The sequence below is a fragment of the Mycobacterium sp. SMC-19 genome (assembly GCF_045310815.1).
In the GTDB taxonomy this organism is placed as follows: Bacteria; Actinomycetota; Actinomycetes; order Mycobacteriales; family Mycobacteriaceae; genus Mycobacterium.
Window position 1 is genome coordinate 115,344 of sequence record NZ_JBJIAM010000009.1, and the last position, 57,671, is coordinate 173,014.

Annotated in this window: 53 protein-coding genes (2 of these 53 cut by a window edge); 33 read left to right on the forward strand and 20 right to left on the reverse strand. The window is 68.0% G+C overall.

Translation table 11 applies throughout. The features are described from left to right. The 14 genes from ftsH to clpC1 all read left to right on the forward strand — a co-directional run. Positions 1-448, forward strand: partial view of an ATP-dependent zinc metalloprotease FtsH gene (gene ftsH / locus ACJH5R_RS18805; protein ID WP_406759680.1) — the 3' end only. The gene continues 1,937 nt to the left of window position 1, outside the view; only the last 448 of its 2,385 coding nucleotides appear in the window; its start codon lies beyond the left edge, outside the window; the stop codon is at positions 446-448. A gap of 16 nt (positions 449-464) precedes the next feature. Further along, complete coding sequence (folE, locus tag ACJH5R_RS18810; protein ID WP_406759782.1) at positions 465-1,043, forward strand: GTP cyclohydrolase I FolE; 579 nt, start codon at positions 465-467, stop codon at positions 1,041-1,043. Beyond that, entirely contained in the window at positions 1,040-1,876 is an 837-nt protein-coding gene (gene folP, locus ACJH5R_RS18815; protein ID WP_406782574.1) for a dihydropteroate synthase, read from the forward strand. The genes folE and folP overlap by 4 nt, the downstream gene beginning before the upstream one ends. Then, a complete protein-coding gene (gene folB / locus ACJH5R_RS18820) occupies positions 1,869-2,258 on the forward strand; it encodes a dihydroneopterin aldolase (RefSeq protein WP_406759682.1) in 390 nt (129 codons plus the stop codon). The genes folP and folB overlap by 8 nt, the downstream gene beginning before the upstream one ends. After that, entirely contained in the window at positions 2,255-2,776 is a 522-nt protein-coding gene (gene folK / locus ACJH5R_RS18825) for a 2-amino-4-hydroxy-6-hydroxymethyldihydropteridine diphosphokinase (protein ID WP_406782575.1), read from the forward strand. Before folB ends, folK begins: the two co-directional genes overlap by 4 nt. Then, positions 2,776-3,261 carry a DUF3180 domain-containing protein gene (locus ACJH5R_RS18830; RefSeq protein ID WP_406782576.1) on the forward strand — a complete coding sequence of 162 codons (486 nt, stop codon included), beginning with the start codon at positions 2,776-2,778 and terminating at the stop codon, positions 3,259-3,261. The genes folK and ACJH5R_RS18830 overlap by 1 nt, the downstream gene beginning before the upstream one ends. Before the next feature lie 105 nt (positions 3,262-3,366). After that, positions 3,367-4,755, forward strand: coding sequence for a DUF6779 domain-containing protein (locus tag ACJH5R_RS18835; RefSeq protein ID WP_406782577.1), 1,389 nt, complete (start codon positions 3,367-3,369; stop codon positions 4,753-4,755). Positions 4,756-4,883: 128 nt separating this feature from the next. Then, the gene (locus tag ACJH5R_RS18840) at positions 4,884-5,786 is read left to right on the forward strand and encodes a Rossmann-like and DUF2520 domain-containing protein (protein WP_406759686.1); all 903 of its coding nucleotides are present in this window, start codon (positions 4,884-4,886) and stop codon (positions 5,784-5,786) included. Continuing rightward, the gene (panC, locus tag ACJH5R_RS18845) at positions 5,783-6,718 is read left to right on the forward strand and encodes a pantoate--beta-alanine ligase (protein ID WP_406759687.1); all 936 of its coding nucleotides are present in this window, start codon (positions 5,783-5,785) and stop codon (positions 6,716-6,718) included. The genes ACJH5R_RS18840 and panC overlap by 4 nt, the downstream gene beginning before the upstream one ends. After that, positions 6,718-7,134: an aspartate 1-decarboxylase gene (gene panD / locus ACJH5R_RS18850; RefSeq protein WP_406759688.1), complete on the forward strand. Its 417-nt coding sequence runs from the start codon at positions 6,718-6,720 to the stop codon at positions 7,132-7,134. The genes panC and panD overlap by 1 nt, the downstream gene beginning before the upstream one ends. Before the next feature lie 2 nt (positions 7,135-7,136). After that, positions 7,137-7,949, forward strand: coding sequence for a type III pantothenate kinase (locus ACJH5R_RS18855; RefSeq protein ID WP_406759689.1), 813 nt, complete (start codon positions 7,137-7,139; stop codon positions 7,947-7,949). Positions 7,950-7,999: 50 nt separating this feature from the next. After that, positions 8,000-9,523 (forward strand): lysine--tRNA ligase, encoded by a 1,524-nt coding sequence (gene lysS / locus ACJH5R_RS18860; protein WP_406759690.1) that lies wholly within the window; start codon positions 8,000-8,002, stop codon positions 9,521-9,523. 116 nt (positions 9,524-9,639) lie between these two features. Continuing rightward, positions 9,640-9,975, forward strand: a complete 336-nt coding sequence (lsr2, locus tag ACJH5R_RS18865) for a histone-like nucleoid-structuring protein Lsr2 (protein WP_024442366.1) — start codon at positions 9,640-9,642, stop codon at positions 9,973-9,975. A 296-nt stretch (positions 9,976-10,271) separates the two neighbouring features. Continuing rightward, positions 10,272-12,800 (forward strand): ATP-dependent protease ATP-binding subunit ClpC, encoded by a 2,529-nt coding sequence (clpC1, locus tag ACJH5R_RS18870; protein ID WP_406759691.1) that lies wholly within the window; start codon positions 10,272-10,274, stop codon positions 12,798-12,800. A 68-nt stretch (positions 12,801-12,868) separates the two neighbouring features. Here clpC1 and ACJH5R_RS18875 read toward each other — a convergent pair whose 3' ends face one another. The 3 genes from ACJH5R_RS18875 to mhuD are packed head-to-tail and all read right to left on the reverse strand — an operon-like array spanning position 12,869 to position 15,228. Then, positions 12,869-13,522: a dihydrofolate reductase family protein gene (locus ACJH5R_RS18875; protein ID WP_406782578.1), complete on the reverse strand. Its 654-nt coding sequence runs from the start codon at positions 13,520-13,522 to the stop codon at positions 12,869-12,871. Between the two features lie 37 nt (positions 13,523-13,559). After that, positions 13,560-14,906, reverse strand: a complete 1,347-nt coding sequence (locus ACJH5R_RS18880) for a serine hydrolase (protein WP_406782579.1) — start codon at positions 14,904-14,906, stop codon at positions 13,560-13,562. Positions 14,907-14,910: 4 nt separating this feature from the next. After that, the gene (gene mhuD, locus ACJH5R_RS18885) at positions 14,911-15,228 is read right to left on the reverse strand and encodes a mycobilin-forming heme oxygenase MhuD (RefSeq protein ID WP_024442369.1); all 318 of its coding nucleotides are present in this window, start codon (positions 15,226-15,228) and stop codon (positions 14,911-14,913) included. Positions 15,229-15,251: 23 nt separating this feature from the next. On the opposite strand from mhuD, the gene ACJH5R_RS18890 reads away from it, so the two are divergent. Next, on the forward strand, positions 15,252-16,013 hold the full coding sequence (locus tag ACJH5R_RS18890) for an alpha/beta fold hydrolase (RefSeq protein WP_406759694.1): 762 nt from the start codon (positions 15,252-15,254) through the stop codon (positions 16,011-16,013). On the opposite strand, the gene ACJH5R_RS18895 is transcribed toward ACJH5R_RS18890, so the two are convergent. Beyond that, on the reverse strand, positions 15,980-16,927 hold the full coding sequence (locus ACJH5R_RS18895; protein WP_406759695.1) for an A/G-specific adenine glycosylase: 948 nt from the start codon (positions 16,925-16,927) through the stop codon (positions 15,980-15,982). The genes ACJH5R_RS18890 and ACJH5R_RS18895 overlap by 34 nt on opposite strands. Between ACJH5R_RS18895 and ACJH5R_RS18900 the strand changes: the two genes are divergently transcribed. Beyond that, complete coding sequence (locus ACJH5R_RS18900) at positions 16,926-17,555, forward strand: carbonic anhydrase (protein ID WP_406759696.1); 630 nt, start codon at positions 16,926-16,928, stop codon at positions 17,553-17,555. The two genes, ACJH5R_RS18895 and ACJH5R_RS18900, sit on opposite strands and share 2 nt — an antisense overlap. A 79-nt stretch (positions 17,556-17,634) precedes the next feature. Next, positions 17,635-18,396, forward strand: coding sequence for a hypothetical protein (locus ACJH5R_RS18905; protein ID WP_406759697.1), 762 nt, complete (start codon positions 17,635-17,637; stop codon positions 18,394-18,396). 14 nt (positions 18,397-18,410) lie between these two features. On the opposite strand, the gene radA is transcribed toward ACJH5R_RS18905, so the two are convergent. Further along, the gene (gene radA, locus ACJH5R_RS18910; protein WP_406759698.1) at positions 18,411-19,817 is read right to left on the reverse strand and encodes a DNA repair protein RadA; all 1,407 of its coding nucleotides are present in this window, start codon (positions 19,815-19,817) and stop codon (positions 18,411-18,413) included. Between the two features lie 49 nt (positions 19,818-19,866). Next, positions 19,867-20,415 carry a hypothetical protein gene (locus tag ACJH5R_RS18915; protein ID WP_406759699.1) on the reverse strand — a complete coding sequence of 183 codons (549 nt, stop codon included), beginning with the start codon at positions 20,413-20,415 and terminating at the stop codon, positions 19,867-19,869. A gap of 260 nt (positions 20,416-20,675) precedes the next feature. Between ACJH5R_RS18915 and carD the strand changes: the two genes are divergently transcribed. The 3 genes from carD to ispF are packed head-to-tail and all read left to right on the forward strand — an operon-like array spanning position 20,676 to position 22,346. Beyond that, complete coding sequence (carD, locus tag ACJH5R_RS18920) at positions 20,676-21,164, forward strand: RNA polymerase-binding transcription factor CarD (protein ID WP_013830798.1); 489 nt, start codon at positions 20,676-20,678, stop codon at positions 21,162-21,164. Between the two features lie 43 nt (positions 21,165-21,207). Beyond that, on the forward strand, positions 21,208-21,873 hold the full coding sequence (gene ispD, locus ACJH5R_RS18925) for a 2-C-methyl-D-erythritol 4-phosphate cytidylyltransferase (RefSeq protein ID WP_406782580.1): 666 nt from the start codon (positions 21,208-21,210) through the stop codon (positions 21,871-21,873). Continuing rightward, positions 21,870-22,346 (forward strand): 2-C-methyl-D-erythritol 2,4-cyclodiphosphate synthase, encoded by a 477-nt coding sequence (ispF, locus tag ACJH5R_RS18930; protein WP_406782581.1) that lies wholly within the window; start codon positions 21,870-21,872, stop codon positions 22,344-22,346. The genes ispD and ispF overlap by 4 nt, the downstream gene beginning before the upstream one ends. Positions 22,347-22,360: 14 nt before the next feature. Here ispF and ACJH5R_RS18935 read toward each other — a convergent pair whose 3' ends face one another. Then, positions 22,361-23,155, reverse strand: a complete 795-nt coding sequence (locus ACJH5R_RS18935) for a hypothetical protein (RefSeq protein ID WP_406782582.1) — start codon at positions 23,153-23,155, stop codon at positions 22,361-22,363. A gap of 126 nt (positions 23,156-23,281) precedes the next feature. Between ACJH5R_RS18935 and cysS the strand changes: the two genes are divergently transcribed. Genes cysS through ACJH5R_RS18950 form a run of 3 tightly spaced genes read left to right on the forward strand, consistent with a single transcriptional unit; the run spans position 23,282 to position 26,526 of the window. Then, positions 23,282-24,691: a cysteine--tRNA ligase gene (cysS, locus tag ACJH5R_RS18940; protein ID WP_406759702.1), complete on the forward strand. Its 1,410-nt coding sequence runs from the start codon at positions 23,282-23,284 to the stop codon at positions 24,689-24,691. After that, positions 24,692-25,633, forward strand: a complete 942-nt coding sequence (gene rlmB, locus ACJH5R_RS18945) for a 23S rRNA (guanosine(2251)-2'-O)-methyltransferase RlmB (protein ID WP_406782583.1) — start codon at positions 24,692-24,694, stop codon at positions 25,631-25,633. It abuts the gene before it with no gap. A gap of 41 nt (positions 25,634-25,674) precedes the next feature. Continuing rightward, positions 25,675-26,526 (forward strand): glycerophosphodiester phosphodiesterase family protein, encoded by an 852-nt coding sequence (locus ACJH5R_RS18950; protein WP_406759704.1) that lies wholly within the window; start codon positions 25,675-25,677, stop codon positions 26,524-26,526. Here the strand turns inward: ACJH5R_RS18950 and ACJH5R_RS18955 are convergent. The 4 genes from ACJH5R_RS18955 to kstR are packed head-to-tail and all read right to left on the reverse strand — an operon-like array spanning position 26,523 to position 30,644. Beyond that, positions 26,523-27,767 (reverse strand): SLC13 family permease, encoded by a 1,245-nt coding sequence (locus ACJH5R_RS18955; RefSeq protein WP_406759783.1) that lies wholly within the window; start codon positions 27,765-27,767, stop codon positions 26,523-26,525. The genes ACJH5R_RS18950 and ACJH5R_RS18955 overlap by 4 nt on opposite strands. Further along, complete coding sequence (locus tag ACJH5R_RS18960) at positions 27,764-28,684, reverse strand: MBL fold metallo-hydrolase (RefSeq protein WP_406759705.1); 921 nt, start codon at positions 28,682-28,684, stop codon at positions 27,764-27,766. The genes ACJH5R_RS18955 and ACJH5R_RS18960 overlap by 4 nt, the downstream gene beginning before the upstream one ends. 4 nt (positions 28,685-28,688) lie before the next feature. Further along, positions 28,689-29,924, reverse strand: a complete 1,236-nt coding sequence (locus tag ACJH5R_RS18965; protein ID WP_406782584.1) for an MFS transporter — start codon at positions 29,922-29,924, stop codon at positions 28,689-28,691. A gap of 48 nt (positions 29,925-29,972) precedes the next feature. Continuing rightward, positions 29,973-30,644: a cholesterol catabolism transcriptional regulator KstR gene (gene kstR, locus ACJH5R_RS18970; RefSeq protein WP_406759707.1), complete on the reverse strand. Its 672-nt coding sequence runs from the start codon at positions 30,642-30,644 to the stop codon at positions 29,973-29,975. A 217-nt stretch (positions 30,645-30,861) separates the two neighbouring features. On the opposite strand from kstR, the gene ACJH5R_RS18975 reads away from it, so the two are divergent. Continuing rightward, complete coding sequence (locus tag ACJH5R_RS18975; protein ID WP_406759708.1) at positions 30,862-32,991, forward strand: acyl-CoA dehydrogenase; 2,130 nt, start codon at positions 30,862-30,864, stop codon at positions 32,989-32,991. Positions 32,992-33,072: 81 nt separating this feature from the next. Further along, positions 33,073-35,271, forward strand: coding sequence for a 1,4-alpha-glucan branching protein GlgB (gene glgB / locus ACJH5R_RS18980; protein ID WP_406759709.1), 2,199 nt, complete (start codon positions 33,073-33,075; stop codon positions 35,269-35,271). Here glgB and ACJH5R_RS18985 read toward each other — a convergent pair. Genes ACJH5R_RS18985 through malQ form a run of 3 tightly spaced genes read right to left on the reverse strand, consistent with a single transcriptional unit; the run spans position 35,255 to position 40,452 of the window. Beyond that, positions 35,255-36,616 carry a maltokinase N-terminal cap-like domain-containing protein gene (locus tag ACJH5R_RS18985; protein WP_406759710.1) on the reverse strand — a complete coding sequence of 454 codons (1,362 nt, stop codon included), beginning with the start codon at positions 36,614-36,616 and terminating at the stop codon, positions 35,255-35,257. The two genes, glgB and ACJH5R_RS18985, sit on opposite strands and share 17 nt — an antisense overlap. Then, positions 36,613-38,424 (reverse strand): maltose alpha-D-glucosyltransferase, encoded by a 1,812-nt coding sequence (gene treS, locus ACJH5R_RS18990; protein ID WP_406759711.1) that lies wholly within the window; start codon positions 38,422-38,424, stop codon positions 36,613-36,615. The genes ACJH5R_RS18985 and treS overlap by 4 nt, the downstream gene beginning before the upstream one ends. A gap of 30 nt (positions 38,425-38,454) precedes the next feature. Then, entirely contained in the window at positions 38,455-40,452 is a 1,998-nt protein-coding gene (malQ, locus tag ACJH5R_RS18995) for a 4-alpha-glucanotransferase (protein ID WP_406759712.1), read from the reverse strand. Positions 40,453-40,575: 123 nt separating this feature from the next. Here malQ and ACJH5R_RS19000 point away from each other — a divergent pair, with 123 nt between their 5' ends. The 4 genes from ACJH5R_RS19000 to ACJH5R_RS19015 all read left to right on the forward strand — a co-directional run bounded on the left by ACJH5R_RS19000 (position 40,576) and on the right by ACJH5R_RS19015 (position 49,161). Then, a complete protein-coding gene (locus ACJH5R_RS19000) occupies positions 40,576-40,827 on the forward strand; it encodes a hypothetical protein (RefSeq protein WP_406759713.1) in 252 nt (83 codons plus the stop codon). Positions 40,828-40,830: 3 nt separating this feature from the next. After that, on the forward strand, positions 40,831-43,131 hold the full coding sequence (gene treY, locus ACJH5R_RS19005) for a malto-oligosyltrehalose synthase (RefSeq protein ID WP_406759714.1): 2,301 nt from the start codon (positions 40,831-40,833) through the stop codon (positions 43,129-43,131). Continuing rightward, the gene (gene treZ, locus ACJH5R_RS19010; protein WP_406759715.1) at positions 43,124-44,866 is read left to right on the forward strand and encodes a malto-oligosyltrehalose trehalohydrolase; all 1,743 of its coding nucleotides are present in this window, start codon (positions 43,124-43,126) and stop codon (positions 44,864-44,866) included. The genes treY and treZ overlap by 8 nt, the downstream gene beginning before the upstream one ends. Positions 44,867-45,021: 155 nt before the next feature. Next, positions 45,022-49,161 (forward strand): molybdopterin-dependent oxidoreductase, encoded by a 4,140-nt coding sequence (locus ACJH5R_RS19015; protein ID WP_406759716.1) that lies wholly within the window; start codon positions 45,022-45,024, stop codon positions 49,159-49,161. 8 nt (positions 49,162-49,169) lie between these two features. Here ACJH5R_RS19015 and ACJH5R_RS19020 read toward each other — a convergent pair whose 3' ends face one another. Then, positions 49,170-49,727, reverse strand: a complete 558-nt coding sequence (locus tag ACJH5R_RS19020) for a hypothetical protein (protein ID WP_406759717.1) — start codon at positions 49,725-49,727, stop codon at positions 49,170-49,172. Positions 49,728-49,750: 23 nt separating this feature from the next. After that, positions 49,751-50,839 carry a 2Fe-2S iron-sulfur cluster-binding protein gene (locus ACJH5R_RS19025; protein WP_406759784.1) on the reverse strand — a complete coding sequence of 363 codons (1,089 nt, stop codon included), beginning with the start codon at positions 50,837-50,839 and terminating at the stop codon, positions 49,751-49,753. A 173-nt stretch (positions 50,840-51,012) separates the two neighbouring features. On the opposite strand from ACJH5R_RS19025, the gene hsaA reads away from it, so the two are divergent. The 4 genes from hsaA to ACJH5R_RS19045 all read left to right on the forward strand — a co-directional run bounded on the left by hsaA (position 51,013) and on the right by ACJH5R_RS19045 (position 54,292). Beyond that, on the forward strand, positions 51,013-52,203 hold the full coding sequence (hsaA, locus tag ACJH5R_RS19030) for a 3-hydroxy-9,10-secoandrosta-1,3,5(10)-triene-9,17-dione monooxygenase oxygenase subunit (RefSeq protein WP_406759718.1): 1,191 nt from the start codon (positions 51,013-51,015) through the stop codon (positions 52,201-52,203). Positions 52,204-52,253: 50 nt separating this feature from the next. Further along, positions 52,254-53,153: an iron-dependent extradiol dioxygenase HsaC gene (hsaC, locus tag ACJH5R_RS19035; protein WP_406759719.1), complete on the forward strand. Its 900-nt coding sequence runs from the start codon at positions 52,254-52,256 to the stop codon at positions 53,151-53,153. A 20-nt stretch (positions 53,154-53,173) separates the two neighbouring features. After that, on the forward strand, positions 53,174-53,725 hold the full coding sequence (hsaB, locus tag ACJH5R_RS19040; RefSeq protein WP_406759785.1) for a 3-hydroxy-9,10-secoandrosta-1,3,5(10)-triene-9,17-dione monooxygenase reductase subunit: 552 nt from the start codon (positions 53,174-53,176) through the stop codon (positions 53,723-53,725). A 96-nt stretch (positions 53,726-53,821) separates the two neighbouring features. Beyond that, the gene (locus ACJH5R_RS19045) at positions 53,822-54,292 is read left to right on the forward strand and encodes a hypothetical protein (protein ID WP_406759720.1); all 471 of its coding nucleotides are present in this window, start codon (positions 53,822-53,824) and stop codon (positions 54,290-54,292) included. Here ACJH5R_RS19045 and ACJH5R_RS19050 read toward each other — a convergent pair. The 4 genes from ACJH5R_RS19050 to ACJH5R_RS19065 all read right to left on the reverse strand — a co-directional run. Then, a complete protein-coding gene (locus tag ACJH5R_RS19050; protein WP_406759721.1) occupies positions 54,287-55,561 on the reverse strand; it encodes a hypothetical protein in 1,275 nt (424 codons plus the stop codon). The genes ACJH5R_RS19045 and ACJH5R_RS19050 overlap by 6 nt on opposite strands. A 9-nt stretch (positions 55,562-55,570) precedes the next feature. After that, a complete protein-coding gene (locus ACJH5R_RS19055) occupies positions 55,571-55,903 on the reverse strand; it encodes a heme-binding protein (RefSeq protein ID WP_406782585.1) in 333 nt (110 codons plus the stop codon). A gap of 165 nt (positions 55,904-56,068) precedes the next feature. Beyond that, positions 56,069-57,244, reverse strand: a complete 1,176-nt coding sequence (locus ACJH5R_RS19060) for a pyridoxal phosphate-dependent aminotransferase (protein ID WP_406782586.1) — start codon at positions 57,242-57,244, stop codon at positions 56,069-56,071. Between the two features lie 5 nt (positions 57,245-57,249). Continuing rightward, positions 57,250-57,671, reverse strand: the 3' portion of a protein-coding gene (locus tag ACJH5R_RS19065; RefSeq protein ID WP_406782587.1) for an alpha/beta hydrolase family protein. It continues 748 nt past the right edge of the window; only the last 422 of its 1,170 coding nucleotides appear in the window; its start codon lies beyond the right edge, outside the window; it ends in the stop codon at positions 57,250-57,252.

Here is a 57,671-nt window from a genome sequence, read left to right on the forward strand (position 1 = left end):
CAAGACCCCCGGTGAGCTGGCCATCGAGCGGGGCGAGCCGTGGCCGCAGCCGAAGCCGGAACCCGCGTTCAAGGCCGCCATCGCTCAGGCGTCCCGGGAGGCGGCCGCGCGGGCGGGTGAATCCGGCCCCAACGGCAGTAACGGTGTGCCCGCCGGCGGTGAGGCGGGCACCCAACCGGACTATGGGGCCCCGGCCGGCTGGCACGCACCGGGCTGGCCGCCCTCCCCGCAGTCGCAGCCCCAGCAGCAGGGCGGCTACTGGTATCCCCCGCAGCACTGGCCGCCCAGCGGTTACCCGCCCGCCCAGCACTACCCGCCCTATCAGCACCGGCCCCAGCCGTACCCCGGTGCCGGCCAGCCGCCGCCACCGCCGGCATCGTCCGGTGAGGCCGACGGCGGTGGTCGTGGCACGGAGAACAACCGGTCCGAGCAGCCGTCCGGTGACTGAGAAAGCGGGGTCGACGATGACGTCGGCAATTTTCGATCAGGCGCGGGCCGAGGCCGCCGTGCGCGAGCTGCTGCTCGCGGTGGGCGAAGACCCCGACCGGGCGGGCCTGCTCGACACCCCGGCGCGGGTCGCGCGGGCTTATCAGGAGATGTTCGCCGGGCTCTACACCGACCCGGACGCGGTGCTGGAGACCACCTTCGACGAGCAGCACGAAGAGCTGGTGATCGTCAAGGAGATCCCGCTCTACTCGACCTGCGAGCACCACTTGGTGTCCTTTCACGGTGTCGCGCACGTCGGGTACATCCCCGGCTACGACGGCCGGATCACCGGTCTGTCCAAGCTGGCCCGGGTGGTGGATCTCTACGCGAAGCGGCCGCAGGTGCAGGAGCGGTTGACCGCGCAGGTCGCCGACGCCCTGATGCGCAAACTCAATCCGCGCGGAGTCATCGTGGTGGTCGAGGCCGAGCACCTCTGCATGGCGATGCGCGGAGTGCGCAAGCCCGGCGCGATCACCACTACCTCGGCGGTCCGCGGACAGTTCAAATCCGACAGCACGTCGCGCGCTGAGGCCCTGGAACTCATTCGGCGCAAGTGAGCACGACACGCGTGCAGGTCGTCGGGGTGGTCAACGTCACCGCCGATTCGTTCTCCGACGGCGGGCGCTACCTCAACGTCGATCGCGCCGTTGCGCACGGCCGCCGGCTGGCGAGCCAGGGTGCGGCGATCATCGACGTGGGGGGCGAATCGACCCGGCCTGGTGCGCTGCGCGCCGATCCGCGGGCGGAGGCTCAGCGGGTCGTTCCGGTCGTGAAACAACTTGCTGAGCAAGGTATTACCGTCAGCATCGATACGATGAACGCCGCCGTCGCCGATGCCGCGCTGGACGCCGGCGCCACGATCGTCAACGACGTGTCCGGGGGAGCCGCGGACTCGGCCATGGCACCGCTGTTGGCTTCCTCGGGTGCCCGATGGGTGCTGATGCATTGGCGGCCGGTCGATCCGGACAATCCACATCGGGTGCCGTGCTACCGCGACGTGGCCGCCGAGGTCCGTGAGGATCTGCTCGCCGCCGTCGACGCGGCCGTGGCCGCCGGCGTGGATCCCTCGCAGTTGATCGTCGATCCCGGCCTGGGCTTCGCCAAGACCGCCCAACACAATTGGGCCCTGCTGCATGGGCTGCCGCAATTGGTCGATCTCGGCATGCCGGTTCTCGTTGGCGCGTCACGCAAGCGGTTTCTCGGTACGCTGCTGGCCAGCGAGGACGGTACGCCGCGGCCGCCCGACGAGCGCGAAACGGCCACTGCGGTGATATCGGTGTTGTCCGGGCTGCACGGCGCCTGGGGCGTGCGGGTGCACGACGTGCGAGCCTCGGTCGACGCGCTACGTGTCCTGGGAGCCTGGAGCCAAGGAGGTGCGAGCGGTGACTGATCGGATCGAGCTGCGCGGCTTGAAGGTTCGCGGCAACCACGGTGTGTTCGAGCACGAGCGGGCCGACGGTCAGGACTTCATCGTCGACATCACGGTCTGGATGGATCTCGCCGTCGCCGCGGCCAGTGACAACTTGGCCGACACCTACGACTACGGACTGCTCGCGCAGCGCGCCGCGAATATCATCGCCGGCCCGGCTCGCGATCTCATCGAGACCGTCGCCGCCGAGATCGCCGAGGAGGTGATGGGCGACGCGCGAGTGCAGGCCGTGGAGGTGACGCTGCACAAGCCGCACGCCCCGATCCCGCTCACCTTCGCCGACGTCGCGGTGGTGGCACGGCGCTCACGCAGCGACCGGCGCGGCAAGGTGGTTCCGGCATGAGTCGCGCCGTGCTCTCGGTGGGATCCAACCTGGGGGACCGGTTGGCCCTGCTGCAGTCGGCGGTCGACGGCCTGGGCCGCGCGGTGCGCGCGGTGTCGGGGGTGTACGAGACGCAGGCGTGGGGCGGCGTCGAACAGGGGCCCTTCCTCAACGCGGTGCTGATCGTTGACGACCCGGCCGCCGATGCGCACGGCTGGTTGCGCCGCGCGCACGAACTGGAGCAGGCGGCCGAGCGGGTGCGCACCCAGCGGTGGGGGCCGCGGACCCTGGATGTCGACGTGATCAGCTGCCACGACGGCACCGGGGGCACGGAGGTGCTGTCCGACGACGAACAGCTGACCTTGCCCCATCCCCGGGCCCATCTGCGTGCGTTCGTGCTGGTGCCCTGGCTGTCGGTGGAGCCGCAGGCCCGGCTCACGGTGGGCGGCCGGCCGCGTGCGGTGACGGAGCTGCTCGACGAGCTGGAACCGGCGGAGCGCGCCGGGGTGTCGCTGACCGACTTGGGTCTGCGGCTCTGATGGGCCCGACTCGCAAGCGTGACGTGGCCGCCGCGGCCGCCGTGGTCGCGATCATCAGCTACCTGGCGGTCCCGCTGCTGTACCGATGGTTCCCGCCGATCACCGTGTGGACCGGGATATCGCTGCTGGCGGTCGCGATCGCCGAGCTGGCCTGGGGCCGCTACGTCGGCGCGAAGATCGACGACGGTCAGATCGGCGCCGGAGCCGGCCGGCTGCATCCGCTTGCGGTGGCCCGCACCGTGGTGGTCGCCAAGGCGTCGGCCTGGATGGGGGCGCTGGTACTGGGCTTCTGGCTGGGTGTGCTCGGCTATCTGCTGCCGCGCCGGTCCACCCTGCACGTCGCGGACCAGGACACCGGCGGGGCGGTGGTCGCGGCGGCCAGCGCGCTGGCTCTGCTCATCGCCGCGCTGTGGTTGCAGAACCGCTGCAAATCGCCGCACGATCCCGGCCCGCCCGCCGAGCTGACCGGTAATCAAGCCGGGTAAGAATCGCCGGAGCGGGGCGACACGCGGATTGACCTCGTACAGGTACAGTCGGGCAATGCGCGCCAGCAACGATACGGGACAGAGCGACGAGGTGGAGCGGCGCAGATGAATTCGGTCCTGTCCCGCGCCCCGGGTCGGCGTGGAGTTCGCAGGCCGGGCTGGACACTGATGACGGCGTTGCTGATTCTTGCGATCGCCGCGAGTTCGGCGCTGGTGTTCACCAGTCGGGTGGAGCTGCTCAAACTCGCAGTCATCATCGCGCTGTGGGCCGCGGTCGCGGCGGCATTCGTGTCGGTCATCTATCGGCGGCAAAGCGATGTCGACCAGGCGCGGGCGCGCGACCTGAAGTTGGTCTACGACCTGCAATTGGATCGCGAGATTTCCGCGCGGCGCGAGTATGAGCTGACGGTGGAGTCGCAGCTGCGCCGCGAGCTGGCCTCTGAACTGCGGGCACAGGCCGCTGACGAGGTCGCGGCCCTGCGGTCGGAGTTGGCAGCGCTGCGCACCAACCTGGAGATCCTCTTCGACGCCGACCTGAGCCACCGGCCGGCGCTCGAGCCGGAGCGCACCCCGGTCCGCGCCTACAGCGACTGGGCGCGCTCGGGCGGAGAACCCTCCACCGGCGCCACCCGAGTCGCGTCGTCGGCCACATCGATCTACCCGCCGGACTCGGTCACCCAGACCGCAGAGAACCCGATCATCGACGTCCCGGAGGTGCGGATTCCGGCGGCCGGAAACCCCACACCGCAGGCTTCGCCGACGCCGCAGGTGCCGCACGCCGAGGGCCGCCGCGGTTCGCATCGTCGGCGTGCCGACGAGTCACCCCGGCGCAGCGTCGAAGAGTCACCACGGCGGGCCCCCGACGAGACGCCGCCACCGCAACCGGCCGCCGCCCGTTGGGCGCAGCCGCCGCAGCCCTTCATCGCGCCCGAACCCCGCCGTGAGCCGGAACCGCCGCAGCCTCCGCCGGCCCCCCAGCCTCCCCGGGCCGCAGCGCCGACCCCATCCTGGAAACCCGTTGGTGCCGAAGGGGAATGGCTGCCGCCGGGCGTGCCGGGTAGCAACTGGTCCGCGGATGTTCCGGCCGACACCGGGCGGCACGGGGCGCCCGACCGCAGCGCGGAAGCGCCGAGCCGACACGGTCGCCACGCAGACCCCGCCGAATCCGTCGCCGGTCCGCCGGTCAACGGCGCCGAGCCGGCACCCAACGAGGGAGGGGGGCGCCGGCGGGCGCGCTCCCGGCACGCGGCGGAGCAGGCCGGCGACCATGCCCGGCCGGCGCAGGACGACGCCACGCCCCCGGTAGCCGCCGAACCGCAGCCGGCCGAGCCGCCGGCTCCGGCCCACGCCAGTGCGCCCGCGTCGCGGCATTCCGCCGGCGCCGACGGGAGCGCCGAGGGGCCCAGCACCGGCGGCCAGTCGGTGGCCGACCTGCTGGCCCGGCTGCAGCCCACCGCGGGCGAAGGGCGCCGGCACCGCCGTCGCGAGGGGTGATCCGCGGCCAACTGCGACCAACGTCACTCGCAGCGCCGCGACCGATCGGGATAGACTCACCGGCGACCGTCCGGTACCCGCAGCGCGGGACTGGAACGAATACCAAGAGAACCTGTGAGGTCGTCTGCATGGCGCAGTTCGACGGACTGCGGCCCGCCCGGCTCAAGGTCGGCGTCATCTCGGCCGGCCGCGTCGGCACCGCGCTCGGTGTCGCGCTGGAGCGCGCCGAACATGTGGTGGTGGCCTGCAGCGCCATCTCCGAGGAATCGCGCCAGCGCGCCCGGCGCCGGCTGCCCGACAGCCTGGTGCGGTCGGCACCCGACGTCGCCGCGGACGCTGAATTGCTGCTGCTCGCCGTTCCCGACACCGAACTGGCCGGCATCGTGTCCGGCCTGGCCGCCACCGGTGCGGTGCGGGCCGGCACGATCGTGGTGCACACCTCCGGCGCCGCCGGGATCGGCGTTCTCGCGCCGCTGACGCAGCAGGGCTGCCTGCCGCTGGCCATCCATCCCGCGATGACTTTCACCGGTTCGGATGAGGACATCGACCGGTTGTCGGAGAGCTGCTTCGGCATCACCGCCGCCGACGAGATCGGCTACGCCGTCGCTGAAGCGCTGACCTGCGAGATCGGCGCCGCGCCGTTCCGGGTCGACGAGTCCGCCCGCACCCTCTATCACGCCGCGCTCTGTCACGGCGGAAACCATGTGGTGACCGTGATCGACGACGCGCTGGCGGCGTTGCGGGCGGCGTTGCCGGGGCGGATCGGCTCAGTGGCCGCCGATGACCCGGACGGGATTGCCGAGCGGGTGCTCGGACCGTTGGTGCGTGCCGCGCTGGCCAACACCCTGCGTGACGGCCGGGCCGCGCTGACCGGGCCGGTGGCCCGCGGCGACTCGGCCACCCTGGCCCGGCACCTGGGCGCGCTGGCCGATGTGGACCCGGACCTGGCCGAGGCATATCGCACCAACGCGCTGCGCACCGCGCACCGCGCCGGTGCCGCCGACGACGTATTGGAGGTGCTGGCCCGATGAGCCCGAACACGTCCCGGGGTCCGCAGCCCACCTTCACCGCCGGCGGGTTCAACGTCTACGAGCGCCCGGAGGACGTCGCCCGCGTCAGCCGCGCGCTGCGGTCGACCGGTCGCCGGGTGATGCTGGTGCCGACCATGGGCGCCCTGCACGACGGCCACCTGTCGCTGATTCGAGCGGCGCAGCGAGTGCCCGGTTCGGTGGTCGCGGTGTCGATCTTCGTCAACCCGCTGCAGTTCGGCGCCGGTGAAGACCTCGACGCCTACCCGCGCACCCTGGATGCCGATCTGATCGCGTTGCGCGCCGCGGGCGTAGACCTGGTTTTCACGCCGACCGCCGCGGCCATGTACCCGAACGGCCCGCGTACCGCGGTGCACCCGGGTCCGCTGGGCGCCGAACTCGAAGGTGCCGCGCGCCCGACCCACTTCGCCGGCATGCTCACCGTGGTCGCGAAATTGCTGTCGATCGTGAGCCCCGACCGGGTGTTCTTGGGCGAGAAGGACTATCAGCAGTTGGTGTTGGTGCGGCAGATGGTCACCGACCTCAACCTCGACGTGACCGTGGTCGGCGTACCCACCGTGCGCGAATCCGACGGCCTGGCGATGTCGTCACGCAACCGCTACCTCGACGCGGCGCAGCGCGAAGCGGCGACGGCCCTGTCGGCCGCACTGGCTGCCGGTGAGCGCGCGGCCGCGGCCGGTGCACCAGCGGCGCTGGACGCCGCCGCCGCGGTGCTGTCCGCGGTCCCCGCCGTCGACGTCGACTACCTGCAGGTTCGAGGCGTCGACCTCGGCCCGGCCCCCACCGACGGACCCGGACGGCTGCTGATCGCCGCCCGGGTGGGTTCTACCCGACTGCTCGACAACGCGGCGATCACGCTCGGACTTCCCATCGACGCCGACGTGGCGTTAGCCGCACAAACCCGGAGGAATTGATGTTTCGGACGATGCTCAAGTCGAAGATTCACCGTGCCACGGTCACCCATGCGGACCTGCACTATGTCGGCTCGGTGACCATCGACGCCGATCTGATGGACGCCGCCGACCTGCTCGAGGGTGAGCAGGTCACGATCGTCGACATCGACAACGGCGCCCGGCTGGTGACCTACGCCATCACCGGCGAGCGGGGCAGCGGTGTCATCGGGATCAACGGTGCGGCAGCGCATCTGGTGCATCCCGGTGACCTGGTCATCCTGATCGCCTACGGCACCATGGAGGACGCCGAGGCCCGCCGTTACCGGCCGCGGATCGTGTTCGTCGACGCCGAGAACAAGCAGGTGGATCTCGGCGATGACCCGGCCTTCGTGCCCGATGACGTCTCGGATCTACTCTCGCCCAGAAGCGTGCGCTAACCGTGCTGCTGGCGATCGACGTCCGCAACACCCACACCGTCATCGGCCTGATCGCCGGCTCCGGTGATCACGGCAACGTCGTGCAGCAGTGGCGGATCAGGACCGAGGCGGAGATCACTGCGGACGAGCTGGCGCTGACCCTGGACGGACTCATCGGCGATGACGGCGAACAGCTCACCGGTGCCGCCGCACTGTCCACCGTGCCGTCGGTGCTGCACGAAGTCCGGCTGATGCTCGACCAGTACTGGCCCTCGATCCCCGCCGTGTTGATCGAGCCGGGGGTGCGCACCGGGATCCCACTGCTGGTGGACAATCCCAAGGAAGTGGGGGCTGACCGGATCGTCAACGGGTTGGCCGCGTTTCACAAGTTCAAGACAGCGGCGATCGTCGTCGACTTCGGTTCTTCGATCTGCGTCGATGTGGTTTCGGCCAAGGGCGAATTCCTGGGCGGCGCCATCGCGCCCGGCGTCCAGATCTCTTCGGATGCCGCCGCGGCCCGCTCCGCCGGCCTGCGCCGGGTCGAACTCACCCGGCCGCGCTCGGTGATCGGCAAGAACACCGTCGAATGCATGCAGGCCGGCGCGGTCTACGGGTTCGCCGGTCTGGTCGACGGTCTGGTTCGCCGGGTCCGCGAGGAAGCCGCGGGAGCCGGAGACGACGTGACCGTGGTGGCCACCGGTCACTCCGCACCGCTGTTGCTGGCCGATCTGGAGACTGTCGACCATCACGACCCCAACCTCACCCTGGACGGACTGCGGCTGGTGTTCGAACGCAATCGGGACAGTCAGCGGGGCAAACTGCGCCCGGCGCGCTGAGTGTCGCGGGCTTTTCGTCCTGTCGCCGTGTTCCTCTAAGCTGGCGGGTCGTGAGCTCCGCCGATGTATCCCCTGAGACGCAGGACGAATCCGACCTCCCCGAGCAGTTCCGGATCCGACGCGACAAGCGAGCTCGGTTGCTGGCCGAAGGCCGTGATCCCTACCCGGTCGCGGTCGATCGCACCCACACACTTGCCCAGATCCGGGCCGACTACCCCGATCTGGAGGCGGACACCGCCACGGGCGACGTCGTCGGCGTCGCGGGTCGGGTGGTGTTCTCCCGCAACTCGGGCAAACTGTGCTTCGCGACCCTGCAGGAGGGCGACGGCACCCAGTTACAGGTGATGATCAGCCTGGCCAGCGTCGGGGAACAGGAGCTGGAGGCGTGGAAGACCGACGTCGACCTCGGCGACATCGTCTATGTGCACGGCGAGGTGATCAGCTCCCGCCGCGGCGAGCTGTCGGTGCTGGGCGACTCCTGGCAGATGGCGTCGAAGTCATTGCGGCCCCTTCCGGTCGCGCACAAGGAGATGAGCGAGGAGTCGCGGGTCCGGCAGCGCTACGTCGACCTGATCGTCCGGCCGGAAGCCCGTACCGTGGCGCGTCAGCGCATCGCGGTCATTCGCGCCGTGCGCAACGCGCTTGAGCGGCGCGGATTCCTTGAAGTCGAAACTCCGATGTTGCAGACATTGGCCGGCGGAGCGGCCGCCCGGCCTTTCGTCACTCATTCGAACGCGCTCGACGCGGACCTTTTCCTGAGAATCGCACCAGAACTGTTCCTGAAACGGTGCGTTGTCGGCGGCTTCGACCGGGTCTTCGAACTGAATCGGGTGTTCCGGAATGAAGGCGCCGATTCCACGCATTCGCCCGAGTTTTCGATGCTGGAGACCTACCAGGCCTACGGCACCTATGACGACTCTGCGGTGGCCACCCGCGAGATTATTCAAGAGGTCGCCGATGAGGTGATCGGGACCCGTCAACTGCCGCTGCCCGACGGCAGCATCTACGACATTGACGGTGAATGGGCGACCGTTGAAATGTATCCATCATTGTCGACCGCGCTCGGCCAAGAGATCACCCCGGCCACCTCGGTGGCCGACTTGTGGGCGATCGCGGATCGCCTCGGCGTAGAGATACCCAAAGACCGCGGCTATGGTCACGGGAAACTGGTCGAGGAACTGTGGGAACATGCCGTCGGCAACGCCTTGAACGCCCCAACTTTTGTCCGGGATTTCCCGGTCGAGACGACGCCGCTGACCCGCCAGCACCGCAGCATCGAGGGTGTCACGGAGAAGTGGGATCTCTATATGCGCGGTGTTGAACTGGCCACCGGCTATTCCGAGCTCGTCGACCCGGTGGTGCAGCGTGAGCGTTTCGCGGAACAGGCGCGCGCGGCGGCCGCCGGCGATGACGAGGCGATGGCGCTCGACGAGGACTTCCTGGCGGCCATGGAACATGCGATGCCGCCCTGCACAGGTACCGGAATGGGTATCGACCGCCTGTTGATGGTGTTGACGGGTCTATCAATTAGGGACACCGTTTTGTTTCCGATTGTTCGTCGTCAAGGCAACTGAACTGCGCCGCAGCCTGTTGTGTTGAAGCAGGCGTATTTTTATGGCAGATTAGTCGGCGAGGTCGAATACGGCTTTGCGCTCCCGTTCGCGCGCAGGAAAGCTACCTAGGGGTACCAATGGCGAAAAAAGTGACCGTCACCTTGATCGATGATTTCGATGGTGAGGGTGCCGCCGATGAAACGGTCGAATTCGGCCTGGACGGGGTGACCTACGAGATCGACCTTTCGAGCAAGAATGCTACAAAACTGCGCGCAGAACTGAAGAAGTGGGCCGACGCGGGCCGTCGGGTCGGGGGTCGCCGGCGCGGACGGTCCGGTGGTGGCCGCCGTGGAACCATCGACCGTGAGCAGAGCGCCGCGATCCGCGAATGGGCCCGCCGCAACGGACACAATGTGTCGACCCGCGGGCGTATCCCGGCCGACATCATCGACGCATTTCACGCCGCAACCTAGCCGGCGGTTCAGCGAGGCTCGACGCAGGATCGGCGAACCTGGGACCGTCGCGTGGACCCGATAGGTTTCGCTGCTGGCGAACCGGGGACCCGTCGGAAACACATTCGATGGGTTAGACGTTGCTCCCTTGCATCCGGTGCCAGGTCCTTCGGGGCCGGGCCATCGGGTGGTCGATTCAGTACGCACTGCAAGGCAGGTCACAGCGCGCTGCGCCGCCCACTAGAGTGGACAGCAGGCACGCCGGCCGAGCCGAGGCCGATCAAGTGCCGATCGCGAGGGAGAGCAGGTAGCCACCGATGTTCGAGAGATTTACCGACCGCGCCCGCAGGGTTGTCGTCCTGGCCCAAGAAGAGGCCCGGATGCTCAACCACAACTACATCGGGACCGAGCACATCCTGCTGGGCCTGATCCACGAGGGTGAAGGCGTAGCCGCCAAGTCGCTGGAGTCCCTGGGCATCTCTTTGGAAGGGGTGCGCAGCCAGGTCGAGGAGATCATCGGCCAGGGCCAGCAGGCGCCGTCCGGGCACATCCCGTTCACCCCGCGCGCCAAGAAGGTGCTCGAGCTGAGTCTGCGCGAGGCGCTGCAGCTCGGCCACAACTACATCGGCACCGAGCACATTCTGCTCGGCCTGATCCGTGAGGGTGAGGGCGTCGCCGCGCAGGTTCTGGTCAAGCTGGGTGCCGACCTCACCCGGGTGCGCCAGCAGGTGATCCAGCTGCTGAGTGGCTACCAGGGCAAGGAGACCGCGGAGGCCGGCACCGGAGGCCGGGGCGGCGAGTCCGGCTCGCCGTCCACCTCGCTGGTGCTCGACCAGTTCGGCCGCAACCTGACCGCGGCCGCCATGGAGGGCAAGCTCGACCCGGTCATCGGCCGCGAGAAGGAAATCGAGCGGGTCATGCAGGTGCTGTCCCGGCGCACCAAGAACAACCCGGTGCTGATCGGTGAGCCCGGCGTCGGCAAGACCGCCGTGGTGGAGGGCCTGGCGCAGGCCATCGTGGCCGGCGAGGTCCCCGAGACGCTGAAGGACAAGCAGCTCTACACCCTGGACCTGGGTTCGCTGGTGGCCGGCAGCCGTTACCGCGGTGACTTCGAGGAACGCCTGAAGAAGGTCCTCAAGGAGATCAACACCCGCGGCGACATCATCTTGTTCATCGACGAGCTGCACACCCTGGTGGGTGCCGGTGCGGCCGAGGGTGCGATCGACGCGGCCTCGATCCTCAAGCCGAAGCTGGCTCGCGGTGAACTCCAGACCATCGGCGCCACGACTCTCGACGAGTACCGCAAGTACATCGAGAAGGACGCCGCACTGGAGCGCCGGTTCCAGCCGGTGCAGGTCGGCGAGCCCACCGTCGAGCACACCATCGAGATCCTCAAGGGTCTGCGGGACCGCTACGAGGCCCACCACCGGGTCTCCATCAGCGACTCGGCGATCGTGGCGGCAGCCACCCTGGCGGACCGCTACATCAACGACCGGTTCTTGCCGGACAAGGCGATCGACCTGATCGACGAGGCCGGTGCCCGGATGCGTATCCGCCGGATGACCGCGCCGCCGGACCTGCGTGAGTTCGACGAGAAGATCGCCGACGCACGTCGGGAGAAGGAGTCCGCGATCGACGCGCAGGACTTCGAGAAGGCGGCCAGTCTGCGGGACCGGGAGAAGCAACTCGTCGCGCAGCGCGCCGAGCGTGAAAAGCAGTGGCGCTCGGGTGATCTGGATGTAGTGGCCGAGGTCGATGACGAGCAGATCGCCGAGGTGCTGGGCAACTGGACCGGTATCCCGGTGTTCAAGCTCACCGAGGCCGAGACCACCCGCCTGCTGCGGATGGAAGACGAGCTGCACAAGCGGATCATCGGCCAGGAGGATGCGGTCAAGGCGGTCAGCAAGGCGATCCGGCGTACCCGCGCCGGGTTGAAGGACCCCAAGCGGCCGTCTGGTTCGTTCATCTTCGCCGGCCCGTCCGGTGTCGGTAAGACCGAGCTGTCCAAGGCGCTGGCTGAGTTCCTGTTCGGCGACGACGACGCGCTCATCCAGATCGACATGGGCGAGTTCCACGACCGCTTCACCGCGTCGCGGCTGTTCGGTGCCCCTCCGGGCTACGTCGGCTACGAAGAGGGCGGTCAGCTGACCGAGAAGGTGCGGCGCAAGCCGTTCTCGGTGGTGCTGTTCGACGAGATCGAGAAGGCCCACGCCGAGATCTACAACAGCCTGTTGCAGGTTCTCGAGGACGGCCGGCTCACCGACGGGCAGGGTCGCACGGTGGACTTCAAGAACTGCGTGCTGATCTTCACCTCCAACCTGGGCACCTCCGACATCTCCAAGGCGGTCGGATTGGGCTTCACCCAGGGCGGCGGGGAGAACAACTACGAGCGGATGAAGCTCAAGGTCAACGACGAGCTCAAGAAGCACTTCCGTCCGGAGTTCCTCAACCGCATCGACGACATCATCGTCTTCCACCAGCTCACCAGGGAAGAGATCATCGAGATGGTCGACCTGATGATCGGCCGGGTGGCCAAGCAGCTGCGGGCCAAGGACATGGACATCGCGCTGACCGACAGGGCCAAGTCCTTGCTGGCCAAGCGTGGCTTCGACCCGGTGCTGGGTGCGCGTCCGCTGCGGCGCACCATCCAGCGCGAGATCGAGGACCAGCTCTCGGAGAAGATCCTGTTCGACGAGATCGGTCCCGGTCAGCTGGTCACCGTCGATGTCGACAACTGGGACGGCGAGGGTGCACACGAGAACGCGGTGTTCACCTTTGCCGGTAGCCAGAAGCCGACCGCCGAGGCGTCCGACCTGGCCAAGGCGGGCGCGCCCACTGGCGAGTAACTGCTACTGACGCGAAACGGGCGGCACCTTCACTCGAGGTGCCGCCCGTTTCGTTTCCGGCAGACTGGTCAGCTCAGGCCTCGACGCCAGAAGAAGTGATGCAACATCCCGCTGGGGCTGGGGACCTGCTCGAGATGGAAACGGTCCACGAGTTCGTCGGGGCTCGTCCACAACCGTTCCCCGCGGCCGAGCTCGACCGGTGCCACCGCGACATGCATTGTGTCGATGAGATCGGCGTCCAGGAACTCCCGCACCGTGGCAACGCCGCCGCCGATGCGCACGTCTTTGCCCTGGGCCGCAGACAATGCGCGCGCCAGTGCTTCCTCGGGGGAGGCGTCGAGGAAATGGAAGGTGGTGTCTGCCAGTGTGAAAGATGGCCGCGCATGGTGGGTGAGGACGAACACCGGTGTGCGGAACGGGGGCTCGTCGCCCCACCATCCTTGCCAGTCGTAGTTTTCCCACGGACCCCGCTGCGGGCCGAATTTGTTGCGCCCCATGATCTCTGCGCCGATGTTGTTGGCCCAGTCGCGGGTGATGTAGTCATCTAGTCCGAAGCTGCCGCCGGGATCGGTCCGGTTGACCCAGTGCGCGGTGGCACCTGCCCAGGACATGAAGTCCGCCGGGTCGGCGTGACCGAACGGACGCTCGCGGCTTTGTCCTTCCCCTGCGCCGTATCCGTCGCTGGAAATGCTGAAGTTCTGCACCCGGACCAGCTGTCGCATGGGGTCCCTTCCTGGTTGCACTGTGCGGCGGTTCGGGCTAGCGCTGGACGGGCAGCAGGCCGAACGCCTGCTTGGCGACCTGCAGCATCCAGCTACCGACGCTCTTGCCGTGGTCACGCGGCCAATTGAGCTGGAAGCTGACCACCCATGGCTGACCGCCCCGGTCAACGGCGTACCAACTGAAGGTCAGATCGCCGGGCAGGCCACCGGCTTTGGCGCCGATATAGGGCCAGTCGGTGCGTGGCAGGTCGATGCCACGCACCGCGGACAGGATCTCCCGGACCGGTGCGGCCTTGCCGACCGCAGCGGCCTGCAACGCGACGTGCACCCGGCAGATGTCCTCGGCGCTGCCGTACCACTCGGCGCCGTACGCGGACGCCGGGATGTGCGCACGGATCGGATCCGGCTCATAGGGCCGGGAATCGGCCTGCTGCAGCAGCTTTGCCCGTTCCTGCGGTGAGCCGTGCTGCCACTGCTCGCGCAGGTCTGGTTTGCCCCAGCCCACCGAGAACAGTTCGTACATGGTGGGAAACGGTGTCATGCTGGCCGGGTCGTGGTGGCCGGCCGCGGCCAGCGCGCGCTCGACCGCCCGAGTGCCCACCCGGCCGATGAGCAGGTCGGTCGCCATGTTGTCGCTGGTGGCGATCATCTTCTCGGCTGCCCTGCGCACCGAGACATGGGCGCCGTCGGGCAGCTCCTCGAGTCCGGACGAGCCGACCGCCTTGGCTCGGCCGGTGATGGTCAGCGGGTCGTCCCAGGACACCGTCCCGCCCTTCACCTCGTTGGCCACCGCCAGCAGCACGTACAACTTGAAGATCGATGCCAGCGGCAGGGGCTGGGCGGTGTTGGCACCGGCCACCGGTTTACAGGCACCGCCCTCGATCCGCGAGGCCTGGTAGGAGTACCGCGCGCCGGTCTTTTTCAGCACCGCATCGAGGTCGTGCCACGAGGCGATGGTCGGTGCCTCGGTGGTCGGCTTGAACAGGTCGACCATGCCGTTGTCGTCGGTGCGGAGCCTGATGTCCTGCCGAGCGCCGTAGGAGGTGGTCAGGTGCAGGGTGGCCGCACCGGCGCGAATGTCGACGCTGTCGAGGTGGAACGGCCGGTCCCACCACAGTGATTCCATGGTCGTGACCACCTGCTCGACCTTGTCCGGTGCGGCCAGGGTCGCCACCCCGATCGGGCCGATCGGCCAGTCGGAGTTCAGCATGTCCATGGTCTGCTTGGCGCGCAGACCCGGCGGCGTCTTGGTCGAAATCGTCACGCCGCTGTCGGCGCCGGCGTCGGCGGGAGATGCCGGTGAAGGGGCGCAGCCGGCGGCTGCCCCGGCGGCGAGGGGGACCAGGGTCAGAGCGGTCGTCCATGCCGCCAGGTGGCGCCGCACGGGACTAGGCCTGTGCGGCGGTTCCGGCGACGTCAAGCACGACCTCGAACTCCAGCAATGATGCCCCGGTCGCCACCGGCTTGGCGCGCTGCCCGGCGTGGGCTTCGACGGCGGGTCCCTGCGCCCACGCCTGGAACGCTTCGTCGGACTCCCAGTGCGTCACCACGAAGTAGCGGTCGTCGCCCTTGACGGGGCGCAGCAGCTGGAAGCCAAGAAAACCGGGCTGGTTCTCCACCGCGTGCGCGCGATTTGCAAACCGTTTCTCCAGTTCGGGCCCGGCGTCGGCGGGCACCTCGATTGCATTGATCTTCACCACTGACATGGGCCTAGGCTACCGTGCCCCGGGTGGGGATCGCGTCGACCGAGTTGCTGACCTACCGCGGCGGACGCGGGGCGCCGTTGGTGCTGGTGCACGGCCTGATGGGGCGTGGCACCACCTGGCCGCGGCAACTGCCCTGGCTGACCAGGCTCGGTGCGGTCTACACCTACGACGCCCCCTGGCATCGAGGCCGCGAGGTCGCCGACCCCCATCCCATCGCCACCGAACGCTTCGTCGCCGACCTGGCCACCGCGGTGGAGCAGTTGCCCGGCCCGGTGCGGCTGATCGGACATTCGATGGGCGGATTGCATTCGTGGTGCCTGGCGGCCCGTCGCCCCGAACTCATCTCCGCGCTGGTGGTCGAGGACATGGCGCCGGACTTCCGGGGCCGCACCACCGGCCCGTGGGAGCCGTGGGTGCATGCCCTGCCGGTGGAGTTCCCCAGCGCTGAGCAGGTGATCGCCGAATTCGGCGACATCGCCGGACGCTACTTCCTGGAAGCCTTCGACCACACCGAGACCGGCTGGCGGCTCCATGGTCGACCCGAGTGGTGGTTGCAGATCGCCGCCGAGTGGGGCACTCGGGACTACTGGGAGCAGTGGCGCGCGGTGCGTGCGCCGGCCCTGCTGATCGAGGCCGGTAACTCGGTGACCCCGCCGGGGCAGATGCGCGAAATGCACCGCATCGCCTTCGACAGCACCTACCTGCACGTCCCCGAGGCGGGACACCTGGTGCACGACGAGGCGCCGCAGGTCTACCGCGAGGCCGTCGAGTCGTTCCTGTCCTGACCTGGCAGCGCGAAGCGGCCGTCGGGCAGTAATTCCACCAGTCCGTCGCCCAGCAGGGAGCTCAGGGCGCGCTCGCGCTGCACCGCGTCGGCCGGCCAGGCGAGGTCAAGCTCGGCGCGTGTCACTGCAACGGCGTTGTCCCGCAACACATCCAGTAGCCGTCCGCGGACCTGGCGGTCGGTGCCGGCATAGCGTTGGGTGGGGCGCTTCTGACCGGTGGGCGGCGGCGAGCCGGCCAGCCGCCACTGGCAGGTAGCCCGCAGCGGGCAGGCGTCACAGCGCGGCGACCGCGCGGTGCACACGATGGCGCCCAGCTCCATCAGCGCCGCGGAGAACGTGGCGGCCCGGTCGGCTTTGGGCAGTAGGGCCAGCAGGGCGCCGACGTCGGCGTGGTCGCGTTTTGCCGACGGGGCACCGGCGTCGGCCTGCCCGTGCACGGCCCGGGCCACCACCCGGCGCACGTTGGTGTCCACCACCGGAACCGGCTGGCGGTAGGCGAAGCTGGCCACCGCCCTGGCTGTGTAGCTGCCGATCCCGGGCAGCTGCTGCAAGACATCGACGTCGTCGGGCACTACGTCGGCGAATTCCCGAGCGATCACCGTCGCGCATTCATGCAGCCGCATGGCGCGGCGGGGATAGCCGAGTTTGCCCCATGCCCGCAGGATGTCGGCCTGGCTTGCGGCCGCCGTCGCCGACGGCGTCGGCCAGCGTGCCACCCAGTCCGGCCAGATCGGCAGGACCCGTGCGACCGGCGTCTGCTGCAGCATGAACTCGCTGACCAGGATCTGCCACGGCGTGACATCGCCCGCCCGCCAAGGCAGATCGCGTTCAGCCGACGCGAACCAGTTGAACAGCTGGTGAAATTCGATGCTCGCCGCGCGCTGCGTTGGATTCACAGGCAGAATATCGGGCATGCCTAATTCCAACCCGATCTCAGCGTGGAAAGCACTCAAAGAGGGTAACGAGCGCTTCGTCGCAGGCGAGCCCAGCCATCCCAGCCAGGACGTCGCGCGCCGCGCTGCACTGGCCGCCGGTCAGAAGCCGACCGCGGTGGTGTTCGGCTGCGGTGACAGTCGGGTGGCCGCCGAGCTGATCTTCGACCAGGGTCTGGGCGACATGTTCGTGGTCCGCACCGCCGGCCACGTCGTCGACGCGGCGGTGCTGGGCTCGATCGAATTCGCGGTGGAGGTGCTCAACGTTCCGTTGATCGTCGTGCTCGGCCACGACAGCTGTGGGGCGATCTCGGCGACCCTGGGTGCGCTGGACGGCGGGGCCGTGCCGGGCGGTTATCTGCGGGACATCGTCGAGCGGGTCATGCCGTCGATCCTGCTGGGCCGCCGCGACGGGCTGAGTGCCGTCGACGAGTTCGAAGCCCGGCACGTGACCGAGACGGTGGCCCAGCTGGCAACGCGGTCCGCGGCGATCGCCGAGCGGATCGTGGCCGGTTCGTTGGCGATCGTCGGCGCCACCTATCACCTGGCCGACGGACGGGTGTCGGCGCGCAATCACCTGGGCGACATCGGCGATTACGGCGCCGAATAGTCGCCGAAGGTCACAACGCGGCTACGACACGCCGGGACGGGTCGAACAACTCTCGGTGAGGTCGTCCTACCGTGAGAACGTGCTCGATTTGGAACCGCAGGGTCCGCTGCCTTCGCAGATCTATTGGCGACGACGTGGCCTCGCGCTGGGCATTGCGCTCATCGTGATTGCAGTCGTGTCGGCCATCATCTTCGGTGTCATTCATGGCAGCGCTGGTGCCGACAACGCCGACGGGAAGAAGTCTTCCGCCGCGCAGCACGCCAAGCCACAGAACCCCTCGCCCGAAGAGGTCAAGACGCCTGTGGTGGCTCCCGCGGAGCAGGTGCCACCCCAAGCGCCGACGCCTACCGCTGCGGTGACCCCGCCCCCAGTGCTCAAGGAGGGCGACGACTGCCCCGACTCGACGCTGGCGGTCAAGGGTCTGACCGGTCCGCAGTACACGGTGGGTGAACAGCCCCAGTTCACCATGGTCGTCACCAACATCGGGTTGGTGGCCTGCAAGCGGGACGTGGGTGCCGCGGTACTGGCTGCCTACGTCTACTCGCTGGACAACCAACGGCTGTGGTCGAACCTGGACTGCGCGCCGTCGAACGAAACCCTGGTGAAGACGTTCGATCCCGGTGAGCAGGTGACCACCACGGTGACCTGGACCGGAATGGGTTCGGCGCCGCAGTGCCCACTGCCACGGCAGCCGATCGGGCCCGGTACCTACAACCTCGTCGTCCAACTGGGCAATCTGCGATCAGCGACGGTGCCGTTCATGCTTACCGAGCCTTCACCGGACCTGCCGCCGCCGGGGCAGGACGTGCCCCCGCCGGACGCTCCGCCGCCGGGCAACTGATCGTCGGGTTGGCTTTAGCTCCGGTCCAGTAGTTTCGGTGGCGCCAGCTGTCCCACACGCCGGTCGGCGATCTCGACCAGATGGTGCAGCGCCGCAACGATATTGGCGGCCGGCACCGTACGCAGGGCACCGACGCTGGCCGGGGCGCCCGGGGGAGTCAGTGCGGTGGTGAATCCGAGCCTGGCCGCCTCAGCGAGCCGGCGGTCCATCCCGCTGACAGGGCGCAGGTCACCGGCCAGACCGACTTCGCCCACCACAACGGTGGTCGCCGGTAGCGGCAGATCCGCATAGGCCGACGCCAGTGCGATGGCGACGGCCAGATCCGTGGACGGATCGGTCAACCGCATACCGCCCACCGTGGACAGGTAGATGTCGCCGGCCGCGATCGGAAGCTCGGCGTGCTTGTCCAGCACCGCGGTGATCATGGCCGCCCGGGCGTGGTCGATGCCACTGACCGCGCGGCGCGGCGACCCACCCGCAGGCTTGGCCAGCAGCGCCTGCACTTCGCCGATCAACGGTCGCTTGCCATCGAGTGCGATGGTGATCGCGGTGCCCGGCACCGGCTCGCTGCGCTGTTCCAGGAACAGGCCGGACGGGTCGGCGATTGGTTCGATGCCGTTGTCACGGAGCAGGAAACAGCCCACCTCGTCGGTGGCACCGAATCGATTCTTGACCGCTCGCACCATTCGCAGCACCGAGTTGCGGTCTCCCTCGAAGTGCAGGACCACGTCGACGAGGTGCTCCAGTGAACGTGGGCCGGCGATGGCACCGTCCTTGGTCACGTGTCCGACCAGGATCAGTGCCACATCGGCGGTCTTGGCGGCCGCGGTCAGGGCGGCCGTGACGGCCCGTACCTGGGTGACCCCGCCGGCCACGCCGTCGGTGTCGGCAGCGGCCAGCGTCTGCACCGAATCCACCACCACCAGGGTGGGCCGCACTGCCTCGATGTGGCCCAGCACGGTCTGCAGGTCGGCCTCGGAGGCCAGGTAGATCTCGTCGTGGCTACATCCGGTGCGTTCGGCGCGCAACCGGATCTGCCCCGCGGACTCCTCTCCGGAGACGTACAGCGCCCGGCGCCCGGCCAGCGCCCAGCGGTGGGCGACCTCGAGCAGCAGCGTCGACTTGCCGACCCCGGGATCGCCGGCCAACAGGGTGACCGAGCCGGGGACGACCCCGCCGCCCAACACCCGGTCGAGTTCGGTGACACCGGTGGGCGCCGGCTGTGCGCGCCCCGCCGCGATGGAGCTGATCGGGACCGCGGGCCGCGCCGGTGCCGCCGGCCGCAGCCCGCCCGCCGGTGCTGCCGCTTCGCCTACCGGGTCGATACCACCCCAGCTGCCGCAATCCGGGCAACGGCCCAGCCACTTCGCGGTGGTGTTCCCGCATTCCGAACAGCGATAGAGCGAACGCGCTTTGGCCACCCGGCGACCGTATCGGTTAGGTCCGACAGTGTCGGCGGCGACCGATGCGTCAGTGGTGCGAAACCGGGCCGGCCGAGATCGGGACGTCCACGCGCACCTCGCCGGCCTTCTTGAAGTTGAAGGTGAAGTCGTAGGTGAGCCCGTTGCGGATCGCCTTGTCCAGGGTCACCGTCGCCGTGGCGGTGTTGGCGTTGGCGACCTCGGGCAGTGCCTTGGCCGCGGGAGCCGTCGGCAGGTCGGGGCCGGCCGGCGCGCTCACGACCAGGACACCGCCGACCGGCACGGTCTTGCTACCGGTCGGTGACACCTTGCCGATCGAAGTCTTGATGTCGGTCAGCTCGTCGTCGGCGTCGGTCGACTGGTTGCTGACCACGAACACCAGGTCGACGGTCTGGCCGGGCTCCAACGCGTCGCCGGTCTGAGTCGCCTGGATCCGCACGTCGCGCAGTGCCAGGTCACCGATGGTGGCCGAGGAGCCGTTGACCGCGGATGCCTGGTCTGCGGTCTGAGAGATCTGACCGGTACCGCAGCCGGCCAGCGCCGCTGCAGCAATCAGCGCGATCGCAGCCTTGTTGAAGGCCCTGCTGAACGAGTTCACGTATGGTCTCCTGCTCGGCCGTGGCGACTTGTGACTATGCACTGTAGTAGCAACCATCTGCTGGCGGTAGCGCAGGGTTACCGGTCGTCCACCACCCCCATCGACCAGCCCCGATCAGGCTCCAATCAGGATCGACCCAGCACGCTTCCGTCGTGGTGTCAACCCCCCTTCTGGGGTCGCGGTGCCCCTGACCTGCACCGTTGGTGGTCGCGTGTTGTGGCGGCGTGTTAGCATGAGGTAGCGAAAGGGGCTCAAATCAGATGATCTTTAAGGTCGGAGACACCGTCGTATATCCACACCACGGTGCAGCGTTGATCGAGGCGATTGAAACCCGGACCATCAAAGGCGAGCAAAAGGACTATCTGGTCCTTAAGGTGGCGCAGGGCGACCTCACCGTTCGAGTTCCCGCTGAAAATGCCGAATATGTCGGTGTGCGTGACGTTGTCGGCCAGGAGGGCCTGGACAAGGTCTTCCAGGTATTGCGGGCCCCGCACACCGAAGAACCGACCAACTGGTCGCGTCGTTACAAGGCCAACCTGGAGAAGCTCGCCTCCGGCGATGTGCACAAGGTAGCCGAGGTTGTTCGTGACCTGTGGCGGCGTGACCAGGAGCGCGGTCTGTCCGCCGGTGAGAAGCGCATGCTGGCCAAGGCACGTCAGATCCTGGTTGGTGAGCTGGCCCTGGCCGAGAACACCGATGACGCCAAGGCGGAGACCATCCTCGACGAGGTGCTGGCCGCGGCGTCCTGACCGCAGTGTCCTTACCGCGTCGTTCTGAGCTTCCGAGGACTCGGTGCCAAGCACAGTAGCCGTGGTACCGGCTGCCGGTTCGGGTGTGCGGCTGGGCGCCGGCATACCGAAGGCGTTCTTTCTGCTGGGCGGCGTGACGCTTGTTGAGCGCGCGGTGGCCGGCCTGCGGGAGTCCGGGGTAGTCGACCAGGTCGTGGTCGCGGTGCCGCCGGACCGCACCGATGAGGCCAAATTGATCCTCGGTGGGGCCGCCACCATCGTCGCCGGCGGCGCCGACCGCGTCGATTCCGTCCGGTTGGCGCTGGCCAGCGCTGGAGAGCCCGATTTCGTGCTGGTCCACGACGCCGCCCGACCGTTGACTCCGCCCGCACTGGTGGCCCGGGTGGTCGAGGCCTTGCACGCCGGGCACCGCGCAGTCGTTCCGGTGCTTCCGGTGGCCGACACCATCAAGGCGGTCGACGCCAACGGCACGGTGCTGGGCACACCTGAGCGGGCCGGACTACGGGCCGTACAGACACCGCAGGGCTTCGCCGCCGAGCTGCTGTTGCGGGCTTACCAGCAGGCCAGTGCGGGCACGCAGTTCACCGACGACGCCTCGATGGTCGAGCATGTCGGCGGCCAGGTCCAGACCGTCGAAGGCGATCCGTTGGCCTTCAAGATCACCACCGCGCTGGATGCGGTACTTGCCGAGGCGGTGGTCAACCGGTGAGCGCGCTGCCGCGGGTCGGACTGGGCACCGACGTGCACCCGATCGAGCAGGGGCGGCCCTGCTGGTTGTTGGGATTGCTGTTTCCCGACGCCGATGGCTGCGCCGGACACTCCGACGGCGACGTGGCCGCACACGCCCTGTGTGACGCGCTGTTGTCGGCGGCAGGGTTGGGGGACCTCGGGACGGTGTTCGGCGTCGACGAGCCTCGCTGGGCACGAGTAACCGGTGCTGTGATGCTCGGCCACGTGCGCGAACTGCTCGCCGAGAGCGGGTTCGTGATCGGGAATGCCGCGGTGCAGGTCATCGGCAACCGGCCGAAGGTGGGGCCCCGCCGCGCCGAAGCGCAGCAGTTGCTGTCGGAATTGTTGGGCGCACCGGTCTCGGTGTCGGCGACAACCACCGACGGCCTAGGGCTCACCGGTCGTGGCGAGGGACTGGCCGCAGTGGCTACCGCGTTGGTGGTGCCGGGGTAGTTGCTTCGGCGGGGTTAGCCGCAGGCCCCGATGATGGAGAGGCCCAAGCACACACCTGCTTCGACGGCGTCAGGTGCCACCTGCGTGCCAACGTCCGCGCCAAGGTTCGCGAGCTCAGCCGGCAGGTCGGCAGTCCCCGCCAGGAAGTCGGATATATCGACGTCAAGCGGTATGTCACCAAGGGGCACGTCGGCGCCGGCCAGGCTGAAAGTGTCGGTCGCCGCCGCCGGGTCGAACAGGTTGAAGGCGTCGGTCGCCGCGGCCGAGCCGACGTCCGGTGCTCCCAAGTTCAGCGCGTCGGTCGCCGCGGCCGAACCGGCGTCGGCAGCCGCGTTCGCACCGTTGTTCGCGCCCGACGTGGCGAGACCAGTCAGCCCCGAGGTCAACAGGGGCGTCACCAGGGGCAAGCCCATCATCCCGACCATCGGCGCCATCATCGCCATCGACATACCGATCTGGGGACCCATCGCAGCCATGCTGGCGCTGCTCGCGCCGGCGCCAGCAGCACCAGCGGCGCCCGCCGCCTGGTCGGCCTGCGCCTCGGCCTGCTGCCGCTGCTGCTCGGCCTGGGCGTCCTGCATCGCCTCGTGCTGGGACTGCATGTCCGGGTCTACCGCCTGCGGGGCCTGCTGGGCCTGGAGGTCTGGCGTCGCCTGGTGCTCGGCTGGCACCGGAGTAACCGCAGCCACAACTTCTGCGGGCTGAGGCTGCTGGTTGTTGTTCGGCTCATCGGCGTAGGCGGTCGCGCTACCTGCAAATGCGACCGCAGCCAAGACTGCTCCCGAGACTGCCACCAGACGTTTACTCACTGCCGCAATATATGCCACGTCACACCCCCTGTCCACCGATACGGCAGGTGGTGGCCGTTCCTGGCAAGGCCCTGGTAGCGGCGGGCGTGGCGGTCGTGGGCTCGGCGCCCGGTAAGCTGGCCCGTCGTGACCGATCGCCCCAGCCTGCGGCTGCACGACACGGCAACCGGCGCCGTGCGTGAATTCATCCCGCTGCGGCCCGGTCATGCCTCTATCTATCTATGCGGTGCCACCGTCCAGGCCGCGCCCCACATCGGCCACGTCCGCAGCGGCGTGGCGTTCGACGTATTGCGCCGGTGGCTCACCGCCCGCGGCTACGACGTCGCCTTTGTGCGCAACGTGACCGACATCGACGACAAGATCCTCACCAAGGCCGCCGCGGCGGGCCGGCCGTGGTGGGAGTGGGCCGCTACCCATGAGCGTGAGTTCACCGCCGCCTACGAAGCGCTGGGCGTGCTGCCGCCGTCGGCCGAACCGCGCGCCACCGGACACATCACCCAGATGGTGGAGCTGATCGAGCGGTTGATCGAGCGAGGCCACGCCTATGCCGGCGGCGGCGACGTGTACTTCGACGTGCTCAGCTACCCCGACTACGGCCAGCTGTCCGGTCATCGGATCGACGATGTGCACCAGGGCGAGGGGGTCGCCACCGGCAAGCGCGATCCGCGCGACTTCACGCTGTGGAAAGGCGCCAAGCCCGGTGAGCCCAGCTGGCCCACGCCGTGGGGCCCGGGCCGGCCGGGCTGGCACCTGGAGTGTTCGGCGATGGCCCGCTCCTACCTCGGCGCCGAATTCGACATCCACTGCGGCGGGATGGACCTGGTCTTCCCGCACCATGAGAACGAGATCGCTCAGAGCCGCGCCGCCGGAGACGGATTCGCGAACTACTGGCTGCACAACGGCTGGGTCACCCTGGGTGGCGAGAAGATGAGCAAGTCGCTGGGCAATGTGCTCTCGATGTCGGCGGTGCTGCAGCGGGTCCGGCCCGCCGAGCTGCGGTACTACCTGGGCAGCGCGCACTACCGGTCGATGCTCGAATTCTCCGAGACCGCGTTGCGTGACGCCGTCAACGCCTACGTCGGTATCGAGGACTTCCTGCACCGAGTGCGCAGTCGGGTGGGCGCCGTGGTTCCCAGCACCTGGACGGACCGTTTCGCCGCAGCGCTCGACGACGACCTGGCGGTGCCGATCGCGCTGGCCGAGGTGCACCGCACGCGCGCGGAGGGAAACCGGGCCCTGGACTCCGGTGACCACGAGGGCGCGCTGGCTGCCGCCGGTGCCATTCGGGCGATGATGGAAGTGCTGGGTTGCGACCCGCTCAACGAGCGCTGGGAATCGCGCGATGAGACCTCGGCGGCACTGGCCGCGGTCGACGTGCTGGTCCGAGCCGAACTGGAACGCAGGGAAACGGCTCGCGCGGAACGGGATTGGCAGCTGGCCGATGAGATCCGCTGCAGGCTAAAGGATGCCGGTATCGACGTCACCGACACCGGAGACGGTCCGCAATGGTCACTACTGGTGGAGGGGTCTGAGTAGATGGCCGGAAATTCCAAGCGCAAGGGTGCGGTGCGCAAGCCGGGCACCAAGAAGGGGCCCACCGTCGGTTCCGGAGGTCAGCGCCGCCGTGGGCTCGAAGGCCGCGGCGCCACCCCGCCGGCGCACCAGCGGGAATACCACCCGGCGGCCAAGGCGGCCAAGCGCGCGGCGAAGCAGCGCGCCTACCGGACCACCAAGCGCACCGACGAGAACGAGACCGTGCTGGGCCGCAACCCGGTCCTGGAGTGCCTGCGTGCCGGAATCCCGGCCAACGCGCTGTATGTGGCGCTGGGGGCCGAAGCCGATGAGCGCCTGACTGAATCAGTTACTCGGGCAGCCGATTCCGGATTGCCAATCCTGGAGGTCCCGCGGTCTGACCTGGACAAGATGACCACCAACGGTCTGCATCAGGGCATCGCGCTACAGGTTCCGCCCTACAACTACGCGCATCCCGACGACCTGATCGCCGCCGCGCGGCGCGATGTCGCACCGCCGTTGCTGGTCGCACTGGACAACATCTCCGATCCACGCAATCTCGGCGCCATTGTGCGCTCGGTCGCGGCGTTCGGCGGGCACGGCGTGGTCATTCCGCAGCGTCGGTCGGCGTCGGTGACCGCGGTGGCCTGGCGCACCAGTGCCGGTGCGGCAGCTCGGGTTCCCATTGCGCGTGCGCCCAACCTGAACCAAACGCTGAAAACGTGGGCAGACCGCGGCCTGCAGATCGTCGGCTTGGATGCCGGCGGCGACACCGTGGTCGATGAGTTGGACGGCACCATGCCGATGGTGCTGGTCGTCGGTTCCGAGGGCAAGGGGCTGTCCCGGCTGGTCCGGCAGAACTGCGACGCCATCGTGTCGATCCCGATGTCCGGGCCCACCGAGTCGCTCAACGCATCGGTGGCTGCCGGGGTGGTACTGGCCGAGATCGCGCGTCAGCGACGGTGATTCGCCGCGCGTTGATCGCTGCGGTCCTGATCGCTTCGGTAGTGAATCCTTCGTCAACCGCCGCCGCGCAACCGCCGGCGTTCGATCTGCAGGCGCATCGCGGGGGCCGGGGCGAGACCACCGAGGAATCGCTGCGAGCCTTCGCCAAGTCACTTGAGTTGGGGGTCAGCACCCTGGAGTTGGACATCGTGCTGACCCGCGATGGCCAGCCGTTGGTGTGGCACGACCCGGTCCTCGAGCCGGCGAAGTGCGTCGACACCGGACCGGCCTTCGCCGGCGACCCCGATTACCCGTACGTCGGCAAGCGGGTAGCCGATCTCACCCTCGCCCAGATCCGAACCTTGGACTGTGGACAGCTGCTGCCGGAATTCCCCGACGCGGAAGTCGTGCAGCACAACGTGATCGCGACCCTGCCGGAGGTCTTCGCGCTCGCCGGCCACACGGGCGTCCGGTACAACATCGAGACCAAGGTCGACGCGGCCAACCAGCAGCAGCTCGTCGACGTGATCCTGGCGGCGGTGCGCGCCGCCGGCAAGCTGGATTCCGTCGAGATCCAGAGTTTCGACTGGCGCACTCTGCCGATGGTTCGCGCCGTCGAACCGGCCATTCCGCTGGTGGCGCTGGCCGAACAGGGGCCCGACCCGATCTTTGGGGCGGTGGGGGTCGGTGCCGACATCGTGTCCCCGGACTACTCGATGGTGGATCGAGCCTTCGTCGAACGCGCGCATGCCGCTGGGCTGCGGGTGATTCCGTGGACGGTCAACGATGCCGATGCCATGCGCGAGCAGATCGCTGCCGGCGTCGACGGGCTCATCACCGACTATCCGGCGCGCCTGCGTGCCGTCATGGCCGACCTCGGCATGCCCCTGCCGCCGTCGTTTCCCCGGTCCTAGACACCCAGCAGTCGAGCGCCGGCCCACAGGGCCAGCACCGCCACTCCCAGCGTGGCCGGAACCGTGCACAGCCCCAGACGGGTGTATTCGCCGACCCCGGCCGCAACACTGTAGCGGCGCAATACCCGGCGCCACAGCAGATTCGACAACGAGCCGGTGTAGCTGAGGTTGGGCCCGATGTTGACTCCGATCAACACCGCCAGCACTGCCAGTGGGCCGCTCGGTGCCACCAACGGCACCAGTACCAGGGTCGCCGGCAGATTGTTGACGACGTTGGCCAGCACCGCGGCCACCGCCGCGATACCCAGCAGCGCCGGCAGTCCCGATCCCGTCGGCAACACCGTGGTCATCCGCTCGCCCAGCCCGTTGTCCACGACGGCACGCACCACCACGCCGAGCGCCAGCACGAACACCAGGAAGCCCGGGTGGGCGGCCCGCGCGATACCGGCCGGGGTGCTGCGCCGCTGTGCCAGACCACGGACGGCGAGCACGGCCGCACCGGCGACGGCCGCCCACGCCGCCGGCACGCCGAATGTCTCGGCGACCACGAAGCCGGCCAAGGTCAGGCCCAGTACCACCAGCACGAACACCGGGACCGGAGGCGGCGGGCCGGCGTGCTGGTGCACCGGTGTGGCCCGCAGATCGGCGCGGAAAAACCAGCGGAAGATCAGATAGACAACGGCCGTGGTGGCCAGCCACGGCGCCGCCATCAGCGCGGTGAACTTCACGAACGACAGCCCAGCTTGGTTGAACGCCAACAGATTCGTCAGGTTGGACACCGGCAGCAGCAGGGACGCCGTGTTGGCCAGGTGCGCGGTCGCATAGGCGTGCGGACGGATCGGGGCGTGGCGGCGGCGGGCCATCATCAGTACCACCGGAGTCAGCAGCACCACCGTCGCGTCCAGGCTCAGCACCGCGGTCAGGCCGGCCGCGATGACGAAGACACGGCGTAGCAGATGTTGCGGCGGGCCGACATCGCCTCGTGCCATCGCCGCGCCGGCCGCTTCGAAGAGGCCCTCATCGTCACAGAGCCGAGCCAGCACCAGTACCGCGCCCAGGAACGCGACGACGTGCAGCAGCGTGGCGGCTTCGGTGAGTGCGTCCTGCATCGAGATCGCGCCGGTGGCAACAAGGATGCCGGCGGCCGGCACCGCAGCGAACATCTCCGGCCAGCCCCGCGGGCGAACCACCGCGAAGCCCAGCACCGCGGCAAGCAGCAGCAGCGCGAGAGCCAGGTTCAGGCCCACGGATCCTCACGACGCCACACGGTGGGCAGGTGTAGTCCGACTCCGTCGGATTCGGCCAACTCGCTGAGCACCCGCATGGTGACGTCGAGGTCATCGCCGGCGTAGGGCAAGGCGCGCAACGGTTTCGACAGGGGCAGGAAGAAGTCGTCCCAGTGCGTCAACACCACCGTCGACGCGCCGACGGCGCGGACCGTCTCGTTCCAGTAGTCGACCAGATATTGCCGCGGCTGGATGCCGAGCTGGCCGATGCCCAGGTAGACCACGTCGGCGCTGCGGCCGGCCAACGCCCCCGGGATGAACCCAGCGCTGCCCATGATCAGCAGGCTGCGCCCCGAGGAGCGGTGGGCCACCAACGCCGACCATGCCTCACCGCATTTGTAGGCGGACGCCCGCACCGGCGGAACCACCGCAGTGGTGATGATGCCGGGGAAGCGGTCCGGAGGGCAATGCCGCGACTCGATCAGGGTGACGTCGTAGCTGCCCAACGTGAGGGACGCTCCGGTGGTGGCCACGATCAGGCGGTTGTCCGAGAGTCCATGGCCCCGGCCGACATTGGCTGTCGACTCACCGCCCACCAGCGTCGCACCGGTACGTTCGGCCACCACGGCCGAGTCCAGCGCGTGGTCGATGTGTGAGTGCAGGGGGATCACCGCAGCCAGCTCATGGACGCCGGCCCGGGCCAGGCAGCCGTCGATGCGGGCGGCCGACGGCGACACCTTGCGCAGTGCCACCTGCGCCAGGCTGGGTCGGGAGAAATAACCGTCGGTCATCAGCGCCGACGACCCGTCGTCGATCAGCATGCTGGTCACGCCGAGCCACGTCACCGACAACGGTGCACCCGGCGCCGCGGGTGTGACGTCGAACCGGTCGGCGTACCGGCCGATGTCGGGGCGGCCGAGCTTGAGGCGCATCCGCTTAGGCTAACGGGGGTGCGGAGGCGCCGCTGAGTCTGGCCGTCTCGGGCATCGCGGTCAGGTAGAGCATGAAGCCCGCGCCGGCCACCGCGGCCAGGGTGATGAACGCCGCGTTGTAGCCCGCGGCCGAGACGATGTGGCCGGCGACGAAGTTCGACAATGCGGCGCCGACGCCGCAGGCCGCGGTGATGGCCCCCAAGCTGACGTTGAAGCGGCCGGTGCCGTGCGTGATGTCCTGGACCACCAGCGGGAACAGCGCCCCGAAGATCCCCGCTCCCACCCCGTCGAGCAGCTGCACTCCGACCAGCCAGTAGGAGTTGTCCCAGACCGGGTAGAGCAGTCCGCGGATGGTCAGCACCGCGAACCCCACCAGGAAGATCGGCTTGCGGCCCCAGGCATCGGCTTTGGAGCCGGTCAGATAGGCCACCGGCACCATCACCAGCTGGGCGGCCACGATGCACGCCGCCATCAGAGCCGTGCCTACCTCGGTGTTGACCAGTGCCAGTTCCTGGCCGACCAACGGCAGCATCGCCGCGTTGGCGAAGTGGAACATCACCACGGTCGCGGCGAACACCAGCAGTCGCCGATTGCGCAGCAGTACCGCGTATCCCGACGGCTGCGGATGGGGCTGGCCGGCCAGATGGTCCATGCCCCGGGCTACGTCGTGGTCGATCGCGGACTCGGGCACCCGCAAGGTGGCCACGACGCTCAGCGCGGCCATGGCGGCCAGCATCCAGAACACCACGATCGGGCCGTAGAAATAGGCCATGGCCCCGGTGGCTGCCGCGGTCGCGGCATTGCCGGCATGGTTGAACGATTCGTTGCGGCCGAGCCGTTTTGCGAACATGCGGGGGCCGACCACGCCGAGGGTGATCGCGGCCAGTGCCGGGGCGAACACCGAACCCGCGATTCCGGTGAGCAACTGCAACGCGGCGACGCTGTAGAAGCCGGGGAACAGCGGCATTGCCAATGCCGCCGCCGTGACCGCCAGCGCACCGACGACGAGTAGTGCTCGCTTGGCGGTGGTTCGATCGACCAGCGCTCCTACCGGGGTCTGCGCCACGACCGCGGCGATCCCGCCGATCGCCATCACGAGGCCGATCGACGCCTGGTCCCAATGGTGGGTCACCAACAGGTAGACCGACAGATAGGGGCCCAGCCCGTCCCGTACGTCGGCCAGGGTGAAGTTCAACAGATCCAGCGCGTGCGCCAGCCGGCGTGAACTTGGATCCGTCACCGGTTTTGAATCTCGCAAACCGGTCCGCATCTGTCTAGAGAAGTGGGGCTAGACCTTGGGGCTGTCGTCGTCGCCGATCAGCAATCGGACAGCCAAGTCCAGTCGGGTGCTGAAATCGGTGGCCGACGCCCGCCGGGTCAGCCAGGCGAGCAGGTTCGACAGCCACACATCCGAGATCACCCGGGAGATGTGGTACTGCTCCTCGGTCGGCTCGCCGTCGCTCATGGCCCCGGCGAACATCGAGTCGATCAACTTCTGCACGTGGTCGACTTCGCCGGCCGCCGAGGCGTCGGCGAAGACGTAGGCCCGGGTCATCGCCTCGGTGAGCAGCGGATTGCGCTGCATGGCGCGGTTGAGCTTGTTGACCACCAGGTTGAGTCGCTGGTGCCGCGTGGTTGCGGCGAACGTTGCCGGGTCGGTCTTGGTGTCCACCCGCGCGATCTCGCGGCCCATCGCCGAAACCAGTAGGTGAACCTTCGACGGGAAGTAGCGGTACAGGGTGCCGACGGCCACGTCCGCACGATCGGCGACCGCGCGCATCTGCACGGCGTCGTAGCCGCCCTTGGAGGCGATCGCCAGCGTCGCGTCGAGGATGCGCTTTCGCCGCTCGCGCTGCGCTTCGGAGCCCAGGTCGGATTCGGTCAGCACGGCGACGCTGACCACCTCTCGCGGTTGGCTCGACGATCCGCGGCCTGCGGTGCCCCCAGCTGGTGACGACATGTGCTGCGCGGCTCCCTCCGTCGATCTATTGGCCCATAACGATACGCACCGCGTAGTTGAATTTCGCACTCCCGACATCGGCCGGACCCAACGTGTCCAGCCATTACGGTTCGACTTGACGCTCGGACGCTGGCACTATTAGAACACGTTCTAGTGGTTGGTGGGGGCGTTCGTGACCCGCCTCTCTCAAGCCCATCTCGACCCCGAGGAGCCCAGCGTGTCCGTGACCATCAACGACGAACAGCTCGCTGCCCGCGAGCTGGTCCGCGACTGGGCCGCCGCCGCGGGCACCGCCGAGGCGATTCGTGCCGCGGAGTTGGGTGAAACCGATTCCTGGCGAGCCGTTTTCGCGCGCCTGGCCGATTTGGGCCTGTTCGGAGTGGCGGTGCCCGAGGAGTCCGGCGGGGCCGGTGGGCGACTCGAAGACCTGTGCGCGATGGTCGATGAGGCCGCCAAGGCCCTGGTTCCCGGGCCGGTGGCGACCACCGCGCTGGCCACCTTGGTGGTCACCGATCCGGCGCTGGTCGAAGCCCTGGCCGCCGGCGAACGGGTGGCCGGCGTGGTCACCGACCCTGCCTCGGCGGCGGTGAGCTTCGACGCCGCGGCTGGTCAGGCCTCCGGCACCGCTGAGCGGGTGCTCGGTGCCACCGCCGACGGTCTGCTGCTGCTGCCGGCCGGTCAAGAAGGTCAGGCCTGGGTACTCGTGGACGCCCGAGCGGACGGCGTGGAGGTCGAACCGCTGGCCGCCACCGACTTCTCCCGGCCGCTGGCCAAGGTGACGCTGTCGGGCGCGCCGGCGGTGCTGGTCGATGCGGGCAACCGGGTGGAGAACCTGGTGGTCACGGTGTTGGCCGCCGAGGCCGCAGGGGTCGCCCGCTGGGCGTTGGACACCGCCGTCGAATACGCCAAGGTGCGTGAACAGTTCGGCAAGCCGATCGGTAGCTTCCAGGCCATCAAGCACCTGTGTGCGGAGATGCTGTGCCGGGCCGACCAGGCCGCGGTGGCGGCCAGCGACGTGGCGAGTGCCGCGTCGGACCCCGATGACCAGCAGTTCACGATCGCGGCCGCGGTCGCCGCCGCGATCTGCATCGATGCTGCCAAGGCCAACGCCAAGGACTGCATCCAGGTGCTCGGCGGCATCGGCATCACCTGGGAGCACGACGCGCACCTGTACCTGCGCCGGGCCTACGGCATCGGGCAGGCACTGGGCGGGCCCGAGCGCTGGCTGCGCCGTACCGCCGCGCTGACCCGCGACGGCCTGCGACGTCGACTGGAGGTCGACCTGGGTGAGGCCACCGAGGTCCGGCCCGAGATCGCCGCGGAGGCGGCCCGCATTGCGGCGTTGCCGACCGACCAGCGCCAGGTGGCGCTGGCCGAATCGGGGCTGCTGGCGCCGCACTGGCCGGTTCCCTACGGCCGCGCGGCCGGCCCCGCCGAACAGCTGGTGATCGACCAGGAACTGGCCGCGGCCGGCGTCGGGCGCCCTGACCTGGTGGTCGGCTGGTGGGCGGCGCCGACGATTCTCGAGCACGGCACGCCCGAGCAGATCGAGCGCTTCATCCCGGCCACCCTGACCGGCGAGGTGTTCTGGTGCCAGTTGTTCTCCGAGCCCGGCGCCGGATCGGACTTGGCGGCACTGCGCACCAAGGCCGTGAAGGTCGACGGCGGCTGGCGGCTGACCGGTCAGAAGGTCTGGACGTCGCGGGCCCATGACTCGCAGTGGGGCGTCTGCCTGGCTCGAACCGATGCCGAGGCCCCGAAACACAAGGGCATCACCTATTTCCTGGTCGACATGGCCGCCGAGGGCATCGACATCCGGCCGCTGCGGGAGATCACCGGCGAGGCCTTGTTCAACGAGGTCTTCCTCGACGACGTATTCGTCCCCGACGAGCACGTGGTCGGCGGCGTCAACGACGGCTGGCGGCTGGCCCGCACCACGCTGGCCAACGAGCGCGTCGCGATCGCCGGCGGAACCGCGCTGGGTAACCCGATGGAGGAGCTGCTGAAGACCCTGGCGGATCGGGAACCCGACACCGCCACCGCCGAGCGGCTGGCCCGGCTGATCATCGCCGCGCAGGCGGGTTCGCTGCTGGATCAACGCATCGCCCAGCTTGCTGTCGGCGGCCAAGACCCCGGCTCGGAGTCCTCGGTGCGCAAGCTGATCGGGGTGCGCTACCGCCAGGAGCTGGCCGAGTTCCGGATGGACGTGGCCGACGGGGCCGGCGCGGTGGCCGGGCGCGAGGTGCACGACTTCCTCAACACCAGGTGCCTGTCGATCGCCGGGGGCACCGAGCAGATCCTGTTGACGCTGGCCGCCGAGCGGCTGCTGGGGCTGCCGCGCGGGTAGACCCGCCGTCCGCATAGCTTCGGCCCGCCGCGGGTATCCCGGTCGGAAAGACGCAAGTCGATCCGACGAACGGGGAGCTCGGTGCTGGACCGAATCGAGATCGACCGGCTGTTGTCCGGTGCCCATCACGATCCACACGCGATCCTTGGCGCCCACGACAACGGTGAATGCACGGTGATCCGCGCCCTGCGCCCGGGGGCGGCAGCCGTGACGATCCTGGTGGGTGACGACCGGGTGCCCATGGAGTACCTGGGTGAGGGGTTGTTCGCCGCGACGCTGCCGTTCGCCGACCTGATCGACTATCGGTTGCAGATCGACTATCCCGGTACCGCGGAACCGCAGACTGTGGCCGACGGGTATCGCTTCCTGCCGACACTGGGCGAGATCGACCTGCATCTGTTCGGCGAGGGGCGACACGAACGGCTGTGGGAGGTCCTTGGCGCCCATCCACGCACGTTCACCACCCCGGACGGGTCGGTGACGGGTGTGTCGTTCGCGGTGTGGGCGCCCAACGCCAAGGGAATCGGGTTGATCAGTGACAGCACCGGCTGGGACGGCATCGGAGCGCCCATGCGGGTACTCGGCTCTTCCGGTGTGTGGGAGCTGTTCTGGCCGGGATTCCCGATCGGCGGCCTGTACAAGTTTCGGGTCCACGGCGTAGACGACGTCGTCACCGAGCGGGCCGATCCGATGGCGTTCGCCGCCGAAACTCCGCCGCACACCGCCTCGCGCGTCACCACCAGTCGCTACACCTGGGGTGACGGCGACTGGATGAGACGGCGGGCCACCGCAGATCCCGCATTCGAAGCGATGAGCATCTACGAGGTGCACCTCGGCTCCTGGCGGCCGGGGTTGAACTACCGCCAGCTTGCCACCGAATTGACGGACTACGTTGTGGAGCAAGGGTTCACCCATATCGAACTGCTGCCGGTCGCCGAGCACCCGTTCGGCGGGTCGTGGGGATATCAGGTGACGTCGTACTACGCGCCGACTGCTCGCTTCGGCACTCCGGACGACTTCCGTGCCTTGGTCGACGCGCTGCACCGCGCCGGCATCGGAGTAATCGTGGACTGGGTGCCGGCGCACTTCCCGAAGGATGCCTGGGCATTGGGCCGGTTCGACGGCACCGCGCTGTACGAACATGCTGACCCGCGCCGCGGCGAGCAACTCGACTGGGGCACCTATGTGTTCGACTTCGGCCGCCCCGAGGTGCGTAACTTTCTGGTGGCCAATGCACTGTATTGGCTGCTGGAATTCCACATCGACGGGCTGCGAGTGGACGCCGTGGCTTCGATGCTCTACCTGGACTATTCACGGCCGGAGGGCGGCTGGACGCCCAACGTCCACGGCGGGCGGGAGAACTTGGAGGCAGTCCAGTTCCTGCAGGAGATGAACGCAACCGCACACAAGTCGGTGCCCGGCATCGTCACCATCGCCGAAGAATCCACCTCGTGGCCCGGCGTATCGAGGCCGACCAGCCTTGGCGGGCTGGGCTTTTCGATGAAGTGGAACATGGGCTGGATGCACGACACGCTGTCCTATCTCGGTCACGACCCGGTGCATCGCTCCTATCACCACCACGAGATGACCTTCTCGATGCTCTACGCCTACAGCGAGAACTTCGTGCTGCCGATCAGCCATGACGAAGTGGTGCACGGCAAGGGCACACTGTGGAGCCGGATGCCTGGCGACGACCATGCCAGGGCGGCCGGGGTGCGCAGCCTGTTGGCCTACCAGTGGGCGCACCCCGGTAAGCAGCTGCTGTTCATGGGCCAGGAGTTCGGTCAGCGTGCCGAGTGGTCGCAGGAGCGCGGATTGGACTGGTTCCAGCTCGACCCGCAACGTGCAGACTCTGGATTCTCCACCGGAATACAGTGCTTGGCACGCGATCTCAACTCCGTTTACCGCAGTCGCCCCGCGCTGTGGAGCGAAGACTTCAACCCGAACGGCTATTCCTGGATCGACGCCAACGACTCCGCCAACAATGTGCTGAGCTTCTTGCGCTACGCGTCGGACGGGTCAGTGCTGGCGGCGGTGTTCAACTTCTCCGGTGTGGCGCACACCGACTACCACCTGGGTCTGCCCTTCGCGGGCCGGTGGCGCGAAATACTCAACACCGATGCCGTCGATTACAACGGCGGCGGCGCAGGCAATTTCGGTGGCGTGGACGCCGTCGACGAGCCCCGTCACGGCCGCCCCGCCTCTGCGGTGCTGGTGCTGCCGCCGCTGTCGGCGCTGTGGCTGGAGCCCCAGGAGGCTGTTGTCACGCCGGGCTGGTGAGTCGATTCAGCGCGCGCAGTGGAATGGGCAGCCAGGCGGGCCGGTGCCGGGCCTCGTAGCCGGCCTCATAGACCGCCTTGTCCACTTCGTAGGCGGCCAGCAGTGCGGCGCAGTCGCGCGGATCGGTGCCCGATTCCGCGCCATAGCCGTCACAGAAGGCGCTGCGACAACGGTCCAGCCACTCGCGCGCCCGGGTGGCCAGTTGCCGGTCTTGACCATCACGCGCCACGTCGGCCAGCTTCCCGTACGCGGCGTACTCGTAGGACCGCAGCACGCCGGCCACGTCTCGCAGCGGCGAGTCCGGCCTCCGACGCTCCGACAACGGCGCACCGGGTTCGCCTTCGAAGTCGATCAGCAGCCATCCGTTCGGGGTGCGAAGCACCTGGCCCAGATGCAAGTCGCCGTGGACTCGCTGGACCGTGATGGTCTCACCGGCCAGCGCCGCAAACCGTTGTTCGATAGCGGCCATGTGGGGGCGTACCTCGGGCACCGTCGCCGCCGTCGCCGCCAACCGTGACAGCAGTGCCTCGGCGGGGAAGACCGACTGCGACGTCCCCAAACTGTCGGCAAGTGCCCGATGGACCGATGCGACAGCCTCGCCGAGACGGTAGGACTCACCGGCAAAGTCGCCGCCCACTTCATAGGCATACAGATCGGCCTCGGCGAACAGGTCACGCACACTGGCGGTCGCCATCGCCCAACCCTCGGCTGAGTTCATCGCGTATTCGCTGACCATGCCCAACGCGTAGGGCAGCGCGCCAGAGTCGCTCGGCAACTCGATCTGGTAGGAGCCCAGCAGGCGCGGCACGTGTGGGTTGGCGGCCCGACCCAGCGCCGCGTTGAGCTCGATGTCCGGATTGATGCCAGCCCTGATCCGCCGGAAAACCTTGAGGACCACCTTTTCCTCGACGATGACGCTGGTGTTGCTCTGCTCGGCTTCCGATACGCGAGAATCGGCCCGAACCGGCAGCGGCACTCCCGGCTCCGGTGTGAACGTGACCTCGCCGCGTCGGGCCGAAGAATCGATCAGCGACAACAAGACTCGGGTTGCCGCAACGTCATACAGCGCGTCGTAGGCGGTATGCCCATCGTGGGTTCCGATCATCGCGATCTGGGCGTACTCCGGTGCCATGTCCACATCCCAGCTGACAAGCACCTGGTAGCGATCGGTGGTTCCGTCGGTGTAGTCGGCATCGATCAGCACCAGTTGCAGTCCACCGCCCAGCTGCACCACCTGGGCGGGATCTGCGCTCGCCAGTTGCCGATTGCGTCCCGCGTACCAGCGCCGGGTCGGTAGCCATTCGGCCCACGGCAGGTGCGCTGGTTCGCCGATGCCACCAGTCATGACATGTCCTCCTTCGGCTCGCATGGCTCGCTCAGCTGAAACCAGTAGAAGCCGTGGCCGGGCAGCGTGAGTAGGTAGGGGAGTTTTCCGATTCGCGGAAACTCCACGGACCCGGTGAGTTCCACCGGCGTGTGGCCGTCCCAGTGCTGCAGATTCAATTCGATCGGCTGCGGAAACCGGGACAGGTTGTTGACGCACAAGACGGTGTGCCCCTGGACGCGCCCATCGCCGCCGGAGATCTCCCGTACATAGGCCAGCACCGAGGGATTGGACCCGCCCAATTCCCGGAATCCGCCGAGGGCGAAAGCTTCGTATCGGCGTCGAATGGCGAGCATGGTGCGGGTCCAGTTGAGCAGCGACGTGGAGGTATCGCGTTGCGATTCGACGTTGACCGACTGATGGCCGTACACCGCGTCTTGAATGGGAGGCAGGTAAAGACGGCCGGGGTTCGCGGTGGAGAAGCCCGCATTGCGATCGGGTGTCCACTGCATCGGGGTGCGTACCGCGTCGCGGTCACCCAGCCAGATGATGTCGCCCATTCCTATCTCGTCACCGTAGTAGAGGATCGGGGATCCGGGTAACGACAGCAGCAGTGCGGTGAACAGTTCGATCTGGTTGCGGTCTTTGTCCAGCAGCGGGGCCAACCGGCGTCGGATCCCCACATTCGCCTTCATCCGCGGGTCTTTCGCGTATTCGGCGTACATGTAGTCGCGCTCGTCGTCGGTGACCATCTCCAAGGTCAGTTCGTCGTGGTTGCGCAGGAAGATTCCCCATTGCGCCAGGTGGGGGATCGGTGGCGTCTGCGCCATGATCTCGGAAATCGGGAAGCGCGACTCGCGACGCACCGCCATGAAAATACGTGGCATCAAAGGGAAGTGGAATGCCATGTGGCATTCATCGCCGCCGGTGTCGGGGTTGCCGAAGTATTCGACCACATCTGTGGGCCATTGATTGGCCTCGGCCAGCAGAACCCTGCCCGGGAACTCGTCGTCGACCACCTTGCGGCAGCGCTTCAGGAAATCATGTGTCTCGGGCAGGTTTTCGCAATTGGTTCCCTCCCTCTCGAACAGGTACGGCACCGCGTCCAAACGAAAACCGTCGATACCGAGGTTCAGCCAGAACCGCAGCACGTCGATCATGGCCTCCTGCACCGCGGGGTTGTCATAGTTCAGGTCGGGCTGGTGGGAGAAGAACCGGTGCCAATAGAACTGCTTGCGCACCGCGTCGAACGTCCAGTTGGATTCCTCGGCGTCGACGAAGATGATCCGGGCGTCGGCATACCGTTCGCTGGTGTCGCTCCACACGTAGTAGTCGCCATGTGGGCCGTCCGGGTCTTGCCGCGACTGTTGAAACCAGGGGTGGCTGTCGGAGGTGTGGTTCATCACCAGGTCGGTGATCACCCGAATACCGCGGCGGTGCGCAGCGTCGAGCAGTTCGACGAAATCGTCGACCGTGCCGAACTCCGGCAGAACCTTGTAGAAGTCCCGGATGTCGTAGCCACCGTCGCGCAACGGCGAGTCGTAGAACGGCGGCAGCCACAGGCAGTCGACGCCGAGCCACTGCAGGTAGTCCAGTCGCTCGGTCAGGCCCCGCAGGTCACCGATGCCATCCCCATTGGAGTCGTAGAACGCCCGGACCAGCACCTCGTAGAACACCGCTCGCTTGAACCAGACGGGATCCGCCGGCAGGGCCGCGGCATCGCCGAAGTCGTCCGCGCTCGGGTGCTCGACGATGCCGTCCTCGACATGGCTGCCCGCCACGGGGTCCGCTAGGTCCTGACCAAATTCGTCGTCAGCGTCGATGGCCATATCTCGACATGTACCCCATTCCGGACGTGATTACCTGGCGGAGGTTTGGTGACCGTGATCGTGCGAGAACAACGCGGCAGTGCGGGCGATCCTCGGATCGGTCTGCAACAGCTCAAGAGGCTCGGACAGCGGCAGGCGCCAGTTCGGATACTGGTCGACGGTGCCGGGCAGGTTGGGCTGACAGGGTTCGGCCAGCACGTCGTAAGGGGAGAGGAGTTTCAGCCGGCTCGGCGTGGCTGCCAAGAAACGGTGCATGGCGTCGATGATTCGCGGCTCATCCGGGGCCATGTCGTCATGCTCGAGGAACCCTTCGGAACGCAGCAGCGCCAGCCATTCGGCGCGTTCTTTCTCGGCGGCGTCCTGCGCGGCCGCCACGTCGTCGAGCAGACCCCGCTCCGCGCGTGCCCGCACATGCTCGGCGCGGAAGAATCCGGCCGCGGTGGGTAGGTCGTGGGTGGAGATGCTGGCAGCCACCCGCGCGGGCCACTTCCCCGGCGGAAGTAACGGCTGACCGGGGGCCGAATCGTCGCGGGTGAACCAGGAGACCGCGCATCCCAGCATTCCGTTGTCGGCCAGCGCACGGGTGACGGAGGGTTCGACGGTGCCCAGGTCCTCGCCGATGACGACGGCGTTGGCGCGATGCGCCTCCAGCGCCAGCACCGCGATCATGACGTCGGCGTCGTAGTGGACGTAGGTGCCGCGATCGGGGCTCTCGCCAGGCGGGATCCACCACAGCCGCCACAAGCCGGCGACGTGATCGATACGCACACCGTCCGCGTGGGCCAGGACGGCCCGCAACATGTCGCGCACCGCGCGGTAGCCGGTGGCCGCCAAGCGGTCCGGCCGCCAGGGCGGTAGACACCAGTCCTGTCCGCGAGGGCTGAACGTATCCGGGGGCGCGCCGACGCTGGCCTCAACGGCCAGTACGTCGGCCAGGGCCCACGCATCGGCGCCATCGCCGTCGACGCCGACGGCCAGGTCGTGCAGCACGCCCACGGCCATGCCCGAGTCCCTGGCGGCGCGCTGCACCGCCAGCAGCTGCTCGGTGCAGCGCTGCTGCACCCACGCATGAAACGCGACCCTCGGCGCGAGCTCCCGCCGCGCGGCCGCCACCGCGGCGCCGGTTACGTCCTGCAGCGGCGCAGGCCAACCGGACCACCGACCACCGTGGCGTTCGGCCAGTGCGCAGTAGGTGGCCCAGTCACGCAGCGCCCGGGGCTCCGACGACTCGTCAAGCCCGCTGGGACGCCCTTCAGCACGCCAGAGCAACTCCAGGGCCGAGCGTTTGGCTGCCCAGACCAGGTCGTAGTCGATTCGTGCGGTGTCCGCAGCGACCCGCAGCGCGTCGACCTCCGCCCGGGTGTCCGGATCGGCGCGCTGGTAGGCGGCCAGGTCAACGACGCACAGTGCCAACGGGTTGGCGAACCGCCGGCTCGACGGCGTATACGGTGACGGCTGCACCGGATGCGTCGGCCCCGGCGCGTGCAGCGGATTGAGCAGCACCGCGCCGGCGCCGTGCTCGGCGGCTGTCCAGGACACCCAATCCCGCAGGTCTGACAGGTCGCCGATTCCCCAGGAGCGCGCGGACCGCAACGCGTACAGCTGCAGCATCCATCCCCAGGCATCCGGCGCCTGCGGCACCCGCGTCGGAGCCGCCACCAGGGTGGCCTCTTGGCCGCTGCGCAGCTCAACTTGGTACCAGCCCGGCGACAGCTCGGCGGGCAGTTCATCGCGCACCACCGTGCGCTCGCCGTCCTCGCTCACCAGTGCGGCGGCCCCGGGAAACGGTAGGGCAGTGCCGGTCACCCGCACGGCGGCCGTCGGAGGCGAGCCGCCCGCACGCTCGCGTTCGTCCAGCCTGAGCAACTCATGACGACGGGCGGCTTGGTTGCCCGCCTCGACTTCCATCAGCCGAAGAACCCGGACAACGACGTCGGCATCCACCTGCACCAACTCGCGCCGTTCGTTGCGATAGGCGGTGGCTACGCCGTGTGCCGCGGCCAGCCGGCGTAGGTCATCGGGTGCCACGAACAACGCCTATACCCACCCGGGGTGCATTTCAACAGTCTGCATCGTGAACCGGACCGTAGTGTCGTAGCAGGCGATAGTTTGACCGGGCGGCGGGCGGGTAGCCCCCGTCGGCAAAGGCGGGTGGAATCGAAAGTGCTGACGAAATTGGGCGAGGACGGGCATTGCCCGAGGTCCGGCGGGGTGGTTGACCGGTTCCTGCTGTGCTTCAATGCGCACGAGGGGACGGGCGAGTTCGCCGTTCCCGGCAAGGATTACGCCCCAGAATGGACCGTCGAATTGGACACCGCAGAGCCGGCATCCCGCGCTGAGCAGGCCGTGCGACCCGGGGGCGCGCTGCCCGTTTCGCTGCTGGTCTTGAGGAAAGTGCGCTAACGCATGGCCCGCCCAGTGCTGTCCACCTACCGGTTACAGCTGCGGGGCGCAGAAAGCGGCTTCGCGTTCACCTTCGCCGACGTCGAGAAACTTCTCGGCTATTTCGATGCGCTGGGGATTTCGCACCTCTACCTCTCGCCGATCATGACCGCGGTGCGCGGATCGAGCCATGGTTACGACGTCGTCGATCCGACCACGGTCTCCGCCGAGCTGGGCGGCCCGGCGGGTTTGGCGCGGCTCTCGGCGGCCGCGCATGCCCGCGGGATCGGTCTGATCATCGACATCGTGCCCAATCATGTCGGCGTGCAAAGGCCCGAGCAGAACCCGTGGTGGTGGGACGTGCTCAAGCACGGCCGATCCTCGCGGTATGCCGCGTTCTTCGACATCGATTGGGACCTTGGTGACGGACGAATCATGCTGCCGGTACTGGGCTCTGACGACGACGTCGCCGACCTGGCCGTCGACGGCGAGTCGCTCCGTCTGGGTGATCTGGTGTTTCCGATCGCGCCCGGAACCGGCGCCGGCAGCGGAGCCCAAGTCCACGATCGCCAGCACTATCGGCTGGTCGGCTGGCGCAACGGCGGCTGTGGATACCGCCGCTTCTTCTCGATCACGTCGCTGGCCGGCCTGCGTCAAGAGGACCGGGTGGTCTTCGACGCCTGGCACGCCGAGCTGGCGCGCTGGTTCGACGCGGGCCTTGTCGATGGGGTGCGGGTCGACCACCCGGATGGGCTGGCGGATCCGCAGGGGTATCTGCAATGGCTGCGGGAGCTGGTCGGACCTGACGCCTGGATCGTCGTGGAAAAGATTCTGGCCGTTGACGAGTCACTCGACGTCAACCTTCCGGTGGCCGGCTCCACCGGTTACGACGTCCTGCGGGAGATCGGCGGGTTGTTCATCGACCCGAACGGTGAACCGGCGCTGACCGAGTTGTGTGAAACCGCCGGCGTTGACTACCGCGCGATGCCGATCCTGCTGGCCGAGCAGAAGGAGATCGCCGCTGCCGAGACGCTGGGCAGCGAGCTGGCGCGGCTGTGTCGTTGTGTGGTGAGTGCCGCCGGCGCCGACCATCCGCGGTTGGCCGACGCCATCGTGGCCGTGCTCGGTCAGGTGGGTGTCTATCGCGGCGACTATCCCGGGTTGGCGGCGATATTGCCGGTGGCGCTGGCACACGCGCATGCGCAGCGGCCCGAACTCGACGAACCGCTTGCAGTCCTCGCGGCTGCGATCGCCGACGGTGGGGAAGCAGCGGTGCGGCTGCAACAGCTGTGCGGAGCGGTGACCGCCAAGGCAACCGAAGACTGCCTGTTCTACCGGGATGCCCGGCTGGTGTCGCTCAACGAAGTCGGCGGCAACCCACAGTATTTCGGTGTGGGCTCGGCCGAGTTTCATCACCGGGCCGCCACCCGGGCTCGGCATTGGCCGCAGACCATGACGACGCTGTCCACCCACGACACCAAACGCGGCGAGGATGTACGGGCGCGCATCGGCGTGCTGTCGCAGGTGCCGTCGTTATGGGCGGAGTTCGTCGCTCGTTGGGAATCCAGGACGCCCGCACCCGATCTGGCTACCGGACTTTTCCTGTGGCAGAACATTTTCGGTGTGTGGCCAGCCGACGGCCGGGTGACCACCGCACTGCGCGAGCGGTTGCACGCCTATGCCGAAAAGGCGGTTCGCGAGGCGGACCGCCGGACATCGTGGCACGACCCCGACGCAGAGTTCGAGGGTGCGCTGCACCGATGGCTCGACGACATACTGGATGGCCCCATCGCTCAGGAGCTGACGCAGTTCGTTGCCGAACTCGCTCCGCACATCGACAGCGACATCCTCGGCCAGAAGCTCTTGGCCCTGACCGTCCCCGGCATCCCGGACGTCTATCAGGGCACCGAACTCTGCGATGACAGTTTGGTCGACCCGGACAACCGGCGACCGGTCGACTACGCCGCGCGCCGCGAAGCGCTGGAGTCTTTGCATCGGCACCGGAAGATGCGGGTGGTCGCCGCCGCGCTGCAGATGAGACGAGCACGTCCCGACACCTTCCTGCACGGCGGCTATCAGCCCCTGCCGGCGTCGGGCGCGGCCGGAGATCAGGTCGTGGCTTTTCGCCGGGGCGATGACGTAGTGGTGGCGGTCAGCCGGTGGACGGTGCGCCTGCAGGGCACCGGGTGGGGCGATACGGTGGTCGCGCTGCCTCCCGGCACGTGGTCTGACGTGCTCTCCGGCATCAGACACAGCGGGCCGGTGCGGGCCGTCGAGTTGTTCGCCGATCTACCGGTTGTGCTGCTGGAGCGTGTCGATGACTGAGTTCGCCGTCTGGGCACCGAATTCGGCAGTCGTCGGCCTCGATGTCGACGGGGTGCCGCACCCGATGGCCCGTTCGGATGATGGGTGGTGGCGAACGACGGTCGACGTGGCGCCGGATGCGCGCTACGGCTACCTGCTCGATGACGACCCGCAGGTACTCCCGGATCCGCGGTCGGCCCGCCAGCCCGACGGAGTGCACGCGCGCTCGGCCTTGTGGGATGCGTCCAGCCTGAAATGGACCGACGACGACTGGAAGGGAAGGCCGGTCGAAGGCGCGGTGATCTACGAACTGCACATCGGCACATTCACGCCCGTCGGCACATTCGACTCCGCGATCGCCAAGCTGGATCACCTGGTCGATCTGGGCGTCGACTTCGTGGAACTGATGCCGGTCAACGCCTTCTCCGGTGAGCACGGCTGGGGATACGACGGTGTGTTGTGGTACGCCGTGCATGAGCCCTATGGCGGCCCGGATGGGTTGGCGCGCTTTGTCGACGCCTGCCATGAACGCGGCCTCGGCGTGCTGATCGATGCCGTCTTCAATCACCTTGGGCCGTCCGGGAATTTCCTTCCCCGCTTCGGGCCGTACCTGTCGCAAGCCCGTAACCCATGGGGCAATTCCATCAACATCGACGGCGCCGACTCCGACGAAGTACGCCGCTACATCATCGACTGTGCGCTGCGCTGGATGCGCGTCTTCCACGTCGACGGCCTCCGACTGGACGCCGTGCACGCGCTGGTGGACACCACAGCGATCAATATTCTTGAGGAGCTGGCTGCCGAAACCGACGCGCTTGCCGCGCAGCTGGGGCGTCCGCTGTCACTCATCGCGGAAAGCGATCGCAACGACCCACGGACCGTCACCCGGCGCGAGGACGGCGGTTACGGGATCACCGCGCAATGGGATGACGACATCCACCACGCCATCCACACCGCGGTATCCGGCGAGCGGCAAGGCTATTACGCCGACTTCGGGAGCATGGCCACCCTGGCGACCACGTTGCGCAACGGCTTCTTCCATGCGGCCACCTACTCGTCGTTTCGCCGCCGGCGCCATGGCCGGCCGTTGCCGATCTCACAGATCCCGGCCACCCGCCTATTGGCCTACACGTGCACGCACGACCAGGTCGGCAACCGCGCGCTCGGTGACCGCCCATCGCAGAACCTGACCGCCGGGCAACTCGCGATAAAAGCTGCGCTGGTACTGCTGTCGCCCTATACCGCAATGCTTTTCATGGGGGAGGAATGGGGTGCGCTCACCCCGTTTCAATTCTTCAGTTCCCATGAGGACCCACAGGTGGCACGCGCCACCGCCGAAGGCCGCAAGGCCGAGTTCGCCGAGCACGGCTGGAACGCCGACGAGATCCCCGACCCGCAGGATCCCGATACCTTCCACCGGTCCAAGCTGGCGTGGGGCGAGCTCGAAGACCAACGCCACGTGCAGCTGCTCCGCCTCTACCAGGCGCTGATCGGGCTGCGCACCGAGATCGATCCGGTCGGCCCCTGGTTGAGCCAGCTCGTGATCGACTACGACGAGGACAGGCGATGGATCGCCATGCGCCGCGGTCCGCTGCTGCTCGTCTGCAATCTCGGCGAGGACACGGTGAGTGTGCCGGTCTGTGGCGAGCTGGTACTGGGCTGGGGGACACCAGAGTGTGAGAGCGACATCACACGGTTGCCGGGGCATTCGTTCGCGGTTCTGCGTCTGCCCCAGAAGTCCTTGGCCCCGAAGTGATTCACGCAACATTCTTCCCGCGATGACGTCGGCATCACCTCCGGTCGGCAACTCTGCAGGAATATCGCAACGCGTGGTAATGGTCCTGAAATGATCTTGAAACCTGGGCGCGGCAGGGTGGCGGCAAGGCCCGCAACCGCAGGAGGTGAGCTTCCGTGCCCACGTCAGACGACTCCCCGCGCGCACCGGCCGTCTCCAGTCTCTGCGCCTACTGCGGGGTCGGCTGCGGCGTGGTGCTGCAGGTCGAAACCGATCCGGCCAGCGGGCGTCGCCGGGTGGCCAAATCCACCGGCGACCAATCCCACCCGACCAACTTCGGCCGACTGTGCACCAAGGGAGCCACGACCGCCGACCTGCTCGCCGCACCCGGCCGCATGGAATCGGCTTACCTGCGGCCCGAACGCGACGAGCCCGTCGAGCCGACCGACATCGACGCCGCCATCACCCACTGTGCCGGCCGGCTGCGGGCGATCATCGACCAGCACGGGCCCGATGCCGTAGCGCTTTACGTCTCCGGCCAGATGTCCACCGAGGCCCAATACCTGGCGAACAAGCTCGCCAAAGGCTTCATCGGCACCAATCAGATCGAGTCCAACTCGCGGCTGTGTATGGCCAGCGCGGGCAGCGGCTACAAGCAGTCACTCGGCGCCGACGGGCCGCCCGGCTCCTATCAGGACTTCGATCACGCCGACGTGTTCTTCGTGATCGGCGCGAATATGGCCGACTGCCACCCGATTCTGTTCCTGCGGATGATGGATCGCGTCAAGGCCGGCGCCAAGCTGATCGTCGTCGACCCGCGCCGCACTGCCACCGCGGAGAAGGCCGACCTGTTCTTGCAGATCGCGCCCGGAACCGATCTGGCGCTGCTCAACGGGCTGCTGCACCTGATCGTCGCGAATGGCCACACCGATGACGAATTCATCGCCGAGTACACGCAGGGCTGGGAGGTCATGCCCAGCTTCCTCGAACAGTTCACGCCGGAGGTGGTGGCCGAGCTCACCGGAATCCCCGAGGACGACATCCGCACCGCCGCGGAGTGGATCGGCGAGGCGGGCAACTGGATGAGCTGCTGGACGATGGGACTCAACCAGAGCACCCACGGAACCTGGAACACCAACGCCATCTGCAATCTGCACCTGGCCACCGGAGCCATCTGCAAGACCGGCAGCGGGCCGTTCTCCCTGACCGGTCAGCCCAATGCGATGGGCGGCCGGGAAATGGGTTACATGGGCCCGGGTCTACCGGGTCAGCGCAGCGTCGTCTGCGCCGACGATCGCGAATTCGTCGAGGACATCTGGGGTATCCCGCGCGGCTCGCTGCGCACCGAGGTGGGCGCCGGCACCATCGACATGTTCGCGCGGATGGCCGATGGCCAGATCAAGGCGTGCTGGATCATCTGCACCAATCCGGTTGCCACAGTGGCCAATCGCAAGACGGTGCTGGAAGGGCTGGAACGGGCTGAGCTGGTGATCGCCCAGGACGCGTTCGCCGACACCGAGACCAGCGCCTACGCCGATGTGCTGCTACCGGCGGCGTTGTGGAGCGAGTGCGACGGCGTGATGGTCAACTCCGAGCGTAATCTCACGCTCTTTCAGCAGGCGGTCGACCCGGTCGGGCAATCGTTGCCGGACTGGCAGATCATCGCCCGCGTCGCGGCAGAAATGGGTTACGCCAACGCGTTCGACTACTCGAGCGCCGAGGACGTGTTCGAAGAGATCAAACGATTCGCCAACCCCAAGACCGGCTACGACCTACGCGGAATCAGCTACGAGCGATTGCGTCAGAGCCCGATCCAGTGGCCCTGCCCGCCGGAGAGCGCGCAAGACCGCCACCCGATCCGCTACCTCAACGACGGGGTCAGTCAGACACTGGTGGTCCGCGAGGACGGCGGCGTGCCGCGGTTGGCGTTCGCGACCGAGTCCGGCCGAGCGGTCTTCTACCCCCGTCCGCACCTGCTGCCCGACGAGATGCCCGATGACGACTATCCCTTCCTGCTCAATACCGGACGGCTGCCGCATCAGTGGCACACCATGACCAAGACCGGAAAGGTCGCCAAACTCAACAAGCTCAACCCGGGCCCGTTCGTGGAGATCCACCCCGACGACGCCATCCGACTGGGCGCCGTCGAGGGCGATGCGGTGGAGATCGCCTCGCGCCGGGGCCGGGCCGTGCTCCCGGCGGTGGTCACCGATCGGGTGCGGCCGGGGAACTGTTTCGCTCCGTTCCACTGGAACGACGCGTTCGGTGAATACCTGTCGATCAACGCCGTCACCAATGACGCCGTCGACCCGACATCGCAACAGCCGGAGTACAAGGCGTGTGCGGTCACCTTGGCGAAGGTTCTGGTCGATTCGCCGCCCGAACCGGAAACGCCCGAGACGCCGAAGACCGGCCAAGTCAGCTTGGACCGGGTGGATACCCTCATCGAATTGTTCGGGCTCAGTGGGGAATCCGTGACCACGGTGCCCTCATTCGCTCCCATGGAGCGCATATATCTGAGTGGGTTGCTGACCGCGCTCCGCACCGAGGCCGGGCGCAGCGCCAGCGGTGTGCCGACGGTACCGGCCAACGCACCGCTGGAGCCGGCCACCCGAATGTGGGTAGACGGCCTGTTGGCCGGGTTGTTCTCCCGGTGCCCAACGCCGGCGGCGTCCCCACCCCAGGACATCGGGTCTCGGCCTGAGTCGATCGTGGTGTTGTGGGCCTCGCAGACCGGCAATGCCGAAGAGGTGGCCGCCCGTTGCGCGGCACACCTCGGCGAGGCCGGACTTCCGGTCGCGCTGCACACGATGAACGACTTCCCGGTGACCGACCTGTCCGCAACCCGACAGTTGATCCTGGTCTCCAGCACCACCGGCGACGGTGAGCCGCCCGACAACGGCGCTGTCCTTTGGGACGAGTTATCCGCCGAGGGCACACCGCAACTCACCGACACGCGCTACGCCGTGCTGGCGCTGGGCGACTCCAACTACGACGACTTCTGTGGTTACGGGCGCAAACTCGATACCCGGCTGGCAGAACTCGGCGCCACCCGCATGCTGGACCGTGTCGACTGCGAGCCCGACTACGACGACGCCGTGGACGAGTGGTTCAGTACGCTCCGCGGGGCGCTGGGCGCCGCGTCGGCACCGGCTGTGGCGGCTCCCGTCGCGGCCCGCTCGTCGCGGGTACCGGGGCGGTACAGCAGGAAGAACCCGCTGCTCACCAGGCTGATACGTAACACCGTGCTCAGCGGACCGGGTTCGACCAAAGAGGTGCGGCAGCTGGTGTTCGAGCTCCCGGACAAGTCTCTGAGCTATCAGGCCGGTGATGCGCTCGGGGTGTGGCCACGCAACTGCGCCGCACTGGTAGACGAATGGCTGACGGTGACCGGCCTCGATGGCGGGCACGTCGTCGAGGCCGCCGACTACGGATCGATGCCATTGCGACAAGCCCTGGTCGAGCGATTCGAGATCGCCCGTGTCACCGGTGAATTACTACGGTTCGTGGCGCAGCGCAGTCAAGACCGCGAGCTGGTCGAGTTGTTGCGGCCGGAGAACAAAGCCGTGCTGACGGACTGGATGTGGGGTCGCCAGTCGGTGGATGTGCTGGCCGCAACCCCGGTCCATGCCGCCGTCGACGACTGGCTTGCCGTGCTCAAACCGCTGACGCCGCGGATGTATTCGATTTCGTCGGCATGCGTGGACAATCCGGGCGAGGTGCACGTGACGGTCGGCGCAGTGCGTTATGAATGTCAGGGAATGCCGCGCGGCGGCGTGTGCTCGACGTATCTGGCTGATCGAAGCGACGACGCCGAGATCGGGATATTCGTACAGCCCACCAATCATTTCCGGCCGCCGGCGGATCCCAACGCTCCGATGATCATGATTGGGCCCGGGACCGGCGTCGCACCGTTCCGTGGTTTCCTGCAGCAGCGCCGTGCGCTCGGGCACCGAGGCCGGAACTGGTTGTTCTTCGGCGAACGCAATGCCGCCACCGATTTCTACTACCGCGACGAGCTGAACGACATGCACGCCAGCGGTTTCCTCACCGAACTCGATCTGGCGTTCTCCCGCGATCAGCCGGAGAAGGTCTACGTACAAGACCTGCTCCGCGCGCGCGGCGCCCAAGTATGGGCGTGGTTGCAGGACGGCGCACACCTCTACGTGTGCGGCGATGCCAGCCAGATGGCCAAGGAGGTCGACCGCGCGATCTGCGATATCGCCGCGCGCCATGGGCTGCTCGCCCGCGACGCCGCCAAGGCCCATGTGCGGGCGCTGTCGTCCGCCGGTCGCTACCAGCGCGACGTGTACTGAGTGCGCCTCTAAAAAACCGTCTGGGCGCAGGTGGACGGCGTGGTCAGGTTGACTCCGGCGTAGACCACCTGCACATGGGTGCACACGATCACGTTGGCGTCGGTCTTGGGCCGGCCGGTGGAGTATTCCAGGACATCGATGCTGCCGTTGGTCTGGTATTTCTCCGGCGGGCCCTCGCCGTAGTACATCGATTGGATCACCGCGCCGGTGCCGTCCTTGAACACCTTGGTTCCCGGGCCGCCGCGGTCCTTGAACCAGCCCTCACCGCCGTCGGTGTGCACGTCCAGGTAGGCGGTGCGCTTGGACGAGCGGATCTCGGTGCTTTGGCGAGCCCACAGGTCCGGCGGGAACCCGGCCATCCCCGCGGGCGTCTGCAGTTGCACCCCGACGGTGAATCGGCACAGCGGCGGTGCGCTGCAGTCGACCCAGCTGTGAGTCTGCAGCTGATCGGCGTCGTTCACCGGGAACAACGTGGTCTTGGTGTCACTGGCCGCCGACGCGATCGCGGACGGGATCAGCGCCGCCAACAGCGTCAAGGCCGCTGGGATCATCAGCAACCGCTTCATGTCGCACCAACCTAGACCGGACATCACTCGTCGTAGGTCACTTCCACCGAATCGGTCTCGGGATGGGCTTGGCAGGCCAGGATCAGCCCTTCGGCGAGGTCCTGGGGTTCGAGCACGTCGTTGATCTCCATGGAGACCTTGCCCTTCTTCAGCTCACAGGCGCACGCGCCGCAGTGGCCCTCCCGGCAGGAGAACGGGGCGTCGAGGCCCTTGTCGAGCAGCAGATCGAGCAGTTTGACGTGCCGGGGCCACGCGAACTCGTGCTTCTCGCCGTCCAGCTCGACGATGACGGTGGCCGGCGCCGCGGCCTGCTCGCCTTCGGGAGCTTCGGTGATCTTGACCGCGGCGAACGGGTCGCTGTCCAGCGACTTGAACACCTCCAGATGGACCTGATCGGCCGGGACGTTGCAGGCATCCAGGGCCTCGCGAGCGGCCGCCATGAAGGGGCCCGGACCGCAGATGAAGACCTGGCGATCGGTGTAGGGGGCGGCCAGCTGTGCCAGCGCCGCACGACTCGGCAGGCCCTGGACCGACTCCAGCCAGTGCAGGACCGTCAGCCGGTCGGGGTATTTGTCGACCAGCTCGCGCAGCGCGGCGCCGAAGATCACCGACCGCTCGTCGCGGTTGGCGTAGACCAGCACCACCTTGCCGCTGCCCTGCGACAGCGCCGATTTGCAGATCGCCATCATCGGGGTGATCCCGCTGCCGGCGGCCAGCAGCAGAAAGTCGGCGTCCAGTGACTTGGGCACGAAGGTTCCCGAGGGCGCCAGCACATGGACGCGCATCCCGGGCCGGGCGTTGTCGCACAGCCAGTTCGATGCGTAGCCGTCGACGGTCCGCTTGACGGTGACCGCCAGCGAGTCGTCGGTGAAGGGCGAGCTGCACAGCGAGTAGCAGCGGGCCACCGAGCCGGTCTGATCGCTGGGGATTCGCAGCGTCAGGAACTGGCCCGGCAAGTACTTCAAGCGCTGCTCAGGGATCTCCGGGTCGTCTGGCCCGTCCGGCACGCCGAATACCAGCGAACGCGCATCGTCGGTCTCGGTGACGACTTGCGTGATCTGCAGTTCCAGGACGTGACTGCCGAGTGGTTCGTCCGGAATGGTCTCCGTCACGGGCCGCCCTTCATCTTCGGTCATAACTAGAACAGGTTACAGAAAAGTGGTCCGGTATTGCTACCAGCTGCAGGAACACCCCGCTCGACACAAATCGGAACGTGTTCTAATCTCACTCTAGGCTGGTTGGAAAACACCGCCGATGAACCTGTTCACTTCTGGGAGGCAATCTAGTGACGTCCATTCAACAGCGTGACGCGCAGTCGGTGTTGGCCGCCATCGACGACCTTCTGCCGCAGTTGCGTGAGCGCGCCCAGGAGACCGAAGACCTGCGCAAGCTGCCCGACGCCAACGTCAAGGCGCTCGAGGACGCCGGTTTCTTCCGGCTGCTGCAGCCCGAGCAGTGGGGCGGCCTGCAGTGCGACCCGACCCTCTTCTACGAGGCGGTACGCCGGCTGGCCAGTGCCTGCGGCTCCACCGGTTGGGTCGCCGGAATCATCGGCGTGCACAACTGGCACCTGGCGCTGTTCGACCAGCAGGCCCAGGAAGACGTCTGGGGCGAGGACACAGGCGTCCGGATCTCCTCGTCGTATGCGCCGATGGGCGCCGGTGTGGTCACCGAGACCGCCGACGGCTACATCGTCAACGGCTCGTGGAACTGGTCGTCGGGCTGTGACCACGCCACCTGGGCATTCCTGGGCGGCCCGGTGATCAAGGACGGCAAGCCGGTCGACTTCGGCAGCTTCCTGATCCCGATCTCCGACTACCGCATCGACGACGTGTGGCACGTGGTCGGTCTGCGCGGCACCGGCAGCAACACCGTCGTGGTCAAGGACGCGTTCGTGCCGCGGCACCGCTTCCTGTCCTACCGGGCCATGAACGACGGCACCGCCGGCGGCTACCAGACCAACACCGCGCCGGTCTACAAGATGCCGTGGGGCACCATCCACCCGACCACCATCTCGACGCCGATCATGGGCATGGCCTTCGGCGCCTACGACGCTCACGTCGAGCACCAGGGCAAGCGGGTGCGCGCGGCGTTCGCCGGCGAGAAGGCCAAGGACGACCCGTTCGCCAAGGTCCGGATCGCCGAGGCCGCCAGTGACATCGACGCCGGCTGGCGTCAGCTGATCGGCAACGTCGGCGACGAGTACGCGCTGCTGTCCGCCGGCCAGGAGATCCCGTTCGAGCTGCGGGCCCGGGCCCGGCGCGATCAGGTCCGTGCCACCGGCCGGGCCATCGCCTCCATCGACCGGCTGTTCGAGGCGGCCGGCGCCACCGCGCTGTCCAACGACGCTCCGGTGCAGCGGTTCTGGCGCGACGCGCATGCGGGTCGGGTGCACGCGGCCAATGACCCCGAGCGCGCATACATGATCTTCGGTAACCACGAGTTCGGGTTGCCGCCCGGCGACACCATGGTCTGATCGAACTGGACCTGGCTGGGACATAGAAGAGCTTGCTGGAGGTATCACCGATGAGTATCCGTTCGCTGGGCTACCTGCGGATCCAGGCCACCGACATGGCGGCCTGGCGGGACTTCGGACTGAAGGTCCTCGGCATGGTCGAGGGATCCGGTACCACCGACGGTGCGCTGTACCTGCGGATGGACGAGTTCCCCGCCCGCCTGGTGATCGTGCCGGGGGACACCGACCGGCTGCTGGTATCGGGGTGGGAATGCGCCAACGCCGCAGGGCTGGCCGAGATTCGGCAGCGCCTGGACGCCGAGGGCACGCCCTACAAGGAAGCCACCGCCGCGGAGCTGGCCGAGCGCAGCGTCCAGGAGATGATCGCGTTCGACGACCCGTCGGGCAATCACCTGGAGGTCTTCCACGGGGTGGCGCTGCAGCACCGCCGCGTGGTCAGCCCCTACGGGCACCGGTTCGTCACCGAAGAACAGGGCCTGGGCCACGTGGTGCTGTCGACCAAGGACGACGCCGAGGCGCTGCACTTCTACCGCGACGTGCTCGGATTCCGGCTGCGTGACTCGATGCGGCTGCCCCCGCAGATGGTCGGGCGCCCCGCTGACGGCGACCCGGCCTGGCTGCGGTTCTTCGGCTGCAACCCGCGTCACCACAGCCTGGCCTTCCTGCCGATGCCGACTCCGACCGGAATCGTGCACCTGATGGTCGAAGTGGAGAGCGCCGACGACGTCGGGCTCGCCCTGGACCGCGCCTACCGCCGCAAGGTGCCGATGGCCGCCACCCTGGGACGGCACGTCAACGACAAGATGCTGTCGTTCTACATGAAGGCGCCCAGCGGTTTTCAGATCGAGTTCGGCTGCGAAGGCCTCGAGGTCGACGACGATGACTGGGTGGCTCGGGAGAGCACCGCGGTCAGCCTCTGGGGGCATGACTTCACTGTGGGTATGCAGTAGCAGTGACTGACGACCTCTCGATCGACCCGCGTGCGTTCCGCAACGTACTGGGCCAGTTCTGCACGGGCATCACCATCATCACCACGGTGGATGACGAGGTGCCGGTCGGTTTCGCCTGCCAGTCGTTCGCCGCGCTGTCGCTGGACCCGCCGCTGGTGCTGTTCTGCCCGACCAAGCAGTCGCGGTCCTGGCTGGCCATCGAGTCCAGCGGAAAGTTCTGCGTCAACATCCTGGCCGAGGAGCAGAAGGACGTCTGCGCCCGCTTCGGCTCCCGCGAACCGGACAAATTCGCCGGCGTGGACTGGAGCCCGTCCCCGTTGGGGTCGCCGATCCTGGCCGGATCGCTGGCCCACATCGACTGCACGGTGGCGTCGGTGCACGACGGTGGCGACCACTTCGTGGTGTTCGGCGCGGTGCAGTCGCTGTCGGATATCCCGGAGGTGAAGCCGCGGCCGCTGCTGTTCTACCGCGGCGACTACACCGGCATCGAGCCGGACAAGACCACTCCGGCGCACTGGCGCGACGACCTGGAGGCGTTCCTCACCGCCACCACCGACGACACCTGGCTGTAATTCCTCGCCACGAGTGTGAATCCGGCGACGACGACGCGGCGTGTCGCGTCGTGAGATTCACACTCGCGGGGCGCGCTGGTGCCTACCATGCACCGGGTGAAGCGACTTGGCTGGTCGGCGGTGGCGACTCTCGCCTACGCCGCGGTGATGCTGGTGCTGGAGCGCGGGATGCGCAAGACGGGTGGCCCCGGCATCATTCCGTTTGAGCTGGCCGGCAATGCCGAGCGAGTCCAGGAGATCCTGACCGCCTGGGGATCCGAGGGCCGTCGGTGGGCGCGCTGGTCGCTGTGGCTCGACTTCGGCTACATGCTCACCTACGGAACCTTGGCACTGTTGCTCATCGAGCGGGCCCGCAGTCGCCATGGTCATCCGATCGCACTGCGGCTGTTGCCGATCGGCGCGGTGGCCGGCGATGCGATCGAGGGGGTGGCATTGCTCAAAGCCCTCGACGGCGTCGGCGTCGACACCAACGCCCGGCTTGCCCGTAGCGCGGCACTGGCCAAGTTCGCGTTGTTGGCGGTGGGGCTGGTCTACACCGTCATCGGGGGAGCGCGCCGGCGGTCATGAGCCGTGCCAGCATCGCTGGTGCTCGGCGTGGGTGCGCAGATACGCACCGGGGGAGTAGAACTCGTCGTAGAAATCGGTGTCCAGATGCTGGGCCTGCAGGTACATCAGCACGTGCACGGTCGGGACGGTGCCCGGCAGTTTGCCGAAGGTGTCGTAAATGTAGGACGCCTCGCAGGTGACCAGTTCGGCGATGCCGTCCGGTGGCAGTGCCGAACCGCGCACGGCCCGACTGTCCGACCACGGACCCGGGGTTTCGGGGTGCGACGGCCCGCCCGGTCCGAACTTGCGGACCATCAGCTTGCGCACACCCTCGGCGACCGAGGTGACATGCGGGGGACTGAGCGTCTCGAAGTAGCCGGGTAAGCCGGTGACATTCGGGAACGGCCAGCGCGGATCGGTGTCGGCGACGAATCCCAGTCCGGGTGCACGCGGGTCACCGGAGCCGCCCAGGACCGACAACCGGTCCAGGCCGTCGAAGATCCAGCCGCCCAAGCCCATCGCCTGCAGGCCCAGCGCCCCGTTGTGGGCCGCGATGGACAACTCGGCACTGGCCTCGGTCAGGGTGTACTGCTCTACGAACGACAGCGGTATCGGGTCGGCGGCATGCGCCAGACCGGAAAACGCTTGCACGCCTGGGATGTTGCGGCCAGTGATGTCATCGGTGATCGGATAACCGTTGGCCGCGAAGAACCACAGATTCTCCAGCAGGTGTTCGGCCAGGTCAGCCACGTTGAATGCCAGCAGACTGCCCGGGTGGTTGCCGATCCAGGTGTTGTGGCCCTCCATGTAGGGCTCTTCGGCGGGCAGTTCCAGGCGAGAATCCGAGAGCCGCACATACGAATCGGCGGTGTGGCCGATCCACTCCTCGATGGTGTCGAACTCCCGTGGCGCCTGGTCGCGTGTGGGCAGCAGGTAGCAGCCGGTGTCGTCGGTGAAGAACAGCTGGCTGGTGTGAAAACCCGCCGCCGACGGGATGGCCCGCCCGGTGGCGCTGCCGGGGTAGTTCGGCAGCGCCGGGGCGTACCCGGGATGGTGCGCGATGCCGTCGTGCCATCCGGTGGTGCCGGCCATCAGCGACAGCAGCAGCGCCCGTTCGACCTCCGACAACGGCTGTACCGGACGGCGGCTGGTGTAGGCCAGCGCACCGGCGGGAATGGCGCCGCCCACGGGGAACCGCCGCGACCGGCGTCCGGTGATTGCGGCGAAAAGCCCGAAACCGGCCGCCTGCGCCAGCGCGGCCCGTTCGTGGTCATTGATCGCCAGGGCCATGGCCCGGACCTACTTGCTGACGGTCTCCAGCAGCATGGCCAGCTGGGTCGGGGAGACCGCGATCCCGCACTGGCTCTTGAGGTCGGTGAGCGGCTGGGCGATGCCCTGCAGGGTTGCCAGCTGGTCGAGGTGGCTGATGAAGTAGCCCTGCACCGAGGACTTGGCCTGATCCGCCGGCATGGTGGCTGCGGCGGTCAGCACGTCGTTGGTCTCCGGGTGGTCGTTGAGGAATCCACCGGCCTGGCCCAAGACGCCGCTGGCAGTGGTGGACAGCCCGGCAGCCGTGCAGGCACCGGGTGCGGCATCGGCCGGGTTGCTGGTCGTCAGCGTGGATGCGGCCACCGCCCCGAGGATGCCGACGGCTGCGGCGCCGAGCGCCAGGCGGTTCAGCGAGCCTCGACGGAGGAGAGGCGAAGCTGGGACCGCCGCGAGAGCAGGGCCAGAAGTCGTGGTGATGCGCATAGCAGTGGTCCCTTCGATCAGGTATTTCCAGCTCGGAAGGTAAACCTACCGGAGCGGCAGCCAACCGCGGAGCCGGCGCAGGGCTTCGTCGATGTCGGCGGTGGGGCCGGCGAACGACAGACGGACGAAGGTGTTGCCGCGCTCGGTGTCGAAGTCGACTCCCGGCGTCAGCGCAAGACCGGTGTCGGCCAGCAGGCGGGCGCAGAACCCCAGTGAATCGTCGGTGTGCTCTGCGAGGTCGGCATAGACGTAGAACGCCCCGTCGGTGGGCGCCAACTTCTCGATGCCCATGCCCCGCAGGCCGCCCAGCAGCAGCTCCCGGTTGGCGGCATAGTGCCGCAGGTGGCCATCGGATTCGGCGATGGATTCCGGGGTGAACGCGGCGACCGCCGCGTACTGGGCCAGTACCGGGGGGCAGATGGTGAAGTTGCCGGTCAGACAGTCCACCGCCCGGCGCAATGCCGGCGGCACCAGCAGCCAGCCCAATCGCCAGCCGGTCATCGCAAAGTACTTCGAGAAGCTGTTGGCCACCACCGCGTTTCGGGAGGTCTCCCACGCACAGCTGGTCTGCGGAGCGCCCTCGTAGACCAGGCCGTGGTACACCTCATCGCTGATCAGTCGCACCCCGGCTGCGTCGCACCAGGCGGCGATCGCGGCCAGCTCCGCCGGTTCCATGACGGTCCCGGTCGGATTGGCCGGGCTGGCGACGATCACCCCGGCCAACGGCCCTTCGATCTCGGCGAGCATGGCTGCGGTGGGCTGGAAGCGGGTCTCGGGCCCGCAGGGGATCTCGACCACCTCGCAGCCCAGCGCGGTCAGGATGTTGCGGTAGCAGGGATAGCCGGGGCTGGCGATCGCCACCCGGTCGCCGGCGTCGAAACAGGCCAGAAATGCCAGCAGGAATCCGCCCGACGAGCCGGTGGTCACCACCACGTCGTCGGGTTCGACGTCCAGGCCGTAGCGGTCGGCGTACGAGCCGGCGATGGCCGAGCGCAGCTCCGGGATGCCCAGTGCGACGGTGTAGCCCAGTTCGTTGGCCTGCAGGGCCGCCGCAGCGGCAGCGCGCACCGGCTCGGGTGCGCCCACGCTGGGCTGGCCGGCCGACAGGTTCACCAGATCGCCATGGCTGCGCTGGCGTTCGGCGGCGGCCAGCCAGACGTCCATCACGTGGAACGGTGGAATGCCGGCGCGCAGCGCCGTGCGGTCGAGCTGGTTGGTCATGCGATTCACCCTGTCATCAGTTGCTGGAGGAACCGGGTGGAGTCCGGCATCGAGGCGAGCACCGTGCCCGAATGGTCCTGGTCGGGATAGATGTGCAGCTCGACATTCTGGTGGTTGGCGATCAGCTGCTCGTACAGCGTCTGACTGGACCGGGGCGGCACGTCGGTGTCGCGCAGGCCGTGTCCGAGAAAAATCGGCCGGTCATACCCGTCGGTCGGGGTGCCCATGAAGCGATCGAGCGCGGCGCCGATACCGTCCAGCGAACTCACCGGTGCGCTGAACAGCTCGTTCAGCGTCGTTCCCGCCACCTGTTGATCCAGCTCCGGTTTGCACACCGCTTCCGCCAGGTCTGCCAGCTCGTGCCCGCGGGGAGTCAGCACACTGTCGATGGGAATCTCGGGATGCGCTTCGCGCAGGGCAGCCACGA

Coding starts and splice junctions, on each gene's coding strand:
- folE (WP_406759782.1), top strand. CDS start 465: ATGACGTCGGCAATTTTCGATCAGGCGCGGGCCGAGGCCGCCGTGCGC.
- folK (WP_406782575.1), top strand. CDS start 2,255: ATGAGTCGCGCCGTGCTCTCGGTGGGATCCAACCTGGGGGACCGGTTG.
- ACJH5R_RS18830 (WP_406782576.1), top strand. CDS start 2,776: ATGGGCCCGACTCGCAAGCGTGACGTGGCCGCCGCGGCCGCCGTGGTC.
- ACJH5R_RS18835 (WP_406782577.1), top strand. CDS start 3,367: ATGAATTCGGTCCTGTCCCGCGCCCCGGGTCGGCGTGGAGTTCGCAGG.
- ACJH5R_RS18840 (WP_406759686.1), top strand. CDS start 4,884: ATGGCGCAGTTCGACGGACTGCGGCCCGCCCGGCTCAAGGTCGGCGTC.
- panC (WP_406759687.1), top strand. CDS start 5,783: ATGAGCCCGAACACGTCCCGGGGTCCGCAGCCCACCTTCACCGCCGGC.
- panD (WP_406759688.1), top strand. CDS start 6,718: ATGTTTCGGACGATGCTCAAGTCGAAGATTCACCGTGCCACGGTCACC.
- lsr2 (WP_024442366.1), top strand. CDS start 9,640: ATGGCGAAAAAAGTGACCGTCACCTTGATCGATGATTTCGATGGTGAG.
- clpC1 (WP_406759691.1), top strand. CDS start 10,272: ATGTTCGAGAGATTTACCGACCGCGCCCGCAGGGTTGTCGTCCTGGCC.
- ACJH5R_RS18875 (WP_406782578.1), bottom strand. CDS start 13,522: ATGCGACAGCTGGTCCGGGTGCAGAACTTCAGCATTTCCAGCGACGGA.
- mhuD (WP_024442369.1), bottom strand. CDS start 15,228: ATGTCAGTGGTGAAGATCAATGCAATCGAGGTGCCCGCCGACGCCGGG.
- ACJH5R_RS18900 (WP_406759696.1), top strand. CDS start 16,926: ATGCCTAATTCCAACCCGATCTCAGCGTGGAAAGCACTCAAAGAGGGT.
- ACJH5R_RS18895 (WP_406759695.1), bottom strand. CDS start 16,927: ATGCCCGATATTCTGCCTGTGAATCCAACGCAGCGCGCGGCGAGCATC.
- carD (WP_013830798.1), top strand. CDS start 20,676: ATGATCTTTAAGGTCGGAGACACCGTCGTATATCCACACCACGGTGCA.
- rlmB (WP_406782583.1), top strand. CDS start 24,692: ATGGCCGGAAATTCCAAGCGCAAGGGTGCGGTGCGCAAGCCGGGCACC.
- ACJH5R_RS18960 (WP_406759705.1), bottom strand. CDS start 28,684: ATGCGCCTCAAGCTCGGCCGCCCCGACATCGGCCGGTACGCCGACCGG.
- kstR (WP_406759707.1), bottom strand. CDS start 30,644: ATGTCGTCACCAGCTGGGGGCACCGCAGGCCGCGGATCGTCGAGCCAA.
- ACJH5R_RS18985 (WP_406759710.1), bottom strand. CDS start 36,616: ATGACTGGTGGCATCGGCGAACCAGCGCACCTGCCGTGGGCCGAATGG.
- treS (WP_406759711.1), bottom strand. CDS start 38,424: ATGGCCATCGACGCTGACGACGAATTTGGTCAGGACCTAGCGGACCCC.
- treY (WP_406759714.1), top strand. CDS start 40,831: ATGGCCCGCCCAGTGCTGTCCACCTACCGGTTACAGCTGCGGGGCGCA.
- treZ (WP_406759715.1), top strand. CDS start 43,124: ATGACTGAGTTCGCCGTCTGGGCACCGAATTCGGCAGTCGTCGGCCTC.
- ACJH5R_RS19020 (WP_406759717.1), bottom strand. CDS start 49,727: ATGAAGCGGTTGCTGATGATCCCAGCGGCCTTGACGCTGTTGGCGGCG.
- hsaC (WP_406759719.1), top strand. CDS start 52,254: ATGAGTATCCGTTCGCTGGGCTACCTGCGGATCCAGGCCACCGACATG.
- ACJH5R_RS19050 (WP_406759721.1), bottom strand. CDS start 55,561: ATGGCCCTGGCGATCAATGACCACGAACGGGCCGCGCTGGCGCAGGCG.
- ACJH5R_RS19060 (WP_406782586.1), bottom strand. CDS start 57,244: ATGACCAACCAGCTCGACCGCACGGCGCTGCGCGCCGGCATTCCACCG.